Source organism: Muribacter muris (assembly GCF_001038205.1).
Classification (GTDB): domain Bacteria; phylum Pseudomonadota; class Gammaproteobacteria; order Enterobacterales; family Pasteurellaceae; genus Muribacter; species Muribacter muris.
The window spans coordinates 1-49,035 of record NZ_JWIZ01000009.1; the positions used below are offsets into that span (position 1 = coordinate 1).

Here is a 49,035-nt window from a genome sequence, read left to right on the forward strand (position 1 = left end):
TTGTAGGGACACACTGCGTGTGTCCGGATTTTAACCTATTGAAATAATTTGATTTTTATAAAGGACACACGCAGTGTGTCCCTACATTCTGTTAAAATTTCTATTTTTGTGCATTTGCTACATAATACTGCAAAATTCGCCTATGAATAATTTTACAAAAAATCACGGCGAACCCACCGCTTGTTGAGGGAAAAATGCAAACACAGATTATCGAATTGGCACGGCAGCTGATTCAACGACCGTCTATTAGTCCTGATGATCAAGGCTGCCAACACATTATTGCCGAGCGGTTACAAACGCTTGGTTTTCAACTGGAGTGGCTGCCGTTTGGCGACACCCTGAATTTATGGGCAACCCACGGCACGGGCAGCCCTTGCATTGCCTTTGCCGGTCATACCGATGTTGTGCCGGTCGGCGATGAAAACCAGTGGCAATATCCGCCGTTTGCCGCACACCTTGACGACGATCTGCTCTACGGGCGGGGTGCGGCGGATATGAAAGGTTCGCTTGCCGCAATGGTGGTGGCTGCCGAACAATTTGTCCGCCAAAACCCCGATCATCACGGCAAAATCGGCTTGCTGATTACCTCAGACGAAGAAGCCGCAGCGAAAGACGGCACGGTCAAAGTGGTTGAAACCCTAATGGCACGGGGCGAAAGAATTGATTATTGCGTGGTCGGCGAGCCTTCCAGCACCCAACAGCTCGGCGATGTGATTAAAAACGGGCGGAGGGGTTCGATCACCGCCACCCTTTACATTGAGGGAGTACAAGGGCACGTTGCCTATCCGCATTTGGCGGATAATCCGGTACACAAAGCACTACCATTTTTACAGGCGCTCACCGCTTATCAGTGGGATCAAGGCAACGCCTATTTCCCACCGACCAGCCTGCAAATTGCCAATATTCAGGCGGGAACAGGCTCAAATAACGTGATCCCTGGCGAGCTTTATGTGCAGTTTAACCTGCGTTATTCCACCGAAGTGGACGACCAAATTATTCAAGCAACAGTAGCGGAACTGCTTGAACAGCACGGCTTGCGCTACCGTATTCACTGGCAGTTATCGGGCGAACCGTTTCTCACCGCACAAGGCAAATTGGTGGAAGCCGCCGTTGCTGCCGTACAAGAGATTACTTCGATTACCCCAGCATTAGAAACCGGCGGCGGCACATCGGACGGGCGTTTTATTGCGCAAATGGGCGCAGAAGTGGTCGAGTTCGGCCCGCTAAACCGCACCATTCATAAAGTCAATGAATGTGTTGATATTCACGATCTCGCCAAATGCGGCGACATTTACCACCGTATTCTGACTAAATTGTTATAGAAAAGGGGCGGCGATTTTCGCCCCATCATCACTATTCATTCAGTAAAAAGTAAATCGGTAAGATCGCCGCCCCCAAGGCAATATTTTCAATGCCGATTTGGGTGGTATCTAATTGTGCAAGGGGGCGTTCCGTTTGGCTGAAATACGAGGAATGCCGGATATATGTCGCAATATGATCAATAAGGGGTCTAGGCAGCATTCCAGTAATAACGATCACTTTTGGATCAAGCCAAGCGATTGCCGAAATGACTAATGAAAGCACCTGCGGTTTTGCACGATCCAGCCAATGATAGAGTGTCGGATCTTGCTCGTCAAATCGTGCTAAAATGCCCGCCTCGGTTATATTCTCTTTACCGAGGCTTTTGACTAAATCATTCCAACTTGGACGGGGTTGCTCGTAACTGAATAGCATTCCTACTTCACCGGCATTGCCAAAGCCGCCTTGAATGAACTTACCTTGTGAAATGACACCTGCACCAATCCCAAAATCAAGGCTGATGACGATAAGATCATCGTTTTCCCGCCACGCGCCCGAATAATACTCGCCGATAGCAATGGTATTGATATTATTTTCAATCCTGCACGGATACCCTAAATACTGGGTCAATTTATCCGCCAAATGGGGTTGATTTTGCAGTAAAGGAAACCAAGGCGATGAGCGGGAACTGTCCGATAATAAGTAGCCGGAAACAGAAAAGCCAACACCAAGAATACGGGCTTCTTGCAAGAATTTCTTCTCAAGTAACCGCTTGATTGCATTTTTGATTTGACTAAATAAGCGATCTAAATCCGTTTTTGTTTGATAGGTATGGCATTCACTCGCAAGTTTATTGCCACAAAAATCGACTAAGGAAAGGTGAAATGCTTCGCTTAGAAAGGTAACGCCGATAGAACAGCAGGCGGTTGGGTTTAAGGTTAAATGATAGGAGGTCTGTCCCCGCTTTTTAACCGCTTTTTCATTTTCTTTAATCAGCCCTAAAAACAGCAATTTTCGGCAATATTGAGTGATTGCTCCCGGTGTTAGCTCTGATAGCTGGCTTAATATGGCTCGAGAAGGAGAATGCTGACGAATAAGGCGTAGCAGTAGGCGTTCACTGGCATTTAAGGATAAAATCGGGTTATTTGATGACATAATCATATTGGGAAAATAAAGGCTACTTATCGTAGCCTTTATTGCCCTATTTGATCAACCGATTATTTTGCAACAACCTCTTTAGTAAACGTTGCCATTGCATTTTTGCCCCAATGGGCAGGGAAAAATAGTACGTCAGCCTTTCCGACTTGGTTATCTAGCGGACGTACGCCGAAGGCTTGATGCAGATTTTGTTGCACCTGATGTGAGACAATCCAATTCACAAACAGCAAGGAAGCGGCCGGATGACGACTATTTTTTGCAATACCTAACACATTTCCACCGCCGGGCATACCGAATTTCGGTATATAAAATTTGAGACGAGGGGTAATTGCCCCTTGTTTTTGCAAACTAAACAGGTGATCTTGCCACGCGGACACTAAATCTAACTCTCCGTCATTTAAACGGGTTAAACTGTCTGCGTTGGAAGATGTTCGGGTCATCTTCTCTTTGTGCTGTGCGAACCAATCCCAAGTGGCTTGCCATTTTTCGGTTTGTGCTTGATTAAACTCTTGGTGCTGATAATCATAATCCCCGCTAATATAAATCAATGCACGTTCAATAAAGGCTTTACCTGATGCACCGCCGTTTGGATCGGCATAACCGAATTTGCGAGGCTGCTTTTCAATGTAGGCTTGCATTTCCTGCCAACTTTGCGGCAGTTGTTCCTCTGTTAAGCGTAGCGGATCGTATGCAAAACCGGTTTGATTTCCCCAAAATCCGACCGCTTGTGTGCCTAACTCAACACCTTGTAAAAAGTGGTTCGCGGTTGAGAAATTTGGTAACCGGCTTAAATCGGCTAATACATCGCTTTTTTGTACGGTCGGGTAAGCATCTGCACCAATGGCGATAACATCCATTTTCCCTTTCTCTAACGTTTTCTCGGCAAGCAATTTGTTAATATTACCTTCCGATGTCCCTTCCGGAATTTTAACGCTAATTCCGTACTGCTGTTCAAAGGCTTTGACAAAGGTACGGAATTGCGGTTGTAAATACCAAATGCTGACGACCACCTGCCCTTCTTGCTTTGCTTGGGCTTCAATATCTGCCCACGCTTTTTGGCTCAAGTCGTTTGCTTGTGCGCTACCGTTAAAAAATACCGTTGCGCAAGCGGTGCTAAATCCGATGAGGGTATTAAGTTTACGCATAATATGCTCCTATAAGTCATTAGGCTTTGCCTGTGGATTGAGAGAGATAATTACCTTTCAGTAATTTTTCGATAATCATCATTAAAATAATGTTAGGAATCATCAAAATCAGTGAAACAACGGCAGCGTTTGGGCGAATGAAGGAATAGCCCAAGAAAGAATATAAGATCGTCGGAACAGTAATAAAATCCGGTGATCCGATGACAAAGGCGATCGCAAATTCCTCCAAACTTTTGACTAAACAAAAAATAATGGCAGCCAAAAAGCTAGGTTTTAACATCGGTAAATATACATCTTTAAAGGTGGTGAGTTTGGACGCACCGAGATCACGGCTGGCATCAATTAAATCTTGGGGAACAGCACTGAACCCTGCGGATAAAATCCGGATAGCATAAGGCAACGCCATTACCGTATGCCCGATCACAATGCCGATAAAAGGCGTTGTAATATTCAGCGATAACAGCATTTGGCTAAAAAACAGGGCAATAATCATTCCGGGAATGACAAGGGGAATGAGGGTAAGTAGCTCTGCCATTTTTTCCCTCTAAATTGCATTCTGCCGAACGCATAAGCGGTGGGAATGGCTAATAAAATGGCAATCAATGCAACCACCGGTGCGATGGTATAACTATTGAGCATCGCTTCCGGCAAAGAGGTTTGTTGCCATACATTGACCCAACGCTCAAGAGAGAGCGAAGGCGGCAGCATATCGGGGTAACTCCAAGGCGCTTTCGGATCAACAAACGACCATAGCCCAGCCATTAGAAAAGGAATAAATAGCCAAATCGTGTTGGCGATAAGAAAAAAGATGATCGCAATTTTGCCGATGAGCCGACCGTTTTTGGTGGTGATGATTGTATTCATTGTATCTCTCCTCTTTTCGTTGCAAGCGGTCGGATCAGCACCGAAATTAACACGGTAAAGCAAGCGGATGTCAGCATAATCATCATTGCCATTACCGCACTTTGATTCCATTCCTCAAATTGATATGCCGTCATCTGCATTAAGCGGGCGAGAGAATAGGTATCTCTTGGGCCGGCAATACTGTAAAACGCAAAATCCCCCAGTGCGCCGATAAAAATCAGAATAAAGGAGACTTGAACAGCGCCTAGGCTTAAAGGAAAGACGATATAACGGAAGCGTTGCCACGGGGTTGAACCGAGATTAGCGGTGGCATCAAACAGATCGGATTTTAGGGAATTGACCGCACCGCCAATTAAAATCAGTGCGAAGGGAATATTTTTCCACATTTGCAACACAATCACGCCCCAGCCAAAATCATCATTCTGTAACGTATGGGGCTGTTTCCAAATACCTAAAAAGATGAATAATTCATTGAGGATACCGTGATAGGAGATGATATTGACTAATAAAAACGCAGCGACTAAGCCGGGGACAAGCATTGGAGCGCGCAAAATCGTAATAACTGCGACTTTCGCGGGAATCGGTTTACGCAACCACATTGCTATCGGATAGGCGACAATAATAGACAATATCGCACCGAGCAAAGCCACTTTCACGGAATAGCCGAACGATTTTTGAAAAATTTCATCGGAAAGCACCGCTTGCCAATGGTGTAAAGTAAAAGTGCTTTCATCACCAAAGATGTTATACAGTCCGACACTTTGCAGGACAACGATATAAAAAGTCGAGCCCATTAGTAGCAAAATTGTGCCTAAGCCGGGTATTAACAAGAGCCACGCTTTGAGATCTAGGCGAACGTTTTTCATACTGCCTCCAAAAAGTGAATGGCATTGCGGGCAAGGGTAAAGGTTAAGCGGTTATCTGTTGGGAGTTCGGGGAATTTCGTCAGTTGCAAACGCAGTATTTTCTCAGGGTATTGAGGGATAACCGCTTGGATTTCGGTTAAGCTCCCCATAAACGCCGTTTGCTTCACTTCCACCGTAAATGTGTTTTCGTCTGTATGCGCTTGTGCAAGTAGTGCATCTTCGGGGCGGAAACAGACATAAATACGCTCTGCTACCGGCGGGCGTGGCGATTCAACATGAAACTCACCTAATAAAGAACGCACTTGGTAGATCCTTTCACCGATTGGCTTAACCTGAGCCTCGAAAATATTGGCGATGCCGATAAAATCGGCAACAAAGCGGTTGATCGGTTGGTGGTAGATTTGTTGGGGGGTGCCGATCTGCTCAATACTGCCTTTATTTAGCACGATAATTTTATCGGACATCGCGAGGGCTTCCGCTTGATCGTGCGTTACATAGATGCTGGTTAAATTATATTGATGAGATAATTGCTTGATTTCAAAACGGACACTTTCACGCAATTTTGCGTCAAGGTTGGAAAGCGGCTCATCAAATAAAATGACATCCGGCCGTGTAACCATTGCTCTGGCTAGAGCAACCCGTTGTTGCTGACCACTGGAAAGTTGATTCGGCATTTTCAGTTTATGGTTTTCCAAATCCATCTGCTTTAATGCGGTATTCAAACGTCCCGCTTGTTCGGCTTTTTCGATTTTCTTTTGTTGTAACCCATAACAGATATTGTGCGAAACATTCAAATGCGGAAAAAGCGCATAAGATTGAAAGCACATTGCAGTATTACGCTTTTCAGGCGGAACAAAATTAACATTTTTATCTCCGATCAATACCTCGCCTTCATCCGCCTGATAAAAACCGGCTATCAATTTAAGTAACGAGGTTTTGCCACAACCACTTGGCCCAAGCAATGTAACAAATTCCCCCTCTTCTGCCGTAAACGAGATATTTTTTGCCGCATAAAAATCGCCAAATTTCTTGGTAACATTTTTGATTTCCAGTTTTGCCATTGCGAACCTCCTCGACGTGTCATATTGACTGAAATGTTTAAACTATATACGATACTTTAATAGAATTTAATATTTAAACTCTATTTATTTGCATTTTGTGATAAAGTTCACAAACTTGTGCTAAAAATAGCGGACTTTTATGACAATATGATGACTATGTCGTATAAATAATTGCGTATAAAATAACTTTGCCATACAATTTAATTTAATTTTTTAACTCAAAAGGAGTCTCTATGGGCTTTCAGTTTAACGTGAGCCAGCACAATACTGTGTTGGCGAATAGCCATCGTGGTTACAGTGCTGCTTATCCGGAAAATACAATGGCTGCCTTTGTCGGTGCGTATCAAGCGGGTACACACAGTGTCGAATTGGATATTGCGATGACCAAAGATGAAAAAATCGTTGTCATTCACGATTTTTCGATTGAGCGGGTATCTAATGGTGAAGGATATGTCGAACAAATGACCCTCGCCCAGTTACGCCAATATGATTATGGAGCAAAATTTGGCTCGGCGTTTGTCGGCACGGAAATTCCAGAGCTAAGAGAAGTGCTAATCTGGGCGGTGAAACATAATTTGGGCTTAGTCGTTGAAGCGAAGCAGCGGCGGAATCATCAACGATTTGCGGAAGTCTTGGCGGATCTTATTAGAGAAACCGGGGCGGTGAATCACATTCTATTATTGGCATTCGACCACACGTTGATCAATCAGGTTAAATCACTTTATCCCGAAGTCAAATTACAAGTCGTTACCCTAGCGCGTTACCAAAACCAGCTCGCTGCGGTGTTGGCGTCTAATGCCGACAGCGTCTGTGTGGAATATCACTATGTACATAGAAATGATTTAGAGGCTTACAAAAAAGCGGGGCTATCCGTCCGCTTGTATCTGCACGAGTCCAAAGACGGTATTAGCCCCACCCAAGCCTACAATGCGAAATACGGCTATGATGCCGAAAGTGAGATTATTGAATGGCTTCGTGCCGGTCTCATTGATATGTTAAGCCACGATGACATTCCCTATCTCAAATCTTTGATTGAACAGGCGGGTAAACGGGTATATTAAGCTATGATGGGAACGCCGATTTTATCGGGATAAAACCGGCGCTCCCGTTTAATGAGTATTGGGGAAATTATTCTCTATCCGCCCCAAATGCACCGCCTAAGGTGTTATCCGCATTGCCGAATACGCCGGCAATCCCGTTGGCATTCACACCGTAGAATTTACCGGAAAGGGTGGCTGGGGCAACACCTTGTGCCACCGCCTGACCGTTAAATGCCGAGCCGTTAATTGTGGCATTCACGGCAACATTACCGTAGTGGCTGTTTTCAAAGACACCGGATAGGGTTTTCGTCCCGAAATTTGCCATCAGCTCCGCATCGCCGTCTCTCATCGGGCCGCCGTAGCTATACACAACATCACCCTCGTAGCGTACGATGCCTTGTGTCGGCATATTTTGCGTTTCCGGCACTAAGCTGCCGGCATAGGCGTAACGTTGTGTGCCTGTCCCTTTTGAGGTAAAGCCGAAATACTGGCCGTTGTCTTCCACTTCACGCACTAATTCGACATTCGCCCCAAACGAGTGGATTTCTCTTGCAGAAACGCCAACCGGTGCAAGATTATAGCTTGTGCCGTCCACCACTAATGTGGTCGGCGAAAGCGTGCCTTGTTGAATGCCCGTTGAAGCCACTGCTGCATTTTGGTTAGCGGCTTGATTTGAGGACGCATTACCGGATTGAGCTTGCGTATTACCGTTCGCTTGCACCGCAGTCGGTGTGCCGACACGATTTGGCGAAACCACTTTGGAATCGTCATCGCCTTTGCCACCGCTGGAACAAGCGGTAAGGGTAGCAAGGCACAGAGCAGTTAAACTCATTTTTGCTAAAGATTTCATAAAGACCTCATTTTAAGTGTTGTGTGAATACGGCAGCAATTTAAACAAGAAAAGATGAAGAAAAACTTAAGAACGATTTCGGCGGCAAATATTTTTTGATTTTGTGGTTTTCTCTTATAATTAGCACGGTGATAAACCCATACAAGCGGTGAGATGAATGCCTAATTTTGCAAATTTCAACGCGGTTCTGACCGGTAAAAGCCGTGAGCATTTAGCCGGTTTACCGAACCCGTTATCCGATAAACACGCCTTACAACCTGAGGCGGTTACTGCCTTTCTTGCGTTACAACAGGCGGCGAAACGAGCGGGCTTTAATCTTCAGCCCGCCAGCACCTATCGGGACTTTGAGCGGCAAAAAATGATTTGGAACGCTAAATTTAACGGTGAGCGAAAAGTCCACGATGATCACGGTTGCGCGATTGAATTTAGCGGGCTGTCCGATTGGCAAAAAAGCCAAGCGATTTTGCGTTGGTCGGCAATGCCGGGGACGAGCCGCCATCATTGGGGGACGGAAATTGATATTTTCGATCCCGATTTACTGCCGCCGGATCAGACTTTGCGGCTTGAACCTTGGGAGTACCAAACGGGCGGCTATTTTCAACAACTCACTAACTGGCTGCTCGTCAATAGCGAGACCTTTGGCTTTTACTTTCCGTTTTTAGAGCAAACGGACAAACACATAGGGCAAGAGCCGTGGCATATCAGCTATTTTCCCCTTGCCGAGCAGTACGAGCGGTCGTTTACTGCTGAAATATTGCAAACGGCGTGGCAGGGTGAAGAGATTGCCGGTAAAGCCTGTTTGCTTGCCCACCTTGATGAGATTTTTGAACGGTTTATTTTATGATCCAGTTGATTAACCAAAGTGATTTTCGTGAACGGTTTCAAGCCGTTTGCGAAAAATGGCAGCTCACGCATACCCCCGATGCAATCTTGGCGTTAGTACAAACAAATGAGCGATTGGAACTGCGCAAATTGGACGAGCCGAAATTGGGGGCGATTGCGGTCAATTTTGTCGATGGTGTAATGGCACATCGGCGCAAATTCGGCGGCGGACGGGGGGAAGCGGTTGCTAAAGCGGTCGGGATTAAAGGGGATTATTTGCCGACCGTGATCGATGCCACCGCAGGACTGGGGCGAGATGCCTTTGTGCTGGCGTATGTCGGCTGCAAAGTGGTGCTGGTTGAACGCCAGCCGATCGTCTGTGCCTTGCTGGAAGACGGTCTGCAACGTGCCTATCAAGATGCGGAAATCGGGGGCTTTATGCAACAACGAATGGTCTTGGCGGACGCACGCACGATCGAGGCATTATCTCCCGATACTGAGTTTGCCGATGTGGTGTACCTTGACCCAATGTACCCGCATAAGCAAAAAAGTGCGTTAGTCAAAAAAGAAATGCGGGTCTTTCAACATTTAGTCGGCGCAGATTTAGACAGCGATGCGTTTTTTGCACCGGCAAAACGGCTTGCCCGTAAACGCGTGGTGGTTAAACGCCCCGACTATGCGCCGTTTCTCGCCGGACAAACGCCGGATTTCAGTCAGACCACCAAAAATCATCGCTTTGATGTCTATCTCTCCCACCTCAAATAAGGTGAATTAGGCAGGTGTAAGCTGCTTTTTGTGGTGATTATAATGCTTTTCCTGTTCCACAAAATGCCAAAGTTGCGGCAGCATCTGCACAATTAGGCGTAGTTGCTGCAACAGTACCAAGCTCTGCTCGTCAATACAGTGCTGATATTGTGCCTCAAACGTTTGTAGCTGCGTATCCATCGCCAAAATCTTTTGCTCGTTGCAATCGACACCTTTTGCCATATTGTCCAATAATTTGGCGATTTGTTTACCCTGTTTGAAGAAAATAGCGGCAAAATCAATATGATGATTAAGGCTCTCGCTTTGGGTACGCTGCGAACCTAAAGCAGAAATATAACTGAGCAAGGTGTAGCTCAAACCGAGCAAAGTAGGGGCAAACTCAAGGGGCTGACGGTATTTTTTCGGCTCGCCCGCCATATTTGATACCGCCGTACTTAATCCGGTAACGGCGTTTTGCGCCGCCCGCCGTGCCACTCGATAGGAAAACTGATCCCGATAGCCGAACTGTAACTGGGCAACAATATGGCGTAAATAGTGAGCGCTGGCTTTTAAGGTTTCCCGCAAGCTGTTATGCAGATTGACAAACCGCCAATCCGGCCACAGATAAGCGACCCCAAACCACGCAATGCCTACGCCGATCAGTGTGTCAAAAATCCGCGGCAACATTGCGCCGTTCGGATCTAACCCGACCACATCAAAACTGACCAACACTTGAATCGTGATGAAAAAGGTGGAAAAACTGTAATTGTTGGAGCGAAAGAAAAAGAACAGGCTACTGGACGCAACTAATATGCCGAGCTGCGCTTCAAGGGTTGGGGAAAGATAGCGGAAAGACAGCCCGACTATCACCCCCAGCACAGTGCCGATTACACGTTGTGTCAGGCGTTTTTTGGTGGCGGAATAGTTCGGCTGACACACCAACACAGCGGTCAGCAAAATCCAATAGCCCTGCTCAATCGAAAACAGTTCTACCATTAAACTGGATAAAAATACCACAATCGAAAGCCGTACGGCGTGGCGAAACAGTTGCGATCCCAAATGGCACTGGCTGCGGATTGCCTGCACCATATTGCGAAATCCGGACACATTTTCGGCGATCAAGCGGGCGGTTGGCGGTGATTTTTTGCGAAGATCGATATTCTTCTTATCGTCGGCAAGTTGTGCCAACTGCCCCTCAATATTGCGCAGATTATCCGCAATGGATTGCAGTTTATGCCGTTGTAACACACCCTGTTGCTGATGGTAACGGAGGGATTGAATCAAACCCGCCAATACTTTTTCACCACGCACATTGTGCTGATAAGGCTGATTATGCCGTAAAGCTGTTGCTACCTGTTGGCAGGCAATGGCTTGTAGTTCCAAAACCCGTTGAAAGCGGAAAATCAGATCGGTATTTTTAAGTTGCTCAAACAACGTATCATATTGCTAGTGGCTGGAGCTTGCCCGTTCCCAAATATCCTGCCCGATGAAGTAGTAACGCAGCATCTTTTGGGTGCGTAAATGGCGGTGCTGCCCCCTCAGGCGATAAAACAACGCCACCCGTGTTTTATCAAATGCACTCATTACCGCAATATTGGCTTGAGCGAGGGCGAATTGCTTGGCGGGGAGGCAATCGGTATCGTCAGGGTCAAAAAAATCGGCTTTGATCTGCAAATATCGGCTCAGTGCCTCAAAATATTGCGCCATATTTTCCTGTACCGCACGGTGCGGGAAACAAAGATAGACAATCACTGCGACAAAACCGTAGATCAGCGTACCGAATAAAATCAGCAAGGTATTGCTATACCAAGGCACAGTCGGGTTGTAGCTCAATGTAGTATAGAGGGCGACCAGCAAAGTGCCGAAAGCGATAGTACTGTAACGTTGCCCGATTGCACCGAGCATAATTACCACAAAGGTGATCAGGGTAATCAGCGGAATAAACAGCCAACCGTGGCTCAGTGCAAGTTGCGCAGACAGTGAAGAGATCGCAAAGGCAACCAAGGTAAAAAAGAGATTTTTGAGCCTGCCGGTTAGGCGGTTATCCAAATCGGACAAGCCGGCGGCGATAATCCCCAGCATCAACGGCATTGTGTGTTCGGAAATATTGAGCTGCCAAATGCTAAGGGCGGCAAGGTTGGTTGCAAAGAAAATGGGTAATGTGCCGACAATATTCGCATTCAACCAATCGAAAGAGAGCTTTTTGAGCAAGGTGTTCATACAAGCGGTCTGTTTTCAGCGATTTTTTGCCATTTTAGGCGAATTTCAGCCGGAAAAAACCTCGAGCGTGTCGAGGTTTTGCCGAAAGATTATTTTGCCTCTTCACCTGGCAAAAGGTTTAGAGCTGGCTCTTCATTGCTCTCTATGGTTTGTTCTGTTTCCTCTACTTCCTCTACATCTATACGTTTTCCCATAGCAATATCGTGCTCATCGTACTCCCGCAATAACACGGCTAATTCGCCATTATCTTTTTGAACGACCAGTTCAACTTGGTTGTCAGGCAAATATTGGATACTCAAGATAGTGGCATTACCTTTTTCTTCATCAAGAGTAGAGCAAGCCGTTATCACTGTGCTGATAAATAGGATAAGAGAAAATTTTTTCATTTATAATCCGAATGCTAAAGATTATAGCAGTGAAACATTAAGAGCCGAATTTGAACCAACAATTCTAACACGTTTGCCCGGCACAAAACCAGCTTCTTTTTTCTGCACAACGACAATTTCTTGTCCGTTATCTCTACGGATAACCATTTCCAAGGAGGAAACTTGGCTCACTTTTTCTTCAACGGTACTGCCGATCATCGCACCGGCAATTGCGCCCACAGTGGTTGCAATCGCTTGCCCACGGCCACCTCCCACGGTTGAACCGGCAATGCCGCCCAATACGCCGCCGCCGACTGTGCCTAACACACCGTTATTTTCGGCTTGAATTTTCACTTCACGCACCGAAACGATCGTGCCGTAGCTGATTGCCCGCGCTTCTTTCGCTTGGCTACCGCTATATACGCTACCACTGTAAATATCCGTATTTGAACAACCTACCAATGCAAAGCTTGCCATTAACGCAGCGGCTAAACCGATTTTTTTCATTTTATGCTCCAAAAAATTAAAGGTTAATCTCTAGATTCCGAACGTACAACGTCATCAATCGAATAAGGATGCAGCTTCAGACAAGTAGGATTGCTATAAGTTGCATCTCGTAATCGGATCGCAATGGTCGGATTGGCTAATCTTTCACCGCTCACGTACGGCTGGCTGATTTTCAATATTAACGCCGGATTTTCCGCTAACTGAAATTGTGTGCATACCCTTGTAATCCACTGCTCGATCGTTTCTGCCGGCAACAGCGGCACAACCGCCTCAATATGTTCCCAACCTTGTTCAGCATAGACTTTGCCCTTCGGAAACGGCAATTCAATCACCGACACCCGTTGACCGAGAAAGTCGAGGGGCTGATAAAGACGAAATAAGCTGATTGGTCGCCCATTGACTTCACTCTCTTTCAGCAACGCTGCACCTTCTTCCAACAAGGTTCGCCATTGATGTGCTGTCTCAATATTATTCATTCTCACCGCCAAATGATCGATCTCAAACTGTGCGAGGGGCAGGCGGGCGATGTCGCTAATTTGCCGGATTTTCCGTTCAAACTCGGCTAACTCACCGAAACAAGCGGTCAGTTTTACGAAAAAATTTGCAAAAGGCGAGTTTTTAGCGGGGTTTTTTAGTATCATTACAGCCATTTTTGTAACGTATCATCAATAGGAATTATCGTGAATATTCAACACATTCTATCGGAAAAAATCAAGCACGCAATGATTAAGGCGGGGGCAGACGACAATGTTGAACCGCTTGTGCGTCAATCGGGCAAGGTGCAATTCGGTGATTACCAAGCAAACGGTATAATGGGCGCTGCCAAAAAATTGGGGAAAAACCCGCGTGAATTTGCCCAAAACGTGTTGGATCAACTGGATTTGAACGGCATTGCCGACAAATTAGAGATTGCCGGCCCGGGGTTCATCAATATTTTTCTCAATCCCACTTGGCTGGCGAATAATGTTCAGCACGCCTTAGCCGATGACAAACTCGGCGTTCATTTGAACCACACGCAAACGGTGGTGGCGGATTACTCCTCGCCAAACGTGGCAAAAGAGATGCACGTTGGGCATTTACGTTCAACCATTATCGGCGACAGCGTAGTGCGGGTGCTGGAATTTTTGGGCAATAAGGTCATTCGGGCAAACCACGTCGGCGACTGGGGCACACAGTTCGGTATGCTGATCGCCTACTTGGAAAAAATGGAAAACGAACACGCCAGTGAAATGGAACTGGGTGATTTGGAAGCCTTTTACCGTGCCGCTAAAGCGCACTATGATAACGACGAAGCCTTTGCCGAAAAAGCCCGTCATTATGTGGTGAAATTGCAAAGCGGTGATGAGTATTGCCGCACAATGTGGAAAAAATTAGTCGATATTACAATGCAGCAAAATCAGCGTAACTATGAACGCTTAAATGTTACGCTGACCGAAAAAGACGTAATGGGCGAAAGCCTGTATAACCCAATGCTGCCGGATATTGTGGCAGATCTCAAAGCGCAAGGCTTGGCAGTGGAAGATGACGGCGCATTGGTGGTTTTCCTTGATGAATTTAAAAATAAAGACGGCGAGCCGATGGGCGTGATTGTGCAGAAAAAAGATGGCGGTTTCCTCTATACCACCACCGATATTGCGGCGGCAAAATACCGTTGCCATACCCTCAAAGCCGATCGTGCTTTGGTCTTTTCCGACTCTCGCCAAAGCCAGCATATGCAGCAAGCGTGGCTGATTACCCGTAAAGCCGGTTATGTGCCGGACAGCTTCAGCCTTGAACATCACAACTTCGGAATGATGCTCGGCAAAGACGGCAAACCGTTTAAAACCCGCACCGGCGGTACGGTGCGTCTGGTCGATTTACTGAACGAAGCCGAAGAACGTGCGGCAAAATTAATTGCAGAAAAAAATCCGGATCTGACCGCTTGCGAGCGACAAGCCGTGGTTGAAGCGGTGGCAATCGGGGCAGTGAAATATTCCGATCTCTCCAAAAACCGCACGACCGATTACGTCTTTGATTGGGACAATATGCTGAGCTTCGAGGGCAATACTGCCCCTTATATGCAGTATGCTTACACCCGTATTCGTTCGATCTTCAGCCGTGCGAGCATCGACCCAACCCAACTTAGCGGCGAAATTCACCTTAGCGAAGATAAAGAACGCAGCCTCGCTCTAAAATTACTGCAATTTGAAGAGGCGATCACAGTGGTGGCAAAAGAGGGGACGCCGCATATTTTATGCCAATACCTCTATGAATTAGCAGGCGTGTTCTCTAGCTTCTACGAAGCTTGCCCGATCCTCAATGCCGAAGAAAGCGTAAAACAAAGCCGCTTACAACTGGCGTATTTAACCGCCAAAACCTTAAAACAAGGCTTGGATTTACTCGGTATTAAGACGGTGGAAAAAATGTAATGTCGCAGGGGCTAAGTCGCCCCTGATTGATAAGCGGTCAAATGACCCTACTTTTTTGCAATATGTTTTCTTTGTGAGGTTTGACGATGAAATGGTTTATTCACGCATTAAAAAATACTTTTAACTATCAAGGGCGGGCAAGACGGGCGGAATACGGTTGGTTTATCCTGACGAATATCCTATTGCAGCTCGGCTTCCAATTTGTGTTTATGCTTATCGCTGCCCTCTTTTCCCTTAATCTCTTTTCGACATCGCCAAATTTGTCTGAAACGAGTTTTATCGGTATGTGGGTAATTATGGCATTGATTGGCATTGCGCTGTTCGCCTACGTCATTGTAATATCGCTGGCAACGTTCAGCCTAAATGCCCGCCGCCTACACGATTTAGGGTGGTCGGGCTGGTGGCAGCTTGCCGCTTATCTGCCGCCCCTATTGATTAGCATTGCCGGTTCTGTCTTTATAACATCATACCTTGAGCTAGTCCCACCGAATCTCGCCCATATAGATGAAACTCAAATGCGAGAAATCGGCAGTACAATCGCTTATACTAATTTGATTATTTTATGTTCCTTGCTGTTTATCTTTGTGTTCCACGGTATTTTGTTGTTGAAAGACGGTCAACGTTTTACCAACCGATACGGACCGGATCCGAAAGCGGTAGAAAACACCGTATCCGAGCAACAAACACCGCCATTAGTACAATCACAATAGCTCTCTCCTATTCAGCCGGCTAGATCATCTATTTCTGCCCCTATCTAGTCGGTATATAAAGAGATTATGTCAATAACCGTAGGGTGCTACGTTATCGTTTCATCATAAAAATACAATGGTTAAACGAGTATAGACGTAATGTCCCGACAATATACCCAAGTTCAAGTTTCCATCACTTCGGCAGAGCATATATTTTGCAAAAAATGCCGTTTAATTAACCGCTTGCTTACCGCAGAACTTCACGATTATTCCTCCCTTTAATCTCGCCTAAAAAAGCACAAAATACGGTGTTTTTGCGTAAAAACGGATAATGTGCTATACTTTCAAGGAATTATAGAAATTAGTAACATAATATCACTGATTTTCGTCTTATTTTTGGGTATTTATTCACCCTCCCGCTCGCAGTATATGCGCCGTTTGCCCGCTCGTTTGGCGGGCTGTTCGATTGATATTTCACACTGTGATCTATCACCTCAATTTAAAAATAGGAGTGTATGTTTTGACGATTTTAAAAAAGATTCAAAATAACTCATCATTTAATCTGTTTGTAGTTTCAATGACCTTATTGTTGGTGGTGCTACTGATCTTAGCAACCTTAATCTTGCCCGAGCAGAGCCAATCCGTACTCAACTGGGCAAAAGCCGCTATTTTTGCCAATTTTAGTTGGTTTTATGTCTTAACTTTTTCAATATTTCTCGGCTTCTTGCTCATCTTATCCGTGAGCAGCCTAGGCAATATCAAACTCGGCACAAACGAAGAAACGCCCGAGTTTTCATTTTTATCTTGGTTGGCAATGCTGTTTGCCGCCGGAATGGGGGTGGGATTGATGTTCTTCGGGGTTGCCGAACCGCTCACCCACTACTTTTCCAATATTACCCACGGCAGTTTGGAACAACGTCAGCAGCAGGCACTATTGCACACCGTTTTCCATTGGGGGATTCACGCTTGGGCGGTGTATGCCGTAATAGCGCTTGCCCTTGCCTATTTCGCTTTCCGCTATAAGCTCCCTTTGGCGCTGCGTTCCTGCTTTTACCCGTTATTAAAAGAGCGAATCAACGGTAAGATCGGCGATGGTATTGATATTATGGCGCTAATTGCTACCCTGTTCGGGATTATCACTACTCTCGGGTTTGGCGCATCACAACTGGGGGCAGGGCTTGAACAACTTGGCTGGCTATCGGAAAGTAACTTTGCTGTCCAAATTGCGATTATTGTGGTGGTAATGGGACTTGCCGTATTTTCGGCGATCTCTGGTGTCGGTAAAGGCGTCAAAATGCTCAGTGAAATCAATTTAGGCTTGGCTTTTTTACTGATGTTATTTGTGTTAATTGCCGGTCCGACACTCTACTTGCTTTCTGCATTTAGCGATAATTTAGGCTTCTATTTAAGCCATATTGTTGAGTTGAGCTTTAAAACCTATGCCTACGAAACGGAAAATACCGAATGGTTTACCGGCTGGACGGTGCTTTACTGGGCGTGGTGGTGTTCTTGGGCACCGTTTGTCGGACTGTTTATCGCGCGTATCTCCCGCGGACGCACCGTGCGTGAATTTATTTTCGGCGTGCTTGCCGTACCAAGCCTATTCTGCGTTTTATGGTTCACTGTTTTCGGTAATAGTGCGATTTGGTTCGATCTCAACGTGGCTAACGGTGCATTACACGAGTTAATCAACGCACCGGAGAAACTGCTGTTCACCTTTTTAGATTACTTACCGCTACCGATGATTACCGGTGTCGTAACATTGATTGTTATTGCACTGTTTTTTATTACTTCCGCCGATTCAGGCATTTATGTGCTGAATAATATTGCCTCACGGGATAAAAGTTTGGCTTCTCCCCGCTGGCAAGCGGTAATGTGGGGCGTGTTAATGGCAGTTGTGGCGATTGTGCTGCTGGGTGCTGGCGGATTAAGCACGCTCCAAACGATGACACTGATTGTCGCTCTGCCGTTTGCAATGTTAATGTTGGTAATGTGCTTGAGCCTATGGAAAGGGCTGAACGTGGATAAAAAATATTTTGACGCGAAAGTTACACCAACCAGCATTTTCTGGACAGGCGAGAAATGGAAAGAGCGCCTAGGGCAAATGCTCAATCAAACCCAAGAAAAAGACATTGTGAAATTCTTAAAACAAACGGCGTTACCGGCAATGCGGGAACTACGTCAAGAGTTAATCGGGGTGCATAATCTGAATGTTGAGATTGTACAAGCCTTTGAAAATGAAGAGCCTTCGGTCGAATTGATTATCCGTAAAGAATCAATGCGGGATTTTATGTACGGCATCAAATCGGTCGGACACGAAGTGTCGGAGCAGTTGTTAGATGATGAAAATCTGCCGCACTTGCAACATTCAATGACCTATCAGCCGATAACCTACTTCTTTGACGGGCGTAGCGGTTACGATGTACAGTATATGACCCGCAACGAGCTGATTGCCGATATTCTCAAACAGTATGAACGCTATCTCAGCTTATTAGATGATGTCGGTCAGGAATTGATGGCTCACGAACAAACCGAGCTGGCAGAGTAAAAACAAGCGGTGAGTTTAGGGCAAGAGTTTGCAAAAAGAGGAGCTATTCTCACCGCTTGCCTGCCGAAATTGAGAGAAATTGAATGCGAGTACCTTTCGCCACCACCTTTAATAAGCCGGTTGTACTGATTAGCTTGCTGTTTTGCAGTGCCATCATCGGCGTTGTATTGCTTGATCGTGAAACGGCAATTACGCTGATCTTGGCGGCAAAGGAGCAGATTTTTCACCATTTCGGCTGGGTTTATATTCTCACCAGTGCTTTTTTCATCTTTTTTCTCGGCTTTTTGGTACTCAGCCGCTACGGTGATACCAAATTGGGTGATGATGAAAGCGAGCCGGAACTCAGCCTTACCAGTTGGTTTGCACTGCTTTTTACCGCCGGAATGGGGATTGGGATTATTTTCCTTGGCGTTGCCGAACCCCTTTCCCACGCCCTGTTTCCCCTTTCTCAACAGAGCATTGAACAAAAAGCGGTGTTTCAAAGCATTTTCCATTGGAGCATCAATGCGTGGGCGATTTACGGTTTAATCGCACTGGCGATTGCTTATTTCGGTTTTCGCTATAAATTACCGCTTTCACTGCGTTCCTGCTTCTATCCGTTACTCAAGCAACGGATTAACGGCAAATTAGGCGATGTGATCGATATTTTGGGGCTATGTGCGACCATTTTCGGCTTGATTACCACACTGGCGTATAGTGCAATTCGCCTTAATGCTGCCTTGAGCGAAGAATTTAGCGTAACCATTCAATTGATTATCGGGGCGGTTTTTCTCATTGCAATTATCATTTCAACCCAAAAGATCACCAAAGGGTTACGGATAATCAGTGAATTAAGCCTTGCCCTCTCTCTTTGCTTAATGCTGTTCGTGTTGCTTGCCGGCCCAACCGCTCATTTACTTGCCAGTTTTACCGAAAATATCGGCTACTACTTGAGTAGTTTGGTTAGCGCCAGCTTTAAAACCTATATTTACGAACAGCAACATCAACAATGGTTTAATCAGTGGACGATTTTATACTGGGCTTGGTGGTTTTCGTGGGCGCCGGCGTTTGGGCTGTTTATCGCCCGCATTTCAAAAGGCAGAACGGTACGGGAATTTATTTTGGGAGTGTTAATTGTCCCCAGCCTGTTTTTTATTCTGTGGTTCTCTATTTTTGGTAACGGGGCAATTTGGGTAAATACCTATTTTGCCGATGGGCAATTAGCGGAAATGATCGACCAAAGCGGAAAATTATTATTTGCGTTTTTAGATTATCTGCCCTTTGCTTCAATATTAAACCTTGCCACATTAAGTTTGATTTTAGTGCTATTTATGACAACCATTGATTTTGGCGTTTATATCCTCAATCACATTTCATCACGGGATAAAAGCCAACTATCACCCCGTTGGCAAATCATCTTTTGGGGCGGGTTGATGAGCATTACCACCTTTATTCTGTTTCAATCGGGTGGCATTGAAGCACTACAAGGCACAATGCTGATCTTCTCTTTGCCCTTTGCTCTATTGATGTTAATGATGGCGGTAAGCCTACTAAAAGGACTACGTTTGGATTATCACTACCACCATAACACATACCATACGCAATCTTGGTCGGAAAAGGATTGGCGAATGCAGCTCGAAAACCTATTAACCCCTTATCAGCAACAGGATATATTGACTTATCTCAAACGCACGGCGCAAATTGCAATGCGAGAGTTGCGTCAAGAACTGATTGGTATTTACGAGTTAAGCAGCCATTTAGAAACCGATTTTGATGCGGATATACCGAAAATCACACTATGGATTGAGAACCAAGAAAATCAGCCGTTTCATTACACACTGATAATGGAAAAATCCGCACAAAACGAATATAAATTAACGGTTTACACCAATGATAAATCCTACGCAATTCAGCCATTAACGAAAGATGAACTTATCGCTGATATTTTACAGCAATATGAAACCTACTATACGGCAAAATTAGCCGTAGCATAACAAGCGGTAGGTTTGGCTCGTTTTTTTGCAAATGCGCTATAAAATAAGGGACACTGTGTCCCTTATTTTATACAACGAGGCATAAAATACGATTATTTGCCGGAACGTTGTTTTAATTTACCAATCACATCACCCCAAGACAAGCCGGCATCTTGCAATAAGACGGTGAGGTGGTAGGCTAAATCGGCGGCTTCACAAATTGTTTCCTCACGATCTTTCACTGTGGCAGCAAGGGCGGTTTCCACTCCTTCCTCGCCGACTTTTTGGGCGATCCGTTTTGTGCCTTTGGCATAGAGTTGGGCGGTGTAAGAACTTTGCGGATCTGCCCCTTTACGGCTGGCAATTAACCGCTCCAATTTGCTGAAAAAGATCCAATCCAGCTCGCTCTGCTCAAATTGATGAAAACAACTTTCCGCTCCCGTATGACACGTTTCGCCTATCGGATCAGCTAGAATTAACAGGCTGTCATTATCGCAATCCAGGCTCATATCTACCACATTAAGAAAATGCCCAGAGGCTTCACCTTTCGTCCACAACCGTTGTTTGGTACGGGAATAAAAGGTTACTCTTTTTTCGAATAGTGTTTTTTCTAATGCCTGCGGGTTCATATAGCCCAGCATCAGCACTTCGCAGGTTGTTACATTTTGCACGATAACGGGGAGAAGGTTATCGACTTTTTGCCAGTTGATTTCGGTTAGATTGATTTGCATATTATTCCTCAATGCTCTTCTAGTTGTTTTAGGGTTTTGCTACAGTTAATTATATACGAACGTTCACAGCTTCTTGTTTGAGGTAAGATTTTAACTCCCCAATCTGAATAATTTGTTTATGAAACACACTCGCTGCTAATGCACCATCTACGTTAGATTCAATAAACGCATCACGAAAATGCACCATTTCCCCTGCACCGCCCGAAGCAATTAAAGGGACATCACACACTGCCCGCACTTTTTTCAATTGTGCCAAATCATAGCCGTTGCGAACACCGTCTTGGTTCATCATATTTAGTACGATTTCCCCCGCACCACGCTGTTGTACTTCCTTCACCCAATCCAATAACTGCCATTGGGTTTGACGAGTGCGTTTTTCATCACCGGTGTATTGATTGACCCAATACTTGCCGCTTTCCGCTTCAAACCAGCTGTCGATCCCCACTACGATCGCCTGTACACCAAAGCGATCCGCCAATCTGGAAATCAGAGAGGGATCGGCTAACGCCGGTGAGTTGATCGAAATTTTATCCGCCCCAAAGGCAAACAGTTTTTCAGCATCTTCTACCGTCTTGATACCGCCCGCCACGCAAAACGGAATATCAATCACCTTAGCCACTCGCTCCACCCAGCTTTTATCCACGGTGCGACCGTCCGATGAAGCGGTGATATCATAAAATACCAGTTCATCTGCACCCTCTTGGGCATAGCGTTGTGCAAGCGGTACGATGTCGCCGATAATTTCGTGATTGCGGAATTGCACCCCTTTAACCACTTGCCCGTCTTTCACATCTAAGCAAGGAATTATCCGTTTTGCCAACATTTAATTGCCTCCTCGACATTAAATTTGCCTTCCAATAAGGCGCGTCCGACAATCACACCTGCAACGCCCGTGCCTTTGAGTGCAACAATATCGGCAAGTGAACCAATACCGCCTGAAGATTGAAATTGAACTTCAGAGAAAGCTGCACAAATTTCACGGTAAAGGGAAACATTTGAACCGGCAAGCGTGCCGTCTCTGGAAATATCGGTGCATAAAACGTGTTGTAAACCGACCGCTTGGTATTCTTCGATCAATTCTTCAAGGGATACCCCGCTTGCCTCTTGCCAACCACTAATTGCAATGATTTTCTGACCGCTTACATCAATATTGACATCTAAGGCAAGAACGAATTTGTCCGCCCCATATTGCTCAAACCATCCTTTTACCCTTGCACGATCTTTCACTGCCGTTGAGCCAATCACGACACGATTTGCACCGACTGCCAGTAGATCCGCCACATCTTGCTCAGTACGGATACCACCGCCTACCTGAATTTGGCAGTTTGTTGCTTCGATAATCTTGCCGATAAGTGAAGTCTGTCTTTTAGCAGGATCTTTCGCCCCAGTTAGATCAACCAAATGCAGTTGCTTCGCCCCTTGGCTGATATATTCGGCAAATTGAGCGATAGGGTCATCGCTATAAGTTGTTTGTTTGGCATAATCCCCTTGATGTAACCGCACGACTTTACCATCAATTAAATCAAGGGCAGGGATAATAAGTGAAGTTTGCATATATTTTCCTTATCTAAACCGCTTGTTTAATTAAACTCATAATATATTCAAGATCTTGGGTATCTTTAACGATAACTTGATAATCACCATTTCCCCAATGCCCAATACTTGAAACATCTCTCATTAAATTCCGAGCATCGTCTAATTTACCTTTTTTTAAGTTAATAAATAACTTTAATTGTCTTTGATGAATTTGAATATCCGCAATCGTTTTCCTGGTTAATTTAAATGAGATATAGAGTTTTTTTGCGTTTAAACTGATTTCAGGATTTAGATTTAAAATTGCTTGTTTAAAGCTCTCATATAATTCAATTGTTTCATCAGTCTTCCCAATTAAATGATCTTCCTCACTATAAGTTTTAATTTCCTTAGTAATTTCGGATAATTCTTCATCGGTATTTTTAGTAGATTGCTTAATGCTAGGCTGATAAGCAGACTTTTCAAGACCATTAAGAACAACAATATCATTTTCAAATTGTTTAATTTCCCACAATTCAATATTTAAATCTTTAAAATCAACAGCTTGTTTTTGATTTTTATTAAATGTTGGTGCAACGAATACAATTTTACTCTGCGACCAATCCACCTCATCTTTACGTAACTTTTTATTAAGCTGTTCATTAAATTCTAAGATAAAATCAGCTTTATGCTTTAGTAATGTATGTAAATATGCAACACCTTGATCAAATACACTATAATTATGATTACGTTTGTATTCTATAATCACAAAGGATTTGTTTTCCTCATCAAATGCCAATGTGTCAATTCTCTGATTTTGTACGCTAAATTCTGATTTCACAAAAATTAAACCGGTTATATCATTCAGATTCTTTTCCACTAATCTCTGAATATCTTTCTCTAATTTAAAAGGTATTTCTTTCAACCCAGATAATTCAGTTTTGGCTTTTTTTAATAATTGCATTTCCTCAACCTTCTTAGCTTCTCTTTAATTACACATTTTCCACAAAATTTCTAAGTAATAATGCGCCATTTTTCCCCGACCGCTCCGGGTGGAACTGCACACCATAGAAATTATTCCGTTGAATCGCAGCGGAAAACGGCACGCCATAATTAGCCGTTGCTATCGTATGTTGATTTGGCAATACCGCATAACTATGCACAAAGTAAAAATGGCTATCTTGCTCAATCCCGGTAAAAAGCGGGTGATCTGGCTTATAACCGACCTTATTCCAACCCATATGCGGCAAGGGTAAATCGCAATTTGGTAACAGGCTCGTTTTGCCTTGCATTACGTTTAATGTTGCCACATTGCCTTCAGCAGAAAATTCGGTCATTAACTGCATTCCCAAGCAAATGCCAAGCATCGGTTGGGTCGCATTTCGGATTGTGTCAATCAAATTGCGATCTTTTAAAATCTGCATCGCAGCCTGTGCTGTTCCCACACCGGGGAGCAACAATTTGTCGGCGGATTTGATTTTAGCTAAATCACGGCTAATTTCCGCCTGAATATTCAGGCGATCAAAGGCAAATTTGACAGATGACAGGTTTGCACAGCCTGTGTCGATGATGGTGATGTTCACATAATGTCCTTAATTATTATTTTCAAATCTTAGAAAGAGATAATATTTGCTTGCCGTTTTCATCAAAATTGTCATTTGCCAACCAACGTTGAAAACGGGCTTTATTTTTCTCCCATTCACTATCTAGCATAGAAAACCAAGCCGTATCTCTATTTCTTCCCTTATAAACTTGTGCTTGTCTAAAAGTACCTTCATAAATAAAACCTAGACGTAACGCAGCTTTGCGAGAAGGTGCGTTTAAACTATCACATTTCCATTCATAACGGCGATATTTCAATATTTCAAACACATATTCGGCAAGTAAAAATTGGGCTTCTGTCGCTATTCTGGTTTGCTGTAATTTAGGGGAATAGATCACCCAACCCACTTCAATCACTCGATTACGCTGATCAATCCGCATTAACGCAAATGTCCCGATAGCCTGTTGAGTCGCTTCATCAATAATTGCAAAATAATAAGGATCTTGTGAGGTTTCAATTTGGCTTAAATAAGCCATTAACGCCTCTTTTTGCTGAAAAGGCTCTAAAGGCAAATAAGTCCAATAATGCTGTGGTGAAGAATAGACTTCAAATAAATCATCAATATGCTTAGCGGCGGATAATTTCTCCAAACGGCAATATTGCCCCTGTAATAACGCAATATTCGGTAACTCGCCGTTAGAAAAATCGGGCAGAACTTTACCTATCGGTTGATTAAATTGATTGTACCTCATTGATTTTCTCCTTATACAAGCGGTCAAATATCCCAAAAACTCTGCAAAATTCCACCGCACTTTCAAGCTAATCATTCTAGGGACGCCAGCGTGGCGTCCCCTACTGATCACAGTATTTCCGTTTTGTGGAAAATTACAACACTCCCTTACTACTCGGCAACTCACTCCCCTCCACCTTAATTGCCTGTCTTAAGGTTCTGCCGAACACTTTAAACAGGCTTTCGATTTTGTGATGGTCGTTGTCGCCTTTAGTTTTTAGGTGCAGGGTCGCCATTAGGGTATAGGCGAGGGATTGGAAAAAATGCTCGGTCATTTCGGTGCTGAAATCGCCGACGTTATCCCGTTTAAACTTCGCTTTGAATTTAAAATACGGGCGACCGGATAAGTCGAGGGTACATTCTGCTTTGCATTCGTCCATTGGCAGCACAAAGCCGAAACGGGCAATGCCCCGTTTATCGCCAAGAGCTTGTTTGATTGCTGTGCCAAGCGCAAGGGCGGTATCCTCGACAGTGTGATGCTCATCAATCCATAAATCCCCTTTGCAAGACACATTCATTCTGAACCCGCCGTGTGTCGCAATTTGATCGAGCATATGGTCGAAAAAACCCACGCCGGTGCTGATTTCATTCATTCCCGTTTCATCCAACCAAACTCGCACCTTAATGTCGGTTTCTTTGGTTTTACGCACCACTTCGGCATAGCGTGGGGGACGCTCAATGCAAGCAGTCGGTTGCATTGATAATTTTTCAACAATCAGATCCCAACTCAACTTTTCAGGGTGATATTGTAAGGCTCGAATTCCCAAATTTTCAGCAAGTTGCACATCCGTTTCCCGATCGCCGATCACAAAACTTTGGCTGGGATCAAAGCGTTTTTCATCGAGATATTTTTGTAATAATTTCGTTTTCGGCTTGCGGCAATCGCAGTGATCTTCAGGCTTATGCGGGCAGATCAACACCTCGTCAAAATGAATGCCTTGTGATGAAAAGAGTTGCATCATCGCATTATGCGGTTTGTCAAAATCCGCTTGCGGAAAGGATTTTGTGCCTAAGCCGTCTTGGTTGCTCACCATTACCAAACGGTAACGTTTTTGCAATGTCAGCAAAGCAGGAATAACGTTCGGCTCAAATTTCAGTTTTTCCAAACTGTCAATTTGGAAATCGGTTTTCGGTTCGTCAATTAGTGTGCCGTCTCGGTCGATAAATAGAGTGGGTTGCATCTTGTTGTCCTCTTTGTTTATCCTGTTCAATAGGGGTTAATATAATATCAATGCAGAGTGTAAAATAGTGCCTTTAATCAATTTAGGCAAACAGAGTCATTAAATATTTAAAATAGCTTGAATGACTTTCGCATTTTCCGCTGCTGTGCCAATCGTAATCCGAATGCAATTTTGCAAGCCGAGGGCGTTATGTTGATTGCGTAGAATAATACCTTGATCCCACAGAGCGTTAAATAGCGGCTGCCCCTCTTTAAATTTCACCAAAATATAATTGGCTTCGCTTGGGAAAATATATTCAACAAGCGGTGAGTTAGCCAGATTTTTTTGTAAATCAGTACGATTTGCCAGTATCTCTGCCGCTTGGCGTTGCATTTGGGCAATCCCGTTCGGCTGTAAGGCTTGGGCGGCAATATCCGCAACGGGAATCGGCAAAGGATAAGGGGCGATCACCTTTTGTAAAATTTGGATCAGCTCGGCATTCGCCAAGGTAAAACCGCAACGTAATCCGGCTAAACCAAAGGCTTTGGAGAGCGTGCGGATAATGGCTAAATGCGGATAATCTGCCAACGCTGTTGCCATTGTTGCTTCGGGGCAAAATTCAATATAGGCTTCGTCCACTACCACAATCGCGCGTCCTGCGGTCATTTGCAAAAGTTCGAGCAAATCCGACCGCTTGAGCAGGTTGCCGGTCGGGTTATTCGGGCTGCACACGAACACCACTTTCACGCCGTCTAATTGCCGTTCAATTTCCACCAAATTAAGTTGGAAATCAACGGTCAGCGGCACAGTTTTACAGGCAATGCCACAGGTTTCCGCACTTACGGCATACATTCCGTAGGTCGGCGGGCAGTATAAAACAGTATCATCTGCTTCACAGAATGCACGGATAATCAACTCAATGCTTTCATCACCGCCACGGCTGACTAATACATTTTCCGGTCGAACACCGGCATAGCGTGCATACCCCTCCACCACTGCCTGCGGTTGCGGTTCAGGGTAGCGATTAAAAGTACGGTCACGGTCAGTTAAATCGAACGTTGGCGAAGTCGGGTATTCGTTGGCATTTAGCCACACATCCCCCTTGCCGCCTAAACGGCGAGCGGATTGGTAGGGCGTAAGCGCTTGAATATTTTTTCTGGAAAGTTGTGCAATTGTCATAGTAGCTTCCTGTTTTTATGTTTTAGGTAATAATTTCGGGATAATCAATAATGGAATGACGATAGCTAAACTACCACCTGAAAATTTATTGATTTTATTATAAAAAGGTATATTAAAACTGATTAATATACCTATATTGATAAACCATACAATTACAATAGCTGCAAATACTTTAACCTCATTTTGTTTTGTATATTGTTTATAAATAATCCATAACAGACTTAAAATAGTAGGTATTGTAGAAATAAAAAATAGCTTATTAACTACTGCATTAATGTTTTCAAACGGATTATCATATTCTCTTTCTAACCAATAAGAGATAAAAATCGTTAATATCATTAGTATTTGAGTGTAAAAAAGACTTTTTACAAAAATCTGTAATTTAGGATAATGATGTTTTAATTCTGTCATTTTATTGTCTCCTTTTATTTTTTATCACCCTAAGAGATAATATTTTATCTAATCACTACTATACTCTAAAATAGTTACACTAAAACACCCGTGTTTTTCAAGAAAAATACAAGAAAAGCCTTGTTTTAATAGTGTGTTTTTTATTTCTCGAATCACAAAACCGTGTGCAATAATCACGCAACGTTGTTCTGTCGGCAATTGCTGTATAAAATGCTTTACCCTTGATTTTTCTTGTTTCACTGTTTTAGTTGCTTGATTTAGCCCGATGAGCCAAAGTAAACGCGAAATCACAAACCAATGCTGTACAGATAATGAAATAAAAGGAATATTTACGATATTCAAATTAAATTCTTTAAGCGCATCACAGATAATTATTTTATGCTGTTCAAATAAATGGCGCGCTGTAAGATATGCACGAGGTAAAGGAGAACTATATACATACTCGCACTGCTTAATTTCATCTAGTATTGCAGGAGAAGAAAAAGCTGCAATCTCATCAAGACAAATATTTTCCGTCTTATCGTATTCTTCTAAATAATGATCAGCCTGCTTAGCCGAACACACGGCATTAGGGATATTCGGTGTGCAATGTCTAATCAAAATAATACGTCTTTTCATATTTAGTCTATTTCTCGTTTTATTATCGTGTTTAATTTTTTAACATATGCATAATCAGCCGAATCAGCGTCTCTTTTTGTTTGGGATTAGATTCTGCGACTAATAATGTTAAGGTACCCCATCATCTCGTTCTCTGCCAAATAAATCTGATGCCTCTCCTTTTTCGATAAGTTGCTGCTTAAACTGCTGCAATACTGACCGAGCCTCACTGATAGTCGGCGATATACCTCCCTGCTGAGTTTGAGGCTCGCTCAAAAGCCCTTCATCATTGTTGCAGCCATAAAAACGCTTGAGCATAACGACTAACAACTAACAACATCGACAAATCCTCGACCGCTTGCCAAAGTTAATTCAGCGGATCTTGCTGCTTTTTTGAATTAATGCTAATGCCCGTTCCAATTCCACCGCATTTTGTTGCAAGCGTTTTTGGTTTAAGGCATAGCCTTTAACAAGATAATCTTTCAAGCGAGCGGTTGCCCAACGGCGAAATGCAACACCTTGAGGAGATTTAATTCGATAACCAACAGAAATAACCGTTTCTAAATCATAGAATGTTACTGGACGATCTTCTGTGCCTGTGAAAACCGCACAGTATCATTGTCAAACCGCACTTCAACTTGGGTTTGCCAGTCTTGAGTTTGGTAGATTTCAATCGGATTTTGCATTTTTACTCCTTTTTAGAAAAATAGGATTATGATGAAACACATTATTTCTTATTGTTAACAAGAAATGCTTTAGAAATTTCTGCAATACCATTTAAAAATACTTTTTGATCATAATCAAAGTTGTCTAATTGGGGTAGTTTACAAAAATTTAAATGTTTATTCTCTCTGATAATAAAAGAGATATAAAAATTTAATTTATCGTCATTTTTAGGTAGTCTATTAAAGAGTTTTATTATTTTTTGATACTCTTTCTTAATCTCTTTTTCTGTTTCCTCTACGGTGTCAGTTAAGGATTCTTCTCGAGACTGAACTACTTTTTTTGCCAAATCTTTCTTATTCCATCCAACCTCACTGAGTAATACTTTTAATTCTTCCAATAAATTTTGAATTTTTTGTTCCTTTGCTTGTTTTTTAATCATTTGTCCCAAATTGTCCCATTTTGATTATTAAAATACCCAGCCAATGAAGGAGATTTCCTTCAGAGGATTTTAAACCTTTAATTCACACTACGGAGAAAACTATGTCTTCTGTACAAAACCAAAAAAATCTTGATCACCACGCTAACCAGTTAAATCCAAATAACCCGGCGTATCAGAAAGCACAAGATAATCGCTCTAACCAGCTCAATCCAAACAATACTCGTTATCAAGGCAAAAAATAGGAGCAATGCAATGAGTACGACATTTTTAAAAAATGGACCAAGCCAAACAGGAAATCCTTCTGGAAAAGGGCGTGGAAATAACCCTCCTAGAAAATAATCTTTAATTTATAGCAGATGGGTTATATAATAACCTATCTGCATTCCTGTAGATTATTTTGAAAACTATGCCTAAAATCTGAATCAATAGCTTCCTTGTAGCCAACCTCCCGTATAGTTTCTAGTAAAGCACAACTACATATGTCAATATTTCTTTCAAAATCCTTATTGGAAAGATATGTTTTATTAGGATTTGCACATTGGTTAATAATGGCGTATTCGAATTTGGGGAGGTAGCGCTCTTGATCTAAGCTATTTTCAACTTGATAGCCAATAATCCCACCCGTAACCAGTAAAGCTGATGCTCCTACAATAATCGGTTTCGTGATCATTTTGATACCATAGGAATACCCTTGGAAACTCTTTTGGCAACATTTGCACTTGATATGGTTGGCAAATTCAATTTCATTCTTTATTTGGCAATGAGGGCAGGTAATTTTCATTTTTTGTCCTTTTATCTAAGTATTGATTATAAAGGGGTAAATTATTTTTAACTAAAGGTTTTATAAAATCACAAATCTTCAGCTTGTGTTTAGCATTTCAACTTTGCCAACCGCACTTCTACAGCTTGTCTGTGAGCCTCTAACTGCTCGGCGGCGGCCATTGCGATAACCGTTGGGGCGAGGGCTTTAAAACCTTGCGGGCTAAGCTCCTGTACTGTCATTCGCTTGCTGAAATCCGCTAAACCGAGGCTTGAGTAGGTTTTTGTGTAGCCGTAGGTTGGGAGAACGTGATTCGTGCCGCTGGCATAGTCGCCCATACTTTCCGGGCTGTATGCGCCTAAGAAAATAGAACCGGCGTTATCAAGTTGGTCAAGCAATGCTCTTGGGTTTGCTGTTTGTACGACCAAATGCTCCGGTGCATAGGCATTGCTAATCGCAATACATTGGGCTAAATCCTCGGCAAGAAATATGCGGCTGTGAGCAAGGGCTTGGCAAGCAGTCTGTTTTCGTGGCAAGTTTGCAAGTTGTTTTTCAATCGAAAGTGCGGTCGATTTTGCCACGGTTTCACTATTTGTAACTAAAATTACTTGGCTGTCCGCCCCGTGTTCCGCTTGTGAGAGTAGATCGCTGGCGACAAAATCAGGATCGGCAAATTCATCGGCAATCACCAATACTTCGGACGGACCTGCCGGCATATCAATCGCCGCACCGTCAAGCCGTTGGCTCACTTGGCGTTTCGCCTCTGTTACAAATGCATTGCCCGGTCCAAAGATTTTATCGACTTTCGCCACGCTTTCCGTCCCGAACGCCATCGCTGCAATCGCCTGTGCACCGCCAACGGCATAGACCGTTTCAATACCACACAACTCGGCAGTATAAAGAATTTCAGCGGCAATCGGCGGCGGCGTACAAAGCACAATTTTTTTGCAACCGGCAATCCGCGCTGGCACGGCAAGCATTAACACGGTAGAAAACAGGGGCGCTGAACCGCCGGGGATATATAATCCCACCCGTTCAATCGGGCGGGTCAGCACTTGGCAACGCACGCCGCTTTGGGTTTCAATATCTACCGCCTGCGGTTGTTGCGCTTGGTGGAAGGTGGCGATGTTCTGTTTCGCCGTTTGGATTGCCTGTTTTAATTCACTCGAAAGGCGTTCCCCTGCCTGCTGAATAGTGGCTTGCGACACGGTGAGGTTCTCTAATTTGACCTTATCAAATTTTTCAGTCAGTTCAAATAACGCCCGATCGCCCTGTGATTTTACAAGATCGAGGATATTTCCGACCGCTTGTTTAATCTCATCGGAAGCCGAAATTGCCGGACGGGTTAAGGCTTGCTGCCGTTCGGTGTCGGTGAGGTTATTCCAAATAAGTGTTTGCATAATCAATTCCTTGTCGTGTTAATTTAAAAAACTGCTGATGCCGAGATAAATCAATAATGTGCCGAAAAGTGCGGTCATTACTTTGCGGACGTAAAGTCGGTTGAGAAAACGTTTGGCAAAATGGGCGCTCAAGGCGTAGCCGCCCATTACGATTGCCACGGCAATTAAAAATAAGCCGGCTAATAACAACAGTTGTTGGGTGGTGCTCCAATCGCTATCGGCGTCCATAAATTGCGGAAAATATGCCAGTAAAAACACGATGGTTTTCGGGTTAATCACAGTAATGAAAAAACCGGTTTTCCAATCGGTTTGGCTGGCTTGATTTTCTTGTGCCAAATGTCGCGAACGCAACGCCCAAAGTGTGATGATACCGAGGTAAATTAAGTAGCCGTTGGCAGCAATCCCCATTATGCTTAACGCGGTCGGGGATTGGCTTAATAGCTCACCGATTCCGGCAATCACAGCAATAAGAAGAACAATATCGCCCAACAAAATACCCAGCGTAATTGCCATACCCTTCCGCCAACCCCGTTCAATGCTGCCTTGAATCGTGAGCATCATTGCCGGTCCGGGTAGCGCGGCGATCAGCAGGCTGGAGAGGGTGAAATAAATCAGTAGGGATAATGCCATTCGTATTCCTTTTATTTTAAATAATGAAAAGTCAGGTGCTATTTCATCATCTTCTCAATCGGTAACACCAAAATTGAGCTTGCGCCAATCTCTTTCAGTTTTTCCATTGTTTCCCAAAACAGATTTTCTTGGCTGACGACGTGCATCGCAACTTGATTAGTATCGTGGGCAAGTGGGAGAATTGTCGGGTTTTCCACCCCCGGTAAAAGGGCGGTAATGTCCGCCAGCCGATCTTTTGGGGCATGGAGCATTATGTACTTCGATTCTGCCGCCTGTTGCACCCCTTGAATACGGGTAAGCAAGCGGTCGATAAGCGCCTGTTTTTTGCAATCGAGCACAGCCGCACGCTGTACCAAACAAGCAGTAGAACGGTAAATCACTTCGACTTCTCGTAAGCCGTTTGCTTCCAAAGTCGCACCGGACGACACCAAATCGCAAATGGCGTTGGCTAAACCGGCGGTTGGGGCGACTTCCACCGAACCGGTCAGCAGACAGTTTTTAAACGGGATATTCTGTTGCTGCATATAGCGTTTGAGCAGATTGGGGTAGGAGGTCGCAATACGGGCATCGGTTAAATCGGCGATATTGCGATAAGCGGCATCCCTCGGCAACGCGAGGGAAAGGCGGCAACCGCCAAAATCAAGGCGTTTGAGCAGTTTATAGTCGGCATTTTCACCACCGGCGAGCCGCCCTAACGCCACTTCCTCCAGCACATTTTCGCCGATAATACCGAGATCGACCACGCCGTCAAAAATTAGCCCCGGAATATCGTCATCTCGCACCCGTAAAATATCAATCGGCAGGTTTTCGGAATAGGCGATAAGGCGCTGTTCATTCCAGTTAATCTTCACGCCACACTGTTTTAAGAGAGTTTGGCAGTCGCTGCTAAGCCGTCCGGATTTTTGCATTGCAATGCGAAGTCTGTTGGTTGTCATATTGTGTTCCTGTTATTTTTGATAAAGAAAAACCCCTCGAAATCGCTTCCGAGGGGTTGAATTGCGTTCTGTTTCATTCGTACTCGGAAGTTATCTTCCGAATACACCAAATGCCCGAAAGATTATTCAGGAAAATGATGGTGATGATGTTTCATACGAATAAAGGTCATAACTTACTCCAAAGTTGAATGCTTTCGACTATACGCAAAAATTTGGGCGTATGCAATACTTTTTTTGAGAAAAAATGAAAAAATAGCAAACGATTGCGTAACTTGTTATAATTCATCTGTTTTTATTTCTAAGAAGGCTTGAGCTATGCAAATCAGTTTAAAAAAAATCTATTCCGGTAAAGTGCGGGATCTTTATGAGATTGACGATAAACGAATGTTAATGGTCGCCACCGATCGTCTATCCGCCTTTGATGTAATTTTAGATGATCCTATCCCACGCAAAGGGGAAATCTTGACCCAAATTTCAAATTTCTGGTTCAACAAACTCGCTCACATTATGCCGAACCACTTCACTGGCGACTCCGTTTTTGACGTGCTGCCGAAAGCCGAAGCGGAAGCGGTGCAATACCGGGCTGTCGTTTGCAAACGCTTAACGCCGGTAAAAATTGAATCCATCGTGCGCGGCTACTTAACCGGCAGCGGATTAAAGGATTATCAACAAACCGGTACGATTTGCGGTTTGGCTTTACCCGCCGGCTTAATGGAAGCAAGCAAATTGCCCGAACCGATTTTTACTCCGTCCAGCAAAGCGGAAGTGGGCGATCACGATATCAATATCAGTTATGCCGAATGTGAACGCCAAATTGGTGCAGCGTTAGCTCAACAAGTCAAAAACGCCGCCTTAGCGCTTTACACCGAAGCGGCAAACTATGCACTCACGAAAGGCATTATTATCTGCGATACCAAATTTGAGTTTGGCTTAGACGAACACGGCACATTAACCTTAATGGACGAAGTGTTAACGCCGGATTCCAGCCGTTTTTGGTCGGTAGAAACCTACCAAGAAGGCACAAACCCACCCTCTTTCGATAAACAATTTGTACGGGATTTGTTGGAAAATAGTGGCTGGAACAAACAAGCCCCCGCCCCGAAAGTGCCTGCCGATGTAATCGAAAAAACAGTGGCAAAATACCAAGAAGCGTTGGATCTACTGACTAAGTAGAGCATACAAGCGGTGTGATCATTGCATATTTTTGCAAAAAAACCACCGCTTGCGTTTAGACTAAATGAAAAATAAGAACTCGACGTCGGTGAGAGTTTAAATCGTCAAATCCGATCACCATTGTGCAATGTCTCACCGTTAAGAATTAAATCACTTACAGCCAGTAACTGCGATAATTATCTAGCCCTATCTTTGTTTTTTATCTGCCCTATATTGATACCACCAAAGTTTCATCTGTTGATGACCCTTAACTTTGTTCCACATTCAGATCAAGCCTCACATTGTAGGTTGTGTGCAACCTACTATACTCATACAGACCATAAAAATGGTTAAGGCGGCATCAGCCTTTCTCATTTGAAAGAATAAAAAAACGCCTTGCATTTTTTGAATAGGACGGTATGATTTCGCCCCTCTTTTTAACTGGGTTCCCTCACCCCATTTTATGTTGTTCAAAAAGGAAACAAAATGATACTTTTCGATTACCTTTCGGACGGGCAAAAGCGCCGTTCATTATGCCTATTGGCGTTTTTCCACATTTTTATCATTACGCTTAGCAACTATTTGGTACAGATTGCCTTTGAAATTCCCGTTCCCTTTAGTGAAATGGCAATTCCGACCACTTGGGGCACGTTTTCTTTCCCGTTCATCTTCTTAGCAACAGATTTAACCGTACGGGTATTCGGGGCAAATTTAGCCCGTAAAATTATTTTTATCGTGATGTTCCCTGCCCTCTTGGTCAGCTATATCATTTCAGTCATTTTCTTTGAAGGGCAATTTCAAGGATTGGGCACCTTAGCCGAGTTTAATTTCTTCGTCTTTCGGATTGCTCTAGCCAGCTTTGCCGGCTATGTTGTGGGGCAATTACTGGATATTTTGGTGTTTAACCGCCTGCGTCAAGGCAAAACCTGGTGGCTTGCACCAGCGTGTTCGACTATTTTCGGCAGCTTTATTGATACCTTTGTGTTCTTTGCCGTCGCTTTCCACCAAAGCAGCGATGCTTATATGGCGGAGCATTGGTTTACCATCAGCCTTGTGGACTACGCATTCAAACTGTTCGTCAGCCTACAGCTCTTTTTACCACTTTATGGCGTACTGCTGAATGTATTGGTAAAAAAGTTGCATTTACGCTGATTGCAAGCGCTTCGTTTTGGCAGAAAATTTGCAAAGAGAGTACCTTGGATATATAGCAAATGTACTGAAATAAAATGTGCATTTTTATGCGTGATACCCTCTAGCTTTAGCCACATTTTCAATTCTCTGCTAGAATGTCGCCATTTTTAGAAGATTTTAGGACATTAAATGAAATTTATTGATGAAGCCTTGATTCGTGTTGAGGCAGGTGATGGCGGGAACGGCTGTGTCAGTTTCCGCCGTGAGAAATTTATCCCTAAAGGCGGGCCGGACGGCGGCGATGGTGGGGATGGCGGCGATGTCTATTTAATTGCCGATGAAAACTTAAACACGCTGATTGACTACCGCTTTGAAAAACGCTTTGCCGCAGGGCGTGGCGAAAATGGGCGCAGTGCCGGTTGTACGGGGCATCGGGGCAAAGATATTACCTTACGAGTGCCGGTCGGAACGCGCGCAATCGACCACGATACGCAGGAAGTGTTGGGTGATTTAACCCGACACGGTATGAAAATGCTAGTGGCAAAAGGCGGTTATCACGGCTTAGGCAATACCCGCTTTAAATCCTCAGTAAACCGCGCGCCTCGCCAAAAAACCAATGGTACTCCGGGTGAAAAGCGGGATTTACAACTGGAATTGATGCTGTTGGCAGATGTCGGAATGCTCGGTTTACCCAATGCGGGCAAATCGACCTTTATCCGTGCGGTATCTGCGGCGAAGCCGAAAGTCGCCGATTATCCGTTTACCACGCTTGTACCAAGTCTTGGGGTGGCGAGAGTCGGCTCGGATCGCAGTTTTGTCGTAGCTGATATTCCGGGGTTAATTGAAGGTGCGGCGGACGGCGCAGGGCTGGGTATCCGTTTCTTAAAACACTTGGAACGCTGCCGAGTACTGATTCACTTGGTGGATATTATGCCGATTGATGAGAGCGATCCGGCACAAAATATTTCGGTGATTGAATCGGAGCTCTATCAATATAGCGAAAAATTAGCCGAAAAACCGCAATGGCTGGTTTTTAATAAAATTGATACGATCGGCGAAGAAGAGGCGGTACAAAGAGCAGCAGAGATTGCCGAACAAATCGGCTGGGAGGGCGATTATTACCTTATTTCCGCCGTGACCGGTCAAAATGTGCAAGCCCTTACCCGTGATATTATGGATTTTATCGAGGCTAACCCTCGCCTTGACACCGAAGAAAAACCGGCTGCGGAAGCGGTTGCCTTTAAGTGGGACGATTACCACCAACAAGCGATGCAAAACCCGATTACTGAAGAAGATTGGGACGATCTGGACGATGATGGTTGGACGGAAGAAGACGATGAAGGCGTCGAGATTATCTATAAACCTTAATCAATAGGAATGAGAAAGGCACAGTTAAACGCTGTGCCTTTTGCTTTAGCGAGCTTGTAAATAATGCGCGGCATAATCCAGAGCATAATCATAGCCTTTTGCACCTAAGCCGCAGATCACCCCTTTGGCAATATCGCTCAAATAGGAATGGTGGCGAAACGGTTCACGGGCGTGAACATTAGAGAGATGCACCTCGACAAAAGGGATTGCTACTGCCAGTAACGCATCACGCAACGCCACGCTAGTATGGGTAAACGCTGCCGGATTGATAATAATAAAATCGACCTGCTGAAAAGCCTGATGAATACGTTCAATCAAGGCTTGCTCGCTGTTCGACTGAAAATAATCCAATGCGAGATTGTAGCGCACTGCCGTCTGCTGCAAGTGTTGTTCAATATCAGACAACGTTTGCGAACCGTAAAGATGAGGCTCTCGTTTGCCGAGCATATTCAGGTTTGGGCCGTTAAGCAGTAAAATCTTTTTCATTATCGCCTTCCTATAATAATTCATTGACTAACGCAGGCGGTCTGCAAAATCTTGTGCCTTTCCGACCGCTTGCAAAAGGGCGGTTGAGCAATTCCGGATAGGTCGCCATTAGCGTAATCAACTGTGTATCACTCAATGTTTTTTCGGCAACAAATTGCTGATAGGCGGCCACATCGGTTCGCATTGCTTGCTGAACACTGATGCCGCTTTCCCGAATTAACCGCTCAATCGTCTGTGCCGTTAAAGGGGTTTTGAGATATTCGACAATCTGCACTTCAGCACCGGCTGCCTGCAAAATCGCCAGCGTTTCACGGGATTTACTGCATTTCGGGTTATGATAGAGGGTGATCATTGGCTATTCCTCGCTTTTTAAATCTTTACGCAATGAAACCATTAACTGATCGATTTTCAGATTTTCCGTATCAATAATTTCAAATTTATACTTATCGTACAGCACGAAATCGGTCTTCTTCGGAATTTTACGCAGCATATACATCATAAATCCGCTAATCGTTTCATAATTTTCTTCATTTGGAAATTGGGTAATCTCCAACGCCCGCATCACATCTTCCAAAGGAGTAGAACCGTCAATCAGCCACGAATCTTCATCACGGCGGACAATTTGCTCTTCTTCATTGGAGACAAGCTCGCCCATTACAATGCTCATCACGTCATTTAGCGTTACAATACCGACAACCAACGCATATTCATTGATAATGACCGCAAAATCTTCGCCCGAGGATTTAAACAGTTCCAGCACCTCAAATAGTGAGAGAGTATCGGGAATATAAAGTGCTTTGCGTAGCACACGGTTATCGGTGAGGGAAACTTCTTCCCCACGCAAATAGAGCGTCAGCAAAGTGTGGGATTCCACATAGCCTAAAATTTTATCGAGGCTACTGTCGCAGATCACCACTTTGGAATGGGAATTTTCACTCAGCGAATCCAATATTTGTTGGCGGGAAAAGCCCTTATCCAAATAGACGATATTTTCACGGGTCGTCATTGTTGACGTTACCGTGCGCTGCTGCATATCGAAAATATTTTCAATCAAATATTGCTCTTGGGTTTTTAGCACTCCCGCCTCTGCGCCCGCATCGACCATTGCGATAATATCATCGGATGTCATCGTATCTTGGCGGACGGTTGAAATCCGCAATAATCGGAAAAGCATATTTGCCGTTGCGTCTAAAATAATCACCAACGGTTTAAAGATCAGGATAAAAAACGACATAATCCCGACCATTTTGATCGCCACATTTTCCGAATTTGCCATTGCCAACCGCTTCGGCATTAAATCGGCAAAGATAATAAAAGACACCGTAACAATCGCAAACGAAAGCCACGATGCCGCACTTTCCAGCCATTCTGCTTGGCTATATTGACTTAAAAATTGATGCACATAAGGGGTAAGCGACCCCTCCCCGATCATACCGCCCAAAACAGCAACCATATTCAGCCCGATTTGCACCACCGTAATAAACTGCCCCGGCTGCGCCTGCAACGCAATCACTTGCTCGGCTTTTTTATTGCCGTCCGCCGCTAATTGCTGCAATTTGAGCTTGCGTGAACCGGCAAGGGAAATTTCACTTGAGGAAATAATCGCACTGATGATAATCAATAAAATAATGATCAAAATAGATTCAAAGAGTCCCATCATATCCCGTTAAAATCACTTTACACAATGGAAAGAGTATAACAGAGAGCATACCCAAAATGTAAGTAGTCGGTTTTTTGATGATTTTTTGTCAGAAAATCAGTTAAACCGACCGCTTGTTAAAGGGCTAAAACGATTTTGATATTAAAATATTGGCTAAAATGGCGATCCCCTGCTCAAGAGCTGACTGGCTGATCGTCAATGGCGGGAGCAGACGCAATTTCTGTTTTGCGGTCAGCATCAATAAACCGTGCTGAATACCTTCGGCGACAATTTGTTGTGCATCAATGCCCGCCTCAAATTCAACCCCGATCATTAGCCCTAAACCGCTGACGGATTTGACCTTCGGTAAAGCAGCTAAACGTGATCGCAGCCAAGCGCTTTTTTGTTGCACTTCGTTAAGAAAGGCGGCATCAAGGCGGTCTAATACTACATTAGCTGCCGCACAGCAGACCGGATTACCGCCGTAAGTTGAACCGTGATCGCCTTTCCCCAATGTGTCTTGGCATTTTTCGCCCAACAAAAATGCGCCGATAGGTAAACCGCCGCCAAGCCCTTTGGCAAGGGTAACAATATCCGGTGTTAAATTGAACTGCTGGTATGCAAACAGTGAGCCGGTACGCCCAATGCCCGTTTGCACTTCGTCAATAATCAGCAGCACATCTTGGCGGTGGCAAAGGGCTTGTACGCCTTGTAAATAGGCTTGTGTCAGCGAATTAACGCCGCCCTCGCCCTGTACAATCTCAAGCATTACCGCACAAACATCATTGTCAGCAAGCCGAGCGGTTAAAACGGCAAGATCATTGGGCGGAAGATGCTCAAAGCCTGTGGTAAACGGCGAAAAATGTTGGTGAAACACCGCCTGCCCGGTCGCAGCTAGGGTAGAAAGGGTACGACCGTGAAAGGAATTTTCTAGGGTAATAATGGTCGAGCGATTTGCGCCGTATTTATCCGCACTGTATTTGCGTGCCGTTTTAATTGCCCCTTCATTTGCTTCCGCCCCACTATTGCAAAAAAATGCCCGTTTTAGACCGCTTGCTTTGGCTAATTTTTCGGCTAATTGCGCAGCCGGTTCGCTATAAAAAAGATTGGAACAGTGCTGCAATTTGGCGGCTTGCTGTGCGACTGCGGCGACCCACTGCGTATCGCCCCAGCCCAAACTGTTCGTGCCGATGCCGCTGGTAAAATCAAGGTATTTGTTGCCCTCACTGTCCCATACCTCGCAGCCGTTACCGTGGCTCAAAACTAAGTCAAAGCGCCCGTAAGTTTGGGCAATATAGTGGCTATCTAATTGTTTGATTTGTTCGCTTATCATTGACAATTCGCTCCATATAATGTGGTGCCACAACGTTCTTCGCCGAGTAGCTCATTGAAAATAGCGTGAGCGATCCGCCCGTCAATAATTGAGGCTTCCTCGCCGCCATTTGTGAGAAAATCGACACAACCTTGAATTTTGGGGATCATTCCGCCTTGAATAACCCCATTATCTATCAGCGGTTGCACTTCATTCAAGTTCAGTGAAGTGATTAGGCTGTGCGGATCCTGCTGATCTCTCAACAGTCCGGCAATATCCGTCATACTGACCAATTTAGCTGCATCGAGTGCAATGGCTATTTGGCTGGCAGCCGTGTCGGCGTTGATGTTGTAGATCTCCCCTTCGCTGCTCACCCCGACTGTTGAGATCACCGGAATAAAACCGCTCTCTAGCGCTAATTTCACCAAGGTCGGATCGACTTTTACAATCTCGCCGACAAAGCCAAGATCGCCGTGTATCGTGCATTTTTGGCATTGCAACATTGCCCCGTCAATGCCAGATAGCCCTACGCCCTTTCCTTGTAATAGGGCAACCAACTGTTTATTCACTTTGCCGGCTAACATTTGTAGCACAATCTCGATCGTCTCTCGATCCGTTACCCGTAAGCCCTGAATAAATTGACTTTCCTTGCCGATCTGTTTTAAACCCTGTGAAATTTCCGGCCCGCCGCCGTGAACCAATACAAGCCGGATCCCAAGTCGGTTGAGTGCCAATAAATCCTGCATTACCGCCTGTTTCAGCGTATCGTTAATCATCGCATTGCCGCCGTATTTCACCACAATCGTTTTGCCGGTGTATTGGGCAAGTCGCGTTGATTGAGGCTGAATCGTAAGTTGTGTGGTCTGCATATTTTGTCCTAGTGCCATTCCAAGCCTGCCGTTTCGTTACGACCCAGCATTAAGTTCATACATTGAATTGCCGCCCCCGATGCCCCTTTGCCGAGATTATCGAATCGTGCAGTCAGCAAAAGCTGATGTTCGTTGCTAAAGACGTTTATCTCAAGGTGATCTTTGCCGGCTAATGCGTTTGCCGCCAACATACCGTCCGTATCCATTTGAGCGTGAGGCTGTACCCGAATCAATTTGGCGTGGCGGTAATAATCTGCCAATAATTGTTGAACGGCTTCACCGCTGCGAAACGGTGCGTTGATTGCCGCAAGGGGAAGCGGCACGCTCACCAGCATTCCGCTGTGATAATCGGCGACCACTGGTGTGAAAATCGGAGTGGCTTCGCTGCCGGTAAACCGCTGCATTTCCGGCAAATGTTTGTGCTGCAAACCAAGCTCGTATAGACGGGGCGCATTAAAAGCAGCAGGGCGATCGGTGGCTTGGTAGTCTGCAATCATTGGTTTACCGCCACCGGAATAGCCGGTCAGCGATTGGCAGCCCAACGGATAATCCGCTGCCAAGGCTTGCCGTTCAATCAACGGGCGGATCAGGCTGATAAAGCCAGTGGCGTGGCAGCCCGGCACGGCAACCCGTTTTGCCGATGCAATTTTTTCCCGCTGACCGCTTAATTCCGCTAAGCCGTAAACCCAATCGGCGTGAGTGCGGTGGGCTGTGGACGTATCGCAAATGCGGGCGGTATCGGGGGCTAAAGCAATAATCTCGCGCGCCGCTTCATCGGGCAAGCAGAGAAATGTGAGATCGGCTTCACGGATTTTAGCGAGGCGGGCGGTTAAACATTTCCGCTCGTTCTCTGCGAGAGTTAAAAGCCGAATGTCCGCCTGATTGCTCAAGCGTTCGTGGATCCGCAGCCCCGTTGTGCCGACTGCGCCGTCCACAAAAATGCGATATTGTGCCATTGCAACTCCTGTCAAAATGAATTGCAAGCTAGTGTATGCAGATTTGATCCGAATGACAAGTTAAAATGAATAATTATGCAATAAAAATGAATTTATATTTATTTTGATGTCGCAATCCGTTGCTGTGCCATTTTGATGCTTTTGATAATAGCTTGACGATCGATCGCCGGATTTTCACTCTCCAACACCTGTTCCCAGTAGCCGATTGCCTCACGAAATTGATTGTGCAAAAAGGCATTAGAGGCAAGGAGCAATAGGCTGGTACTCTCTTTCGGATCACGCAGCAACGCCTGCTCAATCCATTTCTTACCCTGCTGGGTGAGCGTTTGTTTGTGCTGATAGTAATCGGCACTCGCCATTGCGCCTAAAATAGCGGGCTTTGCCCCAAGTAGCCGTTGGGCGTAATCAAAGCAGATCAACGCCGATTCAAACTCATTATTCAGCGAGTAGGCTTGCCCCAGTTCCAGCCAAAGCTCGCCGTTATTCACATCTTGGCGGAGTTGATTTTGTAGGCTGACAATATAATGATCGTTGCGTTGTTGGCTATCTTCGTTCTGAGTCTGCTGCTGAAAATCGCTGAAGGCTTGCTGTCCGGCTTGTACGATCTGCAAACGCCCTGTCTGCCAATAATAACCGCTGCAAAGTAATAACACACCGACCAACGCCCACACAGCACGTTTTGCAAGCGGTCGTTTTGACGCATTTTGTCGCAAAGCCGATGCCGCTTGCTGTGCCTGTTCAAATGCGTGGCGATCGGCAACTTCAGCCAGCCACGCCTGCTGCTCGTCTTTTTCAAAAAAACGGGCGGATCGAACCGCTTGCTGATAATGCGCTTGGTTTAACCGATCTCTTAATGGCATTTTGATCTCCTTTTAACACGCCAAGCAATCGCCGCTAATATCAGAGCAAGCAAGCCGAAGGGTAGCCCCCATAGCGCCCAAGTATGCCTATTGAGCGGCGGTTTATAATTGACGAAATCCCCAAAACGCTCGGTCATCAGTTGGATAATTTCCGCATCACTTTTGCCTTGATTAACCATTTCATACACTTCCAAACGCAGTTTGTAGGCTTGGCTGGCATTGGATTCCACCAAATTCTGATTTTGACATTGCGGGCAACGGAGCGATTTTGCCAATGCCACGCCCCGCACTCTGTCGGCATCGGAGCGAAATTGAAAGGTATCGACCATTTCAGCTTGGGCAAAAAGGGTTAGCCCAAGCCCCAGTGTGAATAAGTGTATTTTCATCGGCTTTCCTGTCTTAATTGCTCTAAACGGGGCAGAAAATCCTGCTCAAAATTAGGGTTATAGCCTTTTTGCTGATAGCGGATCACCCCTTGTTTATCAATTAAATAGCTGGTGGGTGCGGAATTGATATTTAAAGTGCCGATCAGCATTGCTTTAGCGTAATCATCGATCACGAACACAAAAGGATCGCCCCATTTTTTAAGGGCTTGGCGGGCATCGTCAGGACGATCGGCGTAAGTCAGCCCCACAATCGGCACGCCCTTGTCTTTCATTGCCAAGAGTATCGGAAACTCTTTAATGCACCAAGTACACCAACTGCCCCACACATTCAAAATAAACGGCTCTTTCGGCAAGCTCTCTTTGCTAAGCACCGCATTTATATCCTGCAAATGTGGCAGGCTAAATTCTGGAAACGGTTTGCCCCGCCAATCTTCGCTCGGTGCAAGATTATCCGGATTTTTCAGTTGCACTACTAAAAAAAAGACCACCGCCAGTAATAAAATTAAGGGTAAAAAGAGAAGTGCTTTTTTCATTGTTTATTCCAAATATGATAGCCAATCAGAATAAAATGGTAGAACTTCAATCACTTTATTCCCAATAAGTATTTTATCCGTTTGATCGAGGGTAATAATATAGCCTTTATCCAAATTAAAATAGTGCATTGCGTCTAATAGCCCTTCTTGCTCTCGATGGTTATTTTCTGCATTTAATGTCAAACACACTTGAATTGCCTGTTTTGGTGTATTGTTTTGGCAAAAAATAAAATCGCACTCTTTGTTATTTTCATTAAAATAATAAAGTTCTTGTGTTTTTTGACGTAACGACCAAAATACAGCATTTTCTAATTTTCTACCCCAATCATCCGTGAAAGAAGGCTTGATAACCTGTTGTAACCCATTATCAATAAAGTAGATTTTGCGCGGATTCACTAATTGAGATTTATAAGAATAACTAAATTTTGGCAACAGAAAAATTAAATAGCTTTTTTCTAAATGCGATAAATATTCCTGTACTGTCGCCGTGCTAGTAATATTGATGAGGGCTTTTAATTTAGTCGCAGAAATTAAATTACCCACATTTCCTGCTAAGAATAACAGTAACTGTTTAATCGCCGTTTCATTACGAATATTATAACGCACGATAATATCACGATATAAAATATCGTTAATTAACATTTCTAAAATCTCATTTTTCTGTAAGGTTAAATATTGCGGAAAACCGCCTTGCGTTAAATAGTCTTTTACAGAACTTGCATCAAACGGTTTATTTAGATATTCACAAAACTCTATATAAGAAAAGGGAAATAACTCTTCGGTAATATGCCGCCCCGTTAATTTTGTGCCTAATTCACGACTTAATAGTGAAGCATTTGAGCCTGTTACTACCACTTGATAGCCCTGATCGAGCTTACCTCTTACATAAATTTCCCAATTTTCAACCGCTTGAATTTCATCAAAAAACAGTATTTTTGCCTGCTTTTCCTCAATAATTTCATCTAAAAGCTGAAAATCGTTAAACTGAAAATCAAACAATGTCGGCGTATCAAAATTGATAAACAGCACCTGCAAAGTCTGCTCTGAAAGTAACTGAGCCAGTAATGTACTTTTTCCACAGCGGCGAATACCCGATACTATCAGTGCAAAATCAGGCAATAAATTTAGGTTTTTCAATGCTTTACGCGGGTAGCTTTTCTGCAACACGAGCCTGCTCTGCTGATTTTCAATGGTTGCCAGCAGATCGGATTTTCTGATCATAATCTCCCCTCTCCGTTTATTGCTATCAAACAAATTTGTTTAATACTAACAAATAAAATTGTTCATTACAAATGAACGCTTTTGTTATTTGACAGACAACATATTTTTCTGCCGATAGCCAACCATTGCCAGCAATGCAGCAAATACCATCAAAATGCCACCGAGCCACAAGGCACGGACATAGGGTTTATAGTGCAAACGGAACGCATACTCTTTATTACCGAACTTATCGCCCATCACAATATAAATGTCGTCCAACCTTTTGTGTGCCAAGCCGACTTCCGCCATTGTCATTGTGCGAATATCGTAGTAACGCCGTTCAGGATAAACCGTGCCGAGCGGTCGATGTTGGCGATCGCTAATCGTAAAGGTGGCAATTTCAGCAGTGTAATTTTGCCCGACATCATACCGGTGTTCGGCATAATGGAAATGAAATCCCGCTAAACTTGCCGTGTCATTTGGTTTCAGGCGTACCCCGATTTCATCGCCATAATAACTGTTCATCATTGCCCCAATCACACAAATCGCAAAGCCAATATGGGCAAGCCGCATTGCAAGCGGTCGGATCTGCCACATAAATTGCCGATAAGGAATGTGCGTCAGACCAACCCATATCGCTAGGCTGATAAACAGGGTCGCAAGGGGCGAAACGATGTGCGCGGATTGCTGTGCAACCGTATGGTAGCTCAACCCAAGGCTAAGCAGAACCGCAATCGGCAGCAAGGACAACCTCTGCCATACCCTTTTTTTCGGCAGGCTTTTCCAGCGTAAAATCGTGGCAAAGCCCATTATGCCAAGCAATATAAGAGCTAAAGGTGTAAAGATGCTGTTGAAATAGGGCGCACCGACCGAGATCGCCCCCCAGTTCATTGCGCTGAAAATCATCGGGTAAAATGTACCGAGGATCACCACGCCGGTTGCCAAGGCAAATAAGCTGTTGAGGGTAAGCAGCGCCGTCTCTTTGGATAGCAGTTTGAAACGCACTTCCCCTTGCCACAGATTTACTTTAAGGGCAAAAAGCGAGAGCGCAACAAAGCTGAGGCTGAAGAATAAAACCAACAGTGCAATGCCCCGATCGGCATCGACCGCAAAAGCGTGCACCGAAGTTAAAACACCGGAACGGACAATAAATGTGCCGAGCAAACTCAAGGCAAAGGCAAAAATAGCGAGCAGGATTGTCCAATAGCTGAAAATACCCCGTTGCTCGCTCACGATCAAACTGTGGATTAACGCTGTGCCGAGCAGCCACGGCATTAAAGAGGCATTCTCAACCGGATCCCAAAACCACCAACCGCCCCAGCCCAGTTCGTAGTACGCCCACCACGCGCCCAACAAAATGCCGGCGGTGAGAAAACCCCACGCAATCATTGTCCACGGGCGAATCCAACGGGCAATCGCATAATCAAACACACCGCCCAGTAACATTGCCACCGTCATTGCAAAGCTGACTGCAAAGCCGACATAGCCGAGATAGAGCAACGGCGGGTGAAAAATCAGCCCGATATCTTGCAGCATTGGGTTAAGATCCCGCCCTTGCGGTGGCGGCGGAAATTGACGCTCAAACGGATTGGATACCCACACAATAAACAGTGCAAAGCCAAAGATGATCAACGCTAACACTGTAAGGGTACGGTGCGCAAACAAGCGGTCGATTTTTCCGGAAAACAGGCAAAATACCCCTGTCCACAAGGCAAGAGCAGTAAGCCAAAACAGCATTGAGCCTTCGTGTCCCCCCCAAGTTGCTGCGAACTTAAAAAAAGCGGGTAATTGCGAATTCGAGTGGGCGGCAACATAACTGAGGGAAAAATCGTCCGTTAAAAAACCGTAGGCAAGGCAGGCAAAGGCAGTGAGGCAGAGGAGTGATTGAATGCCGCTTAACAGTGGATTAAGACCGAGCAAATCCGCTCGGCGTGTTATTTCTCCCATCACTGAAAACAACACCTGTAAGGCAGCAATGCCCACCACGAAAATCAAACAAAAATAGCCCAGTTCGGCAAGCATAAGCGATCCGTCATTTGCAAAAAACAGCGGTATTCTAACCGCTTGCCGAGAGTAAAATAAAGGGGAAATCTCGTTTAATCCCCTGTGAATTGAGCTGGAACAAAAAATCCACCGCAACGGGTGGATTTTAAAGAAAATCGGTTATTTATTTTTTAATAAATCACGAATTTCGGTGAGTAATTTTTCTTCTGCGGTAGGTTCAGGGGCTTTTTCCGGCTCCGGTGCTGGGGCTTTTTTCAACTTATTAATCACTTTCACCATTGCGAATACTGCCATTGCAATGATTAAGAAGTCAAAAACGTTTTGGATAAACGCACCGTATTTCAACATTACCGCTTCGGTTTCGCCCTGTTTCTCTTGTAATACGATCGCCAAATCTTTGAAATCGACGCCGCCGATTAACCAGCCGATAGGTGGCATAATGACATCGCTGACTAAAGAAGACACGATTTTACCGAATGCGCCGCCGATAATCACACCGACTGCCAAATCTACTACATTACCTTTTACCGCAAATTCACGGAACTCTTTTAAAATGCTCATTTAGTTTTCCTAATTATCCAATCATCAATTGCCCGATTGCAATTTGGGCGCAATTATAATGAAATTGTTAATATTGTGTATTCTCTTTAAGCAACTTTACGCAGTTTTTCCGCAAATTGGGCGACCTGCTGCCAGTCGGTATACTCATACTCTCGGCGGGTATCCGTTTCCCCTTGGGTGATTTTCATAATAAAACGGATCATCATACGGTCGAACCAGCGATAGCGAGGGTACAATAATGCACCGGCAAATACTTCAACCAAGTCTGGCTGCCACGCAATGCGTGCCAATAATTTTCGCGTATAAGTGTTCGTTTGCGGCGTGCTGCGATTAGCTTTACGGGCGGTGAGATTAACGCTAAAAAAAGCGGAGCGTTTTGCGTTAAGCAACTCAAAATGTTGCTGAATAAAGCGTTCTAATATCGGGTCGAAATGCCCGTAGCGGATAGATGAACCGATGATAATTTGATCAAATTGACTTAAATGTGCTTCGGGCAAATCGGGTTGTTCTCTGAGGGAAATAAGGGTGGTATTGCCGATAATCTGTGCCATTTTTTCGGCGATTTTGCGGGTTTGCCCGTCTCGAGTGAGATAAAGAATCAGGGTTTTCATTGTGCCTCCGTTACGCTGGCTATTCTAACGGATTTTGCAAAAAATCGAACAAATCTCACCGCGTGTTTTCGGCTTAATTGCCAAATTTTCGCTCAATTTCCTGCAACAGTTGAATGGGATCAAGCCCTAAGCCTTTGCAATAGGCGATAAACTCAAAAATATCCAAGCGTCTATCGCCCGTTTCTACCTTGCCGATAAAGGAGTATAACACCCCCATTTTCTCACCTAAGGCACGTTGTGAAAGCCCCAAATCTAACCGTTGTTTAAGCAGCTTTTCCCGCAACCAAATATGTTCGGCGGAATGTATTGATAATCTTAAATTTCCCATTACACCCATTCTAGGTGCAAATTCAGTTGAACCCATTTCAGGTTCGCTATATAATTTATCTGAACCTATTTTAGGTTCAAATTTGTTCTAAAGCTATTGAAATGAGGTGAAAAATGCGTCAATTAAGAAAATGGTTAGTCGCAGCAGTACTGTGTGGTGTTTCAGCGGCTGCGTTGGCAGACTGGGAATCTGCAACGAATGTTGGTGAAGAACCAACAGGTGATACATTTTATACAAAGTGTATCTATGACTGTCAATGATCTTCCAAAATTGAACCACAAAGATCCTTTAAAAGTGTTCCACTTTTATTATTTCTTAATTACGATGTTTAAATCGATAAGATTCATT

Annotated in this window: 49 protein-coding genes, 3 pseudogenes and 1 other annotated feature; of the genes and pseudogenes, 12 read left to right on the forward strand and 40 right to left on the reverse strand. The window is 44.5% G+C overall.

The window, feature by feature from the left end:
• Positions 1–194: 194 nt before the first annotated feature.
• A complete protein-coding gene (dapE, locus tag RO21_RS01785; RefSeq protein ID WP_047976090.1) occupies positions 195–1,322 on the forward strand; it encodes a succinyl-diaminopimelate desuccinylase in 1,128 nt (375 codons plus the stop codon).
• Positions 1,323–1,353: 31 nt separating this feature from the next.
• On the opposite strand, the gene RO21_RS01790 is transcribed toward dapE, so the two are convergent.
• From RO21_RS01790 to RO21_RS01810, 5 genes and pseudogenes are all read right to left on the reverse strand, one after another.
• Entirely contained in the window at positions 1,354–2,454 is a 1,101-nt protein-coding gene (locus tag RO21_RS01790) for an ROK family protein (protein WP_047976135.1), read from the reverse strand.
• Between the two features lie 62 nt (positions 2,455–2,516).
• Positions 2,517–3,602, reverse strand: a complete 1,086-nt coding sequence (locus RO21_RS01795) for an ABC transporter substrate-binding protein (protein WP_047976091.1) — start codon at positions 3,600–3,602, stop codon at positions 2,517–2,519.
• A 19-nt stretch (positions 3,603–3,621) separates the two neighbouring features.
• A pseudogene (locus RO21_RS01800) lies at positions 3,622–4,466 on the reverse strand (ABC transporter permease).
• Complete coding sequence (locus RO21_RS01805; RefSeq protein ID WP_047976092.1) at positions 4,463–5,332, reverse strand: ABC transporter permease; 870 nt, start codon at positions 5,330–5,332, stop codon at positions 4,463–4,465. The pseudogene RO21_RS01800 and the gene RO21_RS01805 overlap by 4 nt, the downstream one beginning before the upstream one ends.
• The gene (locus tag RO21_RS01810) at positions 5,329–6,393 is read right to left on the reverse strand and encodes an ABC transporter ATP-binding protein (RefSeq protein WP_047976093.1); all 1,065 of its coding nucleotides are present in this window, start codon (positions 6,391–6,393) and stop codon (positions 5,329–5,331) included. The genes RO21_RS01805 and RO21_RS01810 overlap by 4 nt, the downstream gene beginning before the upstream one ends.
• Positions 6,394–6,626: 233 nt before the next feature.
• Here RO21_RS01810 and RO21_RS01815 point away from each other — a divergent pair, with 233 nt between their 5' ends.
• On the forward strand, positions 6,627–7,454 hold the full coding sequence (locus RO21_RS01815; RefSeq protein WP_047976094.1) for a glycerophosphodiester phosphodiesterase: 828 nt from the start codon (positions 6,627–6,629) through the stop codon (positions 7,452–7,454).
• Between the two features lie 67 nt (positions 7,455–7,521).
• Here RO21_RS01815 and RO21_RS01820 read toward each other — a convergent pair whose 3' ends face one another.
• Positions 7,522–8,283, reverse strand: coding sequence for a Slam-dependent surface lipoprotein (locus tag RO21_RS01820; protein WP_047976095.1), 762 nt, complete (start codon positions 8,281–8,283; stop codon positions 7,522–7,524).
• Positions 8,284–8,440: 157 nt separating this feature from the next.
• Between RO21_RS01820 and RO21_RS01825 the strand changes: the two genes are divergently transcribed.
• On the forward strand, positions 8,441–9,127 hold the full coding sequence (locus RO21_RS01825; RefSeq protein WP_047976096.1) for a M15 family metallopeptidase: 687 nt from the start codon (positions 8,441–8,443) through the stop codon (positions 9,125–9,127).
• A complete protein-coding gene (locus tag RO21_RS01830; protein WP_047976097.1) occupies positions 9,124–9,870 on the forward strand; it encodes a class I SAM-dependent methyltransferase in 747 nt (248 codons plus the stop codon). The genes RO21_RS01825 and RO21_RS01830 overlap by 4 nt, the downstream gene beginning before the upstream one ends.
• A gap of 6 nt (positions 9,871–9,876) precedes the next feature.
• Here RO21_RS01830 and yccS read toward each other — a convergent pair.
• The 4 genes and pseudogenes from yccS to RO21_RS01850 all read right to left on the reverse strand — a co-directional run bounded on the left by yccS (position 9,877) and on the right by RO21_RS01850 (position 13,582).
• Positions 9,877–12,069 (reverse strand): annotated as a pseudogene (gene yccS / locus RO21_RS01835) (YccS family putative transporter).
• An 89-nt stretch (positions 12,070–12,158) separates the two neighbouring features.
• The gene (locus RO21_RS01840; RefSeq protein ID WP_047976098.1) at positions 12,159–12,455 is read right to left on the reverse strand and encodes a hypothetical protein; all 297 of its coding nucleotides are present in this window, start codon (positions 12,453–12,455) and stop codon (positions 12,159–12,161) included.
• A 21-nt stretch (positions 12,456–12,476) separates the two neighbouring features.
• Complete coding sequence (locus RO21_RS01845) at positions 12,477–12,941, reverse strand: outer membrane lipoprotein (protein ID WP_047976099.1); 465 nt, start codon at positions 12,939–12,941, stop codon at positions 12,477–12,479.
• A 23-nt stretch (positions 12,942–12,964) separates the two neighbouring features.
• On the reverse strand, positions 12,965–13,582 hold the full coding sequence (locus RO21_RS01850) for a VOC family protein (protein WP_047976136.1): 618 nt from the start codon (positions 13,580–13,582) through the stop codon (positions 12,965–12,967).
• A 39-nt stretch (positions 13,583–13,621) separates the two neighbouring features.
• Here RO21_RS01850 and argS point away from each other — a divergent pair, with 39 nt between their 5' ends.
• The 4 genes from argS (at position 13,622) to RO21_RS01870 (ending at position 20,559) form a co-directional block, all read left to right on the forward strand.
• Positions 13,622–15,349 (forward strand): arginine--tRNA ligase, encoded by a 1,728-nt coding sequence (argS, locus tag RO21_RS01855; protein ID WP_047976100.1) that lies wholly within the window; start codon positions 13,622–13,624, stop codon positions 15,347–15,349.
• Positions 15,350–15,435: 86 nt separating this feature from the next.
• Positions 15,436–16,059, forward strand: a complete 624-nt coding sequence (locus tag RO21_RS01860; RefSeq protein ID WP_047976101.1) for a DUF805 domain-containing protein — start codon at positions 15,436–15,438, stop codon at positions 16,057–16,059.
• 556 nt (positions 16,060–16,615) lie between these two features.
• On the forward strand, positions 16,616–18,586 hold the full coding sequence (locus RO21_RS01865; RefSeq protein ID WP_420911983.1) for a BCCT family transporter: 1,971 nt from the start codon (positions 16,616–16,618) through the stop codon (positions 18,584–18,586).
• Between the two features lie 83 nt (positions 18,587–18,669).
• Positions 18,670–20,559 (forward strand): BCCT family transporter, encoded by a 1,890-nt coding sequence (locus RO21_RS01870; protein WP_047976103.1) that lies wholly within the window; start codon positions 18,670–18,672, stop codon positions 20,557–20,559.
• A 92-nt stretch (positions 20,560–20,651) separates the two neighbouring features.
• Here RO21_RS01870 and hisIE read toward each other — a convergent pair whose 3' ends face one another.
• The 12 genes and pseudogenes from hisIE to RO21_RS01930 form a co-directional block, all read right to left on the reverse strand.
• Positions 20,652–21,269, reverse strand: coding sequence for a bifunctional phosphoribosyl-AMP cyclohydrolase/phosphoribosyl-ATP diphosphatase HisIE (gene hisIE, locus RO21_RS01875; protein ID WP_047976104.1), 618 nt, complete (start codon positions 21,267–21,269; stop codon positions 20,652–20,654).
• 49 nt (positions 21,270–21,318) lie between these two features.
• Complete coding sequence (gene hisF / locus RO21_RS01880; protein WP_047976105.1) at positions 21,319–22,092, reverse strand: imidazole glycerol phosphate synthase subunit HisF; 774 nt, start codon at positions 22,090–22,092, stop codon at positions 21,319–21,321.
• Positions 22,074–22,823 carry a 1-(5-phosphoribosyl)-5-[(5-phosphoribosylamino)methylideneamino]imidazole-4-carboxamide isomerase gene (hisA, locus tag RO21_RS01885; protein WP_047976106.1) on the reverse strand — a complete coding sequence of 250 codons (750 nt, stop codon included), beginning with the start codon at positions 22,821–22,823 and terminating at the stop codon, positions 22,074–22,076. Before hisA ends, hisF begins: the two co-directional genes overlap by 19 nt.
• A 13-nt stretch (positions 22,824–22,836) precedes the next feature.
• On the reverse strand, positions 22,837–23,745 hold the full coding sequence (locus RO21_RS01890) for a DUF5655 domain-containing protein (RefSeq protein WP_047976107.1): 909 nt from the start codon (positions 23,743–23,745) through the stop codon (positions 22,837–22,839).
• A 28-nt stretch (positions 23,746–23,773) separates the two neighbouring features.
• A complete protein-coding gene (gene hisH / locus RO21_RS01895) occupies positions 23,774–24,364 on the reverse strand; it encodes an imidazole glycerol phosphate synthase subunit HisH (protein ID WP_047976108.1) in 591 nt (196 codons plus the stop codon).
• A gap of 22 nt (positions 24,365–24,386) precedes the next feature.
• Positions 24,387–25,076, reverse strand: a complete 690-nt coding sequence (locus tag RO21_RS01900; protein WP_047976109.1) for a GNAT family N-acetyltransferase — start codon at positions 25,074–25,076, stop codon at positions 24,387–24,389.
• 133 nt (positions 25,077–25,209) lie between these two features.
• Positions 25,210–26,295: a bifunctional histidinol-phosphatase/imidazoleglycerol-phosphate dehydratase HisB gene (gene hisB, locus RO21_RS01905; protein ID WP_047976110.1), complete on the reverse strand. Its 1,086-nt coding sequence runs from the start codon at positions 26,293–26,295 to the stop codon at positions 25,210–25,212.
• A 99-nt stretch (positions 26,296–26,394) separates the two neighbouring features.
• Positions 26,395–27,453, reverse strand: a complete 1,059-nt coding sequence (hisC, locus tag RO21_RS01910) for a histidinol-phosphate transaminase (RefSeq protein ID WP_047976111.1) — start codon at positions 27,451–27,453, stop codon at positions 26,395–26,397.
• A gap of 15 nt (positions 27,454–27,468) precedes the next feature.
• Positions 27,469–27,864, reverse strand: coding sequence for a hypothetical protein (locus tag RO21_RS01915; RefSeq protein ID WP_047976112.1), 396 nt, complete (start codon positions 27,862–27,864; stop codon positions 27,469–27,471).
• A 48-nt stretch (positions 27,865–27,912) separates the two neighbouring features.
• Positions 27,913–28,482 carry a histidine phosphatase family protein gene (locus RO21_RS01920; protein WP_047976113.1) on the reverse strand — a complete coding sequence of 190 codons (570 nt, stop codon included), beginning with the start codon at positions 28,480–28,482 and terminating at the stop codon, positions 27,913–27,915.
• A 31-nt stretch (positions 28,483–28,513) separates the two neighbouring features.
• Positions 28,514–29,147: pseudogene (gene rhuM / locus RO21_RS13675) on the reverse strand (RhuM family protein).
• Positions 29,148–29,188: 41 nt separating this feature from the next.
• Positions 29,189–29,566 (reverse strand): hypothetical protein, encoded by a 378-nt coding sequence (locus tag RO21_RS01930; RefSeq protein WP_047976114.1) that lies wholly within the window; start codon positions 29,564–29,566, stop codon positions 29,189–29,191.
• 101 nt (positions 29,567–29,667) lie between these two features.
• Between RO21_RS01930 and RO21_RS13200 the strand changes: the two genes are divergently transcribed.
• The gene (locus RO21_RS13200) at positions 29,668–29,808 is read left to right on the forward strand and encodes a hypothetical protein (protein WP_173425294.1); all 141 of its coding nucleotides are present in this window, start codon (positions 29,668–29,670) and stop codon (positions 29,806–29,808) included.
• A gap of 131 nt (positions 29,809–29,939) precedes the next feature.
• Here RO21_RS13200 and RO21_RS01935 read toward each other — a convergent pair whose 3' ends face one another.
• The 4 genes from RO21_RS01935 to hisG form a co-directional block, all read right to left on the reverse strand.
• On the reverse strand, positions 29,940–30,347 hold the full coding sequence (locus tag RO21_RS01935) for a hypothetical protein (protein WP_047976115.1): 408 nt from the start codon (positions 30,345–30,347) through the stop codon (positions 29,940–29,942).
• Between the two features lie 89 nt (positions 30,348–30,436).
• Positions 30,437–31,726, reverse strand: coding sequence for a histidinol dehydrogenase (gene hisD / locus RO21_RS01940; RefSeq protein WP_047976116.1), 1,290 nt, complete (start codon positions 31,724–31,726; stop codon positions 30,437–30,439).
• A gap of 18 nt (positions 31,727–31,744) precedes the next feature.
• Positions 31,745–32,356: a LysE family translocator gene (locus tag RO21_RS01945; protein ID WP_047976117.1), complete on the reverse strand. Its 612-nt coding sequence runs from the start codon at positions 32,354–32,356 to the stop codon at positions 31,745–31,747.
• A 38-nt stretch (positions 32,357–32,394) separates the two neighbouring features.
• On the reverse strand, positions 32,395–33,291 hold the full coding sequence (gene hisG, locus RO21_RS01950; protein WP_047976118.1) for an ATP phosphoribosyltransferase: 897 nt from the start codon (positions 33,289–33,291) through the stop codon (positions 32,395–32,397).
• A gap of 25 nt (positions 33,292–33,316) precedes the next feature.
• Positions 33,317–33,438: a sequence feature (His leader region), on the reverse strand.
• Positions 33,439–33,606: 168 nt separating this feature from the next.
• Between hisG and RO21_RS01955 the strand changes: the two genes are divergently transcribed.
• The 3 genes from RO21_RS01955 (at position 33,607) to cgtA (ending at position 36,942) form a co-directional block, all read left to right on the forward strand.
• Positions 33,607–34,464 carry a phosphoribosylaminoimidazolesuccinocarboxamide synthase gene (locus tag RO21_RS01955; RefSeq protein WP_047976119.1) on the forward strand — a complete coding sequence of 286 codons (858 nt, stop codon included), beginning with the start codon at positions 33,607–33,609 and terminating at the stop codon, positions 34,462–34,464.
• Positions 34,465–34,929: 465 nt separating this feature from the next.
• A complete protein-coding gene (locus RO21_RS01960; protein ID WP_047976120.1) occupies positions 34,930–35,595 on the forward strand; it encodes a 7-cyano-7-deazaguanine/7-aminomethyl-7-deazaguanine transporter in 666 nt (221 codons plus the stop codon).
• A 168-nt stretch (positions 35,596–35,763) separates the two neighbouring features.
• On the forward strand, positions 35,764–36,942 hold the full coding sequence (gene cgtA / locus RO21_RS01965) for an Obg family GTPase CgtA (RefSeq protein WP_047976121.1): 1,179 nt from the start codon (positions 35,764–35,766) through the stop codon (positions 36,940–36,942).
• Between the two features lie 45 nt (positions 36,943–36,987).
• On the opposite strand, the gene aroQ is transcribed toward cgtA, so the two are convergent.
• The 14 genes from aroQ to RO21_RS02035 all read right to left on the reverse strand — a co-directional run bounded on the left by aroQ (position 36,988) and on the right by RO21_RS02035 (position 48,723).
• Positions 36,988–37,428, reverse strand: a complete 441-nt coding sequence (gene aroQ, locus RO21_RS01970) for a type II 3-dehydroquinate dehydratase (protein ID WP_047976122.1) — start codon at positions 37,426–37,428, stop codon at positions 36,988–36,990.
• A gap of 10 nt (positions 37,429–37,438) precedes the next feature.
• Positions 37,439–37,780 carry an arsenate reductase family protein gene (locus RO21_RS01975; protein WP_047976123.1) on the reverse strand — a complete coding sequence of 114 codons (342 nt, stop codon included), beginning with the start codon at positions 37,778–37,780 and terminating at the stop codon, positions 37,439–37,441.
• 3 nt (positions 37,781–37,783) lie between these two features.
• Positions 37,784–39,085, reverse strand: coding sequence for a polyamine export protein PaeA (gene paeA / locus RO21_RS01980; protein WP_047976124.1), 1,302 nt, complete (start codon positions 39,083–39,085; stop codon positions 37,784–37,786).
• Positions 39,086–39,212: 127 nt separating this feature from the next.
• Positions 39,213–40,400, reverse strand: coding sequence for an aspartate aminotransferase family protein (locus RO21_RS01985; protein WP_047976125.1), 1,188 nt, complete (start codon positions 40,398–40,400; stop codon positions 39,213–39,215).
• A complete protein-coding gene (gene argB / locus RO21_RS01990) occupies positions 40,397–41,248 on the reverse strand; it encodes an acetylglutamate kinase (RefSeq protein WP_047976126.1) in 852 nt (283 codons plus the stop codon). Before argB ends, RO21_RS01985 begins: the two co-directional genes overlap by 4 nt.
• Before the next feature lie 8 nt (positions 41,249–41,256).
• The gene (gene argC / locus RO21_RS01995; RefSeq protein WP_047976127.1) at positions 41,257–42,204 is read right to left on the reverse strand and encodes an N-acetyl-gamma-glutamyl-phosphate reductase; all 948 of its coding nucleotides are present in this window, start codon (positions 42,202–42,204) and stop codon (positions 41,257–41,259) included.
• A gap of 98 nt (positions 42,205–42,302) precedes the next feature.
• Positions 42,303–43,064 carry a TPR domain-containing protein gene (locus tag RO21_RS02000; RefSeq protein WP_047976128.1) on the reverse strand — a complete coding sequence of 254 codons (762 nt, stop codon included), beginning with the start codon at positions 43,062–43,064 and terminating at the stop codon, positions 42,303–42,305.
• Positions 43,055–43,450, reverse strand: coding sequence for a heme lyase NrfEFG subunit NrfF (gene nrfF / locus RO21_RS02005; protein WP_047976129.1), 396 nt, complete (start codon positions 43,448–43,450; stop codon positions 43,055–43,057). The genes RO21_RS02000 and nrfF overlap by 10 nt, the downstream gene beginning before the upstream one ends.
• Complete coding sequence (locus RO21_RS02010) at positions 43,447–43,983, reverse strand: redoxin family protein (protein ID WP_047976130.1); 537 nt, start codon at positions 43,981–43,983, stop codon at positions 43,447–43,449. The genes nrfF and RO21_RS02010 overlap by 4 nt, the downstream gene beginning before the upstream one ends.
• 3 nt (positions 43,984–43,986) lie before the next feature.
• The gene (locus tag RO21_RS02015) at positions 43,987–45,204 is read right to left on the reverse strand and encodes an ATP-binding protein (protein WP_047976131.1); all 1,218 of its coding nucleotides are present in this window, start codon (positions 45,202–45,204) and stop codon (positions 43,987–43,989) included.
• 84 nt (positions 45,205–45,288) lie between these two features.
• Positions 45,289–47,205 carry a heme lyase NrfEFG subunit NrfE gene (gene nrfE, locus RO21_RS02020; RefSeq protein WP_047976132.1) on the reverse strand — a complete coding sequence of 639 codons (1,917 nt, stop codon included), beginning with the start codon at positions 47,203–47,205 and terminating at the stop codon, positions 45,289–45,291.
• A gap of 141 nt (positions 47,206–47,346) precedes the next feature.
• Positions 47,347–47,748 carry a large-conductance mechanosensitive channel protein MscL gene (gene mscL / locus RO21_RS02025; RefSeq protein ID WP_047976133.1) on the reverse strand — a complete coding sequence of 134 codons (402 nt, stop codon included), beginning with the start codon at positions 47,746–47,748 and terminating at the stop codon, positions 47,347–47,349.
• Positions 47,749–47,834: 86 nt separating this feature from the next.
• A complete protein-coding gene (gene hemG, locus RO21_RS02030; RefSeq protein WP_047976134.1) occupies positions 47,835–48,359 on the reverse strand; it encodes a menaquinone-dependent protoporphyrinogen IX dehydrogenase in 525 nt (174 codons plus the stop codon).
• Between the two features lie 73 nt (positions 48,360–48,432).
• The gene (locus RO21_RS02035) at positions 48,433–48,723 is read right to left on the reverse strand and encodes a helix-turn-helix domain-containing protein (protein WP_241482353.1); all 291 of its coding nucleotides are present in this window, start codon (positions 48,721–48,723) and stop codon (positions 48,433–48,435) included.
• Positions 48,724–49,035: the final 312 nt, after the last annotated feature.

Coding starts and splice junctions, on each gene's coding strand:
- RO21_RS01830 (WP_047976097.1), top strand. CDS start 9,124: ATGATCCAGTTGATTAACCAAAGTGATTTTCGTGAACGGTTTCAAGCC.
- dapE (WP_047976090.1), top strand. CDS start 195: ATGCAAACACAGATTATCGAATTGGCACGGCAGCTGATTCAACGACCG.
- RO21_RS02010 (WP_047976130.1), bottom strand. CDS start 43,983: ATGAAAAAAGCACTTCTCTTTTTACCCTTAATTTTATTACTGGCGGTG.
- RO21_RS01865 (WP_420911983.1), top strand. CDS start 16,616: ATGACCTTATTGTTGGTGGTGCTACTGATCTTAGCAACCTTAATCTTG.
- hisA (WP_047976106.1), bottom strand. CDS start 22,823: ATGCAAACTTCACTTATTATCCCTGCCCTTGATTTAATTGATGGTAAA.
- mscL (WP_047976133.1), bottom strand. CDS start 47,748: ATGAGCATTTTAAAAGAGTTCCGTGAATTTGCGGTAAAAGGTAATGTA.
- nrfE (WP_047976132.1), bottom strand. CDS start 47,205: ATGCTTGCCGAACTGGGCTATTTTTGTTTGATTTTCGTGGTGGGCATT.
- RO21_RS01985 (WP_047976125.1), bottom strand. CDS start 40,400: ATGATAAGCGAACAAATCAAACAATTAGATAGCCACTATATTGCCCAA.
- hemG (WP_047976134.1), bottom strand. CDS start 48,359: ATGAAAACCCTGATTCTTTATCTCACTCGAGACGGGCAAACCCGCAAA.
- argB (WP_047976126.1), bottom strand. CDS start 41,248: ATGCAGACCACACAACTTACGATTCAGCCTCAATCAACGCGACTTGCC.
- hisF (WP_047976105.1), bottom strand. CDS start 22,092: ATGTTGGCAAAACGGATAATTCCTTGCTTAGATGTGAAAGACGGGCAA.
- RO21_RS01790 (WP_047976135.1), bottom strand. CDS start 2,454: ATGTCATCAAATAACCCGATTTTATCCTTAAATGCCAGTGAACGCCTA.
- aroQ (WP_047976122.1), bottom strand. CDS start 37,428: ATGAAAAAGATTTTACTGCTTAACGGCCCAAACCTGAATATGCTCGGC.
- RO21_RS01860 (WP_047976101.1), top strand. CDS start 15,436: ATGAAATGGTTTATTCACGCATTAAAAAATACTTTTAACTATCAAGGG.
- RO21_RS13200 (WP_173425294.1), top strand. CDS start 29,668: ATGTCTTCTGTACAAAACCAAAAAAATCTTGATCACCACGCTAACCAG.
- argC (WP_047976127.1), bottom strand. CDS start 42,204: ATGGCACAATATCGCATTTTTGTGGACGGCGCAGTCGGCACAACGGGG.
- RO21_RS01825 (WP_047976096.1), top strand. CDS start 8,441: ATGCCTAATTTTGCAAATTTCAACGCGGTTCTGACCGGTAAAAGCCGT.
- hisB (WP_047976110.1), bottom strand. CDS start 26,295: ATGCAACCCACTCTATTTATCGACCGAGACGGCACACTAATTGACGAA.
- RO21_RS01900 (WP_047976109.1), bottom strand. CDS start 25,076: ATGAGGTACAATCAATTTAATCAACCGATAGGTAAAGTTCTGCCCGAT.
- RO21_RS01870 (WP_047976103.1), top strand. CDS start 18,670: ATGCGAGTACCTTTCGCCACCACCTTTAATAAGCCGGTTGTACTGATT.
- hisD (WP_047976116.1), bottom strand. CDS start 31,726: ATGCAAACACTTATTTGGAATAACCTCACCGACACCGAACGGCAGCAA.
- hisC (WP_047976111.1), bottom strand. CDS start 27,453: ATGACAATTGCACAACTTTCCAGAAAAAATATTCAAGCGCTTACGCCC.
- nrfF (WP_047976129.1), bottom strand. CDS start 43,450: ATGAAAATACACTTATTCACACTGGGGCTTGGGCTAACCCTTTTTGCC.
- RO21_RS02035 (WP_241482353.1), bottom strand. CDS start 48,723: ATGGGTTCAACTGAATTTGCACCTAGAATGGGTGTAATGGGAAATTTA.
- RO21_RS01840 (WP_047976098.1), bottom strand. CDS start 12,455: ATGAAAAAATTTTCTCTTATCCTATTTATCAGCACAGTGATAACGGCT.
- RO21_RS01890 (WP_047976107.1), bottom strand. CDS start 23,745: ATGCAATTATTAAAAAAAGCCAAAACTGAATTATCTGGGTTGAAAGAA.
- RO21_RS01915 (WP_047976112.1), bottom strand. CDS start 27,864: ATGACAGAATTAAAACATCATTATCCTAAATTACAGATTTTTGTAAAA.
- hisG (WP_047976118.1), bottom strand. CDS start 33,291: ATGACAACCAACAGACTTCGCATTGCAATGCAAAAATCCGGACGGCTT.
- RO21_RS01975 (WP_047976123.1), bottom strand. CDS start 37,780: ATGATCACCCTCTATCATAACCCGAAATGCAGTAAATCCCGTGAAACG.
- RO21_RS01955 (WP_047976119.1), top strand. CDS start 33,607: ATGCAAATCAGTTTAAAAAAAATCTATTCCGGTAAAGTGCGGGATCTT.
- RO21_RS02000 (WP_047976128.1), bottom strand. CDS start 43,064: ATGCCATTAAGAGATCGGTTAAACCAAGCGCATTATCAGCAAGCGGTT.
- RO21_RS01960 (WP_047976120.1), top strand. CDS start 34,930: ATGATACTTTTCGATTACCTTTCGGACGGGCAAAAGCGCCGTTCATTA.
- RO21_RS01845 (WP_047976099.1), bottom strand. CDS start 12,941: ATGAAAAAAATCGGTTTAGCCGCTGCGTTAATGGCAAGCTTTGCATTG.
- RO21_RS01810 (WP_047976093.1), bottom strand. CDS start 6,393: ATGGCAAAACTGGAAATCAAAAATGTTACCAAGAAATTTGGCGATTTT.
- RO21_RS01815 (WP_047976094.1), top strand. CDS start 6,627: ATGGGCTTTCAGTTTAACGTGAGCCAGCACAATACTGTGTTGGCGAAT.
- RO21_RS01820 (WP_047976095.1), bottom strand. CDS start 8,283: ATGAAATCTTTAGCAAAAATGAGTTTAACTGCTCTGTGCCTTGCTACC.
- RO21_RS01945 (WP_047976117.1), bottom strand. CDS start 32,356: ATGGCATTATCCCTACTGATTTATTTCACCCTCTCCAGCCTGCTGATC.
- RO21_RS01920 (WP_047976113.1), bottom strand. CDS start 28,482: ATGAAAAGACGTATTATTTTGATTAGACATTGCACACCGAATATCCCT.
- RO21_RS01935 (WP_047976115.1), bottom strand. CDS start 30,347: ATGAAAATTACCTGCCCTCATTGCCAAATAAAGAATGAAATTGAATTT.
- hisIE (WP_047976104.1), bottom strand. CDS start 21,269: ATGCAAATCAATCTAACCGAAATCAACTGGCAAAAAGTCGATAACCTT.
- paeA (WP_047976124.1), bottom strand. CDS start 39,085: ATGGGACTCTTTGAATCTATTTTGATCATTATTTTATTGATTATCATC.
- RO21_RS01795 (WP_047976091.1), bottom strand. CDS start 3,602: ATGCGTAAACTTAATACCCTCATCGGATTTAGCACCGCTTGCGCAACG.
- RO21_RS02015 (WP_047976131.1), bottom strand. CDS start 45,204: ATGATCAGAAAATCCGATCTGCTGGCAACCATTGAAAATCAGCAGAGC.
- RO21_RS01930 (WP_047976114.1), bottom strand. CDS start 29,566: ATGATTAAAAAACAAGCAAAGGAACAAAAAATTCAAAATTTATTGGAA.
- cgtA (WP_047976121.1), top strand. CDS start 35,764: ATGAAATTTATTGATGAAGCCTTGATTCGTGTTGAGGCAGGTGATGGC.
- RO21_RS01850 (WP_047976136.1), bottom strand. CDS start 13,582: ATGATACTAAAAAACCCCGCTAAAAACTCGCCTTTTGCAAATTTTTTC.
- RO21_RS01805 (WP_047976092.1), bottom strand. CDS start 5,332: ATGAAAAACGTTCGCCTAGATCTCAAAGCGTGGCTCTTGTTAATACCC.